We start from the raw sequence: 57,671 nt of genomic DNA, 5'->3' as shown, positions 1-57,671 counted from the left end.
ACCTCTGAGACATACATAAGACGCAAATGGGACACATGTGAGACTGTTGCGAGACACAAATGCGACAGGCGTGAGACAAGGTTGAGACCATATTGAGACAAACGCGCCAACTGATTGCCGGGTTGTGGACTGGAGGAGAGGACTAAGGCCCAAGGACCGAAGCACGAGGCATTTTTTTTCTGCATGCCCAAGTTCAATGAAGTGGTTGGCCCAATCCAAACTTCAGAGATCCGCGATGCCTAACGTGGATAAACCAAATCTCGCCCAGCCTTCTTATTCAAATGGAAACTGGCTTCGAAGTTAATTAACTCTCGACAGCGGCGATGAGGGCGCACACCAGGCTAACCCTTCCCTAGATCCGAGTTCGAGGTTGGATGGGCTGCGATCGGCGGCTAGGCAACAGGGGGAGGCGACAGTGATTCGATGATGCGGCACTCGGCCACGGTACCGCAGCTGCATTGATCGATCAGATTGTCGAGCTCGGATTTCAGGGCCCGAAGGTCTCGGATCTTCTGTTCGACAGCTTTTCGGTGTTCCATCGCTATCTCATCGATGGCGGCGCATGAGCGGGTTTTGTCATCGGATAGCGATAGCAGTGTCCGAACCTGAGTAAGCGAGAATCCCAGGTCACGCGCTTTTCGGATGAAGGCCAGTCGTTGCAGGTGGCTGGGTTCATAGGCGCGGTAATTGCCCTGCGTCCGTTCAGGCGGCGGGAGCAAGCCTTCACGCTCGTAATAGCGGATGGTTTCGATATTGGTGCCGGTTGCCCGTGCGAGGAATCCGATGGTCAGCGGCCGTGCGCTCATAGGTTTGACTCTGTAGTCACTACGGGGTTTATGGTACGCGGATTGTTTAAATCATGTCGAGTTCTGCTATGTCCACCAACAAAGCCCTCAAATTGCGCATCGAGGGAATGGATTGCGGCGCCTGTGCGGTCAAGATCGAAAACGCCATGAAGCGCCTTCCCGGCGTGACGGACATCAACGTCAGCTATGGTCAGGAAAGCCTGGCGCTGTCCTACGACGAAGACCGCAGCAGCCAGCAAAAGATCGAGGCCCAAATCCGCGCGCTGGGCTTCACGCCTGTCAGTCACGACGCAGCCGCGACTGCGGCAAGCTCGGGTGATCAGGATGCGCTGCCATTCTGGCGAACCAAGAAGGCCAGGCTGGTGTGGATGACAGGCTTGGCGTTTGCCGTCGCCTTCATCGCAGCCCAGCTTTTCCCCCAATTCGAGCGCTGGGTGTATTCGGCGGCCGCCATCGTCAGCATCGTGCCTGTCGTGCGCCGGGCATACGCCAGTGCGACCACGGGCACCCCGTTCAGCATTGAAACCCTGATGTCCGTGGCCGCTATCGGCGCGCTTGTCATCGGCGCTGCGGAAGAGGCCGCGGTGGTGATATTCCTGTTTGCGGTGGGTGAACTTCTGGAGACCGTTGCCGCCGGCCGCGCACGTTCCGCCATCAAGGCGCTTATGGATCTCGCGCCGAGACAAGCGCTTCGCGAACAGGATGGCAAACTTGAAACCGTCCCTGTGGAACAGCTCGCCGTAGGCGATGTCGCCATCGTCAGGCCCGGCGACCGGGTTCCGTCTGACGGCGCCGTGCTTGAGGGCATTTCCGAGGTGAACGAGGCGCCGATCACCGGGGAATCCGTGCCTGTGGCAAAGGAGCCTGGCGCGAACCTGTACGCCGGCAGCATCAACGGCAATGGCGAGCTGCGCATGTCGATCTCTCGGACGGCGGCGGACAACACCATCGCCCGCATCATCCACATGGTCGAAGAGGCGCAAGAGTCCAAGGCGCCGTTGGCACGCTTCATTGACCGGTTCAGCAGCGTCTACACCCCGGCGGCGATGGCGGTTTCTCTCCTGATCGCAATCGTTCCGCCACTGCTGTTCGATGGCGACTGGATGACCTGGATCTATCGCGGCCTGGCGACGCTGCTTATTGCTTGCCCGTGCGCGCTGGTCATTTCCACGCCCGCGGCAATCGCTTCAGGTCTGGCCGCCGGGGCTCGCCGGGGGCTGCTGGTGAAGGGCGGGGCGGCTCTGGAGACCTTGGGCAAGATCAAAACCGTTGCTTTCGACAAGACCGGAACACTTACGGAAGGCCGTCCTCGCATCACAGATATCGTCGCCGTCGAAGGAACCGAGGACGAGGTGCTGGCCCGGGCCGCCGCAGTCGAGCGCAAGACCAGCCACCCCTTGGGCGCGGCAATCGTGGAAGCGGCCGAGGCCCGGAACCTGGAGTTGCCGCAGAGTTTCGGGGCGGCGCTCGCCATCCCGGGCAAGGCGGTTACCGCGCGGTTGAAATCGGGATTTGCCTCGGTGGGGTCGCCACGCTATGCCGAGGAACTTGCTCCCATCGAGGATCCGGTTCGCCAGTCCATTTCCAGGCTGGAACAGGAAGGCAAAACCGTGGTCGTGGTGTTGGCCGGCAAGCGTATCAGCGGCCTGATCGCCTTGCGCGATGAACCGCGTGCTGACGCGGCCCAGGCGCTGAAGCGCTTGCTTGGGATGGGGGTGAAGACCGTCATGCTGACGGGCGACAACCGCCGAACGGGCGATGCGATCGGGGCCGCCTTGGGCGTCAGTGTGCAGGCTGAGCTGCTGCCTCAAGAGAAGCTGGCCGCCATCGAAGCGCTGAAGCAAGAGGGCCATGTCGCGATGGTGGGCGACGGGATCAATGACGCACCTGCCTTGGCCACGGCCTCAGTCGGCGTCGCGATGGGCGGTGGCACGGATGTTGCGCTTGAAACCGCGGATGCGGCGCTGCTTCAGAACCGGGTGATGGGCATCGCCAACCTGATCGATCTATCGCGGGTCACGCTCGGCAATATCTGGCAGAACATCGCGCTCGCGCTTGGCCTGAAGGCGATCTTCCTGGTGACGACGGTAATGGGCGTCACGACGCTCTGGATGGCAATCCTTGCGGATACCGGCGCCACCGTTCTAGTGACGGCGAACGCGCTGCGTTTACTGCGTTATCGCGGGCACGATTGACGCCGCCTGCCAGGCCGAATTGGTGCGGCTTCCCAACTTCTACAGACCAAAAGGTGAAACATTGATCAGCATCCGTACCTGCATCGGACTTTGCGCGATTTCCGCGCTGGTGACCTCCGTCGTTCCCGCTGTCCAAGCGGCGGAATCGTCGACCGTGACCGTTCGTGAGGCGTGGGCCCGCGCGACGCCGCCGGGAATTCGGGTCGGCGGCGGGTATGTGACGGTGGTCAACAGCGGCACGCAACCGGACCGGCTTATTGGCGCCAGTTCGCCGTTGTCGGACAAAACCGAAATCCATGCGTCCGAAACCACTGGGGGTATGGCGCGCATGCGCTGGCTGGAAAAGGGCCTGGAGATTCCGGCCGGTAAGGAAGTGGTTCTGGCACCGGGAGGCGTTCACCTCATGTTCATGGGGTTGAAGCAACCCATCGTCAAGGACGAGGTCGTGCCGGTCACCTTGCGCTTCGAGCGGGCAGGGGAGATTGCCGTCGAGTTGCGCGCCGGGCCTATCGGTTCGCTGAAATCGCCTGGCGCCATCAGCGGCGGCGCCGGCGCAACGCATTCGCACTGACACCCCACACAACGCTACGTGGGATTGGGATAGGAGCCTGCCGTGTCGAGTGTTGCCTCTCGGTCGACAAATCATGCGCGAAACGCCGCCGCCTGGCTGACCATGGCGTGGGTGACGGCATTGATTGCGACCCTGTCCGCCGTGTTCATCGGGGAAGTGCTCGGCAGGACGCCGTGCGTGTTGTGCTGGTACCAGCGGATATTCATGTTCCCTCTGGTAGTGGTGCTTGGGGTTGCCTGCTACCGCGGCGACTTGGGCGCTTGGCGCTACGCCTTGCCGTTGGCGGGGGCCGGCGCAGGATTCGCCGCCTACCACACCTTGTTGTACTGGCGCGTGATCGAACCTGAGATCGTCGCGTGCTCGGCAGAGGCGTCATGCTCAGGGGCCGGAATGGCAATCTTCGGTTCGATACCACTGCCGTTTCTTTCCCTGATCGCGTTCACCTTCGTCGTCCTCTCCCTCTTATTGGTCCGTTTCCACTCAAAAAAATGAATCGACGTCTGCTTGTCATCATCATTAGTGTTGTCTCGGTCATTGCCTTTGCCGCGGCAGCGGTTCTCATACGCCCGGCAAGCGAGCCTTCGCCGCAAGCCAGCCAAACGGGAACGCCGGCGACCGAAGCCACGACACTGGTGCGCTTTCATTCGCCGGTGATTGGACGATTCGATGCCCCGGTCACCATCGTGGAGTTCTTCGATCCCTCATGCGAGGGATGCCGGGCGTTCTACCCCTACGTCAAGCAGATCCTGAGCAAGTATCCGAACGACGTCCGCGTGGTGATGCGCTATGTGCTGTTCCACAAGGGATCCGAGGAAACCGTGCGGATGCTGGAGGCCGCGCGCCGCCAGGGCCTCTTCGAACCGGTGCTGGAGGCGATACTCGAGGCCCAGCCCGAATGGCACGACGATCCCAACGTGACTGCGGCATGGCGCGCAGCGGTGAGGGTGGGGCTGAATGAGAAGAGGGCGCGCGAAGAAATGCACGATGCCGCTATCAGCGCCCTCATCAAGGCGGATGAGGCGGACGTCAACACGGTGGGAATCAAAGGCACGCCGACATTTTTCGTCAATGGCACGCGCCTGACCCGGCTGAGCCCCGAGGGTTTGGCGACTGCTGTCGAGCGTGCGCTGCAAGGTGGTGGAAAATAGCTGCTTTTCCGCCCACGCATCAGAACCGAAGATGCCATGACTCGTCTGCGTGACTGGCTGGAACGCCACCAGATCTCCATTTATCTCCTCGCCACGTTCCTTGCGGCGCTCACGGCGTATCTCACCCCGGCAACCACGTCACTGGATGCGGCCATCAATCCGGCCCTGGCGCTCATGCTGTTCGTGACGTTTCTCCGGGCGCCGAAGGCGGAATTGGGGCGCGCTTTTACGCGAGTCCGCTTCTTGGAACTTTGCTCGGGACGAATTTCCTGGCTCGAAAAGCTCGTAACGGAACCTCCTAACCCTTTCGGTAGGCCAGCAATCTCAAAGCGTTAAAAACTACGAGCAGCGTCGATCCTTCATGGACGGCGACTGCAGCGCCCATACTCAGCCCCATGATCGTCGCAGGTACTAGGACAGCGACGATACCGAGACTGACGTACAGATTCTGACGAATGATTCGTCGAGTCTGGCGGCTCAGTCCGACCGCAAAAGGCAGATGGCGCAGATCATCCGCCATCAAAGCGACATCGGCCGTTTCCAGTGCGACGTCTGATCCGGCGGCACCCATGGCGATACCCACAGTCGCATTTGCCATGGCGGGGGCATCGTTCACACCGTCTCCGATCATCGCGATTTCAGCATCAGCCCTAAGATCGCGAATCACTTGAACTTTGTCCTCCGGCATTAAATTGCCCCGTGCGTCCTCAATGCCCACTTTGTTCGCAATGGCGCGGGCGACGTTCTCATGGTCGCCAGAGATCATCACCATGTGGGAAATCCCCAGTTGCCGCAGATCTTCTATGGTTTCGGCAGCACCCTGCCGTGGCGTATCCATTAGTCCAATGGCACCGAGATCTCTGTCTCCCAGTCGCACGACCATCGTTGTTCGGCCATCCTCCCGCAACTCGTCGGCGGCGGCCATCGTCGAGCTTTCGAGCTGCGGAATGCCAGACGCGCCGAACATCTCAACTTTTCCGATCCATACGCTTTGCGAACCCACTTTGGCCGTGATTCCCTGGCCAACGAAATTTTCCACCTGGGAAGCTTCTGGGATCGGATACGTTCCGAGAGTTTGGCGACCATCTCGAACAATGGCCGCGGCTAACGGATGATCACTTAGCGACTCTACTGCCACCGCAATCGCGACTAGCTCCTGTTCGGAGACCCCAGGTGCCGGCAAGATGTCGGTAATTCGAGGGCGGCCTTCAGTCAAGGTACCGGTTTTGTCAAAAGCTAGTGCTTTCAGGCTTCCAAGTTCCTCCAGCGGGGCGCCGCCCTTGATGAGTACGCCGCCCCGTGCCGCGCGAGCGATACCTGAAAGCACTGCGCTCGGCGTTGCGATGGCAAGAGCACAAGGGCTAGCTGCGACAAGTACCGCCATCGCGCGGTAGAAGCTATCGCGGAATGGCTCATCAACAATGACCCAGGCGAAAAGCAATAGGAACGCGATGCTTAGGACGGTCGGCACAAAGATTCGCTCGAATCTGTCCGTGAACCGCTGCGTTGGCGACTTTCTAACGTCGGCCTGCTCGACCAGCGCTACGACGCGGGCAAGGGTTGAGTCGCTCGACTTACGAGTGACCTCGACCTCCATCAGGCCCGACCCGTTAATCGTGCCGGCGAACACTTGAGATTTGGGATCGACGCCAGCCGGCCGGCTGCGCGCAATGGCAGCGTCAGGCACGGGGGCCTTGTCTACTGGAATGCTCTCGCCTGTTATGGGGGCTTGATCGACACTTGAGCTTCCCTTGATGACAAAGCCGTCTGCGGGAAGCCGCGTGTTCGGCTTGACGATAACCTGGTCGCCCACCTCAATTTCTTCGACTGCAATCTCGCGAACTTGGCCATCGCGACGCACCGTAGCCGTTTTTGGCGCAAGTTCTGCCAGGGCTTCGATTGCCCGCTTCGCCCGCCCCATCGCGAAATGCTCCAGCGCGTGCCCTAGGCTGAACAAGAAGAGAAGGAGAGCGCCTTCGGCCCATGCTCCGAGCGCGGCAGCGCCAGCGGCGGCAATGAGCATCAAGCTGTCGATTTCGAGGCGCCGCTCCTTCCAGCTATTGAAGGCGTCTCGCACGGTGAAAGCTCCTCCAAACACGTACGCCGAGACGTACATGGCGAGAGGCACCCATCCCGGGATAGACGGCCACCAGCGTTCAATCCCGGCCCCGGTCCCCAGCAACGCGCCGCACGCGAAAGCAAAATATACCTCCGCTGAAAGCGCTGTAATCGCCCGGGTGATGCTAGTCGTCATTTTTACGTCCTTGCTTTGGATTTCACTGCCATTCACGCGAACCGCCGACTTATTGGTTCTCGGTCATAAGGCAACACTCAAAAGTCCCATGTGGTGTTTGGAGGAGGCGTGTCATGAAACGGCTATTCCGTACGCAATTAGTCGTTTATGATGCGCGCCAATTCCGCCGGATTGGCCTAGTCGGAATTCTAAAAGCGGAACGGTCGACGAAGCGCATCATTACAGAATTGTAATAATAAAGACGGCAAACTGTCGAAACGCGATCTTTACATTATTAAGTCAGTCGCTTCTGCGCGACGACAACTAACGTGAGGATCACTGAGATGAAAGTAACTATTTCTAGCGCCGCCATCGCACTTACTTTGGGTGCTCTGAGTTCGACCGCCCACGCCGACACATTTCACAATACAAACACTGAGATCGGCTACGAAGTTCACATTAGCGACAGCCAAAGTGGAAAAACCTCGGAGCAAGTTCGGCAGGAGCTCGTCGCCGCAAAATCCAATAAGAGGGAATGGTTCTTTACCAACCTGAATGCGGCAAAGCCTGGTTGGATGGTTCCAACTGAAAAAACCCGTGAGCAAGTTGCGAAAGAACGCGATTCGATCACCCCCGAAGAGCGTGCGCGCCTCGACGAAATCTACAACACCGGTGCTTAAGTGCCGTCTGCTTTTGGCAGGAGGTAGCGCTCATTCGTGGGGAAATTCCACGCGGTTGGGTGCTCCTCCGTCCGTTGGCGAAACTAAATTCGAGGGTCATGTATGAGGATTCGTGTCGCAATTGCGCTTTCGGTGATGTTCCTTTCTGGCTGCGCGATGACGAGCGGCCCTGCACCATCGGCCGAGGGCGCGAAAACGCGAGCAGAAGTGCGTGCTGACTTGGCCATGTGGAAGCGAGCCGGAATGAACAAGTTCTACAAAGGTCGGCACACACCCGATATTTACAGTGCGTCCTACCGTAAGAGCTATGCTAACTATTTGGAGCTTCGCAACGGACCGGAGTATCAGGAGGAACTTAATCGCCTCAAGGGCGAAGAGCAATAATGCAGCGTTCCTTCATACAGTGCGTGCGGCTCTGCCAGAAAAGACAGCGGGCCTGTCACCTGTAAGTCGTCCACTGTCTAGATATATCGAAGAAAATCGTTGGGCAACCAACTTGGGATGCGATGCTCGAGGCCACCTTGGCTGTATGCGAGCGTCGCTCTCGCCGTTTTAACGGTCCTTTCTCTTTGCTTTCATCTATGATGTCGAGGTGCCGATTCCGAAACGGCTAAGTCTTCATCCGAAGAAATTGTTCAATAAAAAAAGGTGCACATTTCGATAGAATGTGCACCAAAAAAGGCCTCTTCCCTTCGCGGTGGAGGAGGCCGCTCGCCGCCGGTGGAGATCGCCTTAGCGTTTGAGGCGTTCCAGCTCTTGTTGATACTCGGTGCCGCTGCGAAGGCGAACATATTCCGCATACGCCATTCTGTATTCGCGGCTGTAAATGTCGGGCGTTTCGTCTTGGTTCCAGAAGCGATCCACTCCTGCACGTTTCCACACTGCGAGATCTGCTTGTACTTCCGCTCGAGTGAGTCCCCGGTCAATTCCGCTAGAGTACGTCGAGGCTGCGTTGGCCGGCACTGCGGTTTGCGCGCCAGCGTACGCCATGGGCGTCGCAATCAATACGACGGCCGAAAGGATCTTGAGGGAAATTTTCATCGCCAACTCCATTTGATTACCGGCGGTACGCACTGACGCCGGTATTAATAAATCATCATCACTTAACGCGTATAGGAATTGTATCGAAGACATCCCATCCAAACCGCGACTACAAAATTACGTTTTTGTCCGGATTTGGAAATGTGGAGCCCACGAGTGTCTATTTCGATTTTGGAAGGGTGTTGTGATTTTGCAACCGCACGTGGGGAGCGTATGAGAATTAACGGATGGCGTTAAGGGGTCTGAATTGTCCTCCGTCGCTGCAAAATCGAGAGGAAACATAGAGTTGCGTTGGCACGCAGCGGTTAATGGTCATTAATGACTGGATGCAGACATATATGTAATCCAATCGTTGGTTTTTTGTCGATGAACAATCTCCACACTTGCTTGGCACTTGCCGAATAGACACCGCGAAATGGAAATGCGAAACGGACTTCGCGTTTCTTCTATCGGCGAGGCCATCCAGTCCGCCTCTGTGATAAAGGAGCAATTTGTGAAGAAATCTCTATTGCTGGCAATTTCTGCGGCAACACTTTCCACGGCTGCATACGCCGAGTCGTCGGTAACGCTGTATGGAATTATTGATACCGGGATTGGCTACGCCAAGGTCGACGGGTCCTACACTGATCCTCGAACGGGCGCGAAGTCCGAATTCGACGGGAGCCGAGTGGCGATGACTAATGGCCAAACGGCCGGGTCGCGTTGGGGCCTGCGCGGAAAGGAAGATTTGGGTGATGGCCTGTACGCGACCTTCCGCCTCGAGTCTGGGTACGATTCCGCTAACGGCTCGTCTCTCCAAAACAATCGCCTGTTCGGTCGTGAAGCTACCATCGGCCTTGGCAGCGACCAATGGGGTGAGTTTCGTCTTGGGCGCCAGTACAACGTAGCGTCGCGTCTTATGGCTTCGATGTATGGTTCCGGATTTGGCGGCGGCTTCACGCAGCTCAATACGGGTGGAGGCCTTGGCTTCAGCGCGGCGTATTTCGTGCGCTATGACAACCTGGCGCTGTATGAAAGCCCTTCGATGGGCGGCTTCCGCCTATCGGCTGGCTATGCATTTAATGCCGACGACCGTAACGCGGCCCAGACGGGCTTCCGGACGGCCGATAACACTCGAGCAATTACGACTGGCATTAGCTATGCCAATGGTCCGCTCATGGCATTCTTCGCATATGACCAATTGAATGCGTCGAACAAACTGACCTCGGCCCAAACTGCGGCCACTCCTCGCTCGTTCACGCTGGGCGGCTCATACGACTTTGAAGTCTTTAAGCTGGCGCTGGCATACGAACGAGCAACCGATGGCTGGTTTGCTGGCAAGGGGCTCCCATCGAGCGCCTCGGTCGGAACGTTCCGCGGTACGCCGTCCAACACATTCGTCGATGGTTTCAGCTCGAATTCCTATCTGATCGCAGCATCCGTCCCCTTGGGTGGCGCTAGCAGCATGTTTGGTTCGTGGCAGCGAGTCGATCCGAACAATAGCGACCTGACCGGTGGAGACTCGACCAGCAACACGTTTGCGTTGGGCTACTCCTACACGCTTTCGAAGCGCACGACGATGTACGCTGCTGCCACCTATACGAACAACTTTGCATTTCAAAGCGATGTAAAAGCCAGGGAGGCGGTGATCGGCTTGCGCCACGCATTCTGACGCGTAATGCGCACCTAGCGTGCGGAGGACATAGTGGGGTGCCCATAACCCGCTATGTCCTCATTTTTTTGGCGAGAGGAGCCATTAGAGCGGCTAGACAATTGCAGAGCGTCAGTGGCAAGCCTATTCGGGCTCGCGGTACTCGATGGTGTAGCCCATTCCTCTGACGGTGTGCAGCAATTTTATGTCGAACGGATCGTCGACCTTGGCGCGAAGACGGCGGACCGCGACTTCAACCACATTCGTATTGCTGTTGAAGTTCATGTCCCAAACTTGTTCCGCGAGGACTAGGCGCGACAACACTTCGCCTTCACGCCGCATCATGAACGTCAGCAGCCCAAATTCCTTTGCCGTGAGGTCTATGCGGGAGTTCCCTCGCGCTACTCGTCGGCGAAGTAGGTCCAGTTCAAGGTCCGCTACGCGAAGAATATTTCCGCCGGACATGGTATCGCCAGCTCCCGCCGCGCGCCGTTTGAGAGCGAGGACTCTTGCTTGGAGCTCGGAGAGTGCGAATGGCTTGATTAAATAATCATCGGCCCCTTGCTCCAGACCGCGTACTCTGTCCTCAAGGCTTGACCTGGAGGTCAACATCATGACAGGTACATTGTCGTTTTTACGAATGCGTTGTAAAACCTCAAATCCATCTAAGCCGGGTAGGCCGATGTCCAATATGATTAGGTCATATTGCGTTTCATAGGCGAGTTGGAGACCGCTGACGCCATCCAGTGCGATATCGACGATATAGCTGTTGTCCGTAAGGCTGCGGCGTAACAACTCGGCGAGTTTTTGCTCATCTTCAATAACTAAAATTTTCATTTGTCGTTTGAATACGTCATTGAAAATGACGTTGAAAAAAGCGAAGGACGTGATCGGTGATCACTCCGCCGTTGCAGCCTAGTTGACGTAACGCTACAGTGCTGGTCTTCCGGCTCTTAGCATCGCTTTACATGTAAAGCTACTTTAGCGGCCGAGCTTCGTCAGAACCCGAACTCGTCAATTACGAATCTGCAAAAAAAAACGCGGAAATCTGTAATTTCCCTGTCGCTATTTCCGGAGAGCATCTCTTTAGAAGGATTGCTGCCTACGTGGACTCGCTAAATGTCCAATGATGCGCGCCACCTTGCTACTCTACAAACGACATTGGCGCTCACTGCACAAGTGTGCAGGAGCGCCAACGTCCAATGTGGTTCTACTTGGATGGATCGAAGTCGGCAGCTATGCTGAAGCCGATGGTCGTGCCCGTCGAGTCCGATTTTACGAAGGGAGTGCCGCCATGCATCCGTGCAATTGCGGCTACGATGGCCAGTCCGAGGCCGTGATGGTTCGCGTCGCTTGCACGAGCAGAGTCTGACCGGTAGAACCGGTAGAAGAGCCGCGGTAGATGCTGTGCTTCGATTTGCTCACCCAAATTGTGCACGGTGACGTGTACTTTCCCGTCGTCGGCCCTGTACAGCCTAACCGTTACTCTTGACTTCGGCTTGCTGTAGCGAATGGCATTCGAAACCAGATTTGAAATAGCGCGTTGATAGAGCGAGCGGTCTACACTGCCAGCTTGATCTCCCAAGACGTCAAAGCTAACTCTCGCGTCCAGGGCCTCGGCCTCGTGATATTCAAGAACTTCCGTAGTAATTGCGCGGAGGCTCTCCACATGTTCGGCCCGCGCCCTCGCTCCGCGGTCAGCCTGTGAGAGAAAGAGCATGTCATTGACAATAGCGGTCATGCGTTGAAGCTCTTCCAGATTCGAACCAAGCACGTCTCGCAAATCCACTGGCGACCGGTTTGCCGCCAGCGCGAATTCGGTTTCTCCTATAAGCGTCGCGAGAGGAGTACGTAGTTCGTGTGCTACATCTGCATTGAAGCCTTCCATTTGGACATAGGCCCGCTCTAGCCGTTGCAGCAGCGCATTGAACTGCAGGACCAACGGTTTGATTTCTTGCGCCAACCCCGTTTCCTTTAGTCGTTCTCCGATGCGGTCAGGCGATATCAGCGCGGCCTGACGCGCCACTTCGTGAAGAGGAAGCAGCGCGCGCCGGACCAGGACGTTGGCTATAACGGAAACTACTATCGCTCCGATCACAGCACACGAAAATAGCGTCCATGCCAGCATCACTCGAAGCCGCACATCCGGCGTGGTATCCAGAAACAACTCTGCGGTCATTCTCCTATCCGGCTGGCTGGGCGCAGGCAAAGAAAAGAGCGTCTGTATTCGATTTACGTCCTTCGCAGCTACGGCAGGCTCACCATAAACGCTGACTTTTTGATTAATGACGAGTCGCAACGAAAACTCAGACTTTCCATAGAAAAAGTCATTCAGCTTATGCTCGAGCGCGGGTAGGTCGCCTTTAACGGCGAATTCATCCGCTAGGTGCTCGATGACTTCACGCTTTTGTTCAAGTAGTGCCTGCTGACGATAAGAGAGATTTATATTCGTCGCCCAATACACAACTAGGCATACAACCCCCAGTGCGACAAATGTCTGAAGCGCGAGCCAGCGAGACAGCCATTGGCGCAGAGAACTGATCTCGCGAAATCCCATTACTCATCCCTCAGCTCGAGTACGTAGCCCATCCCGCGCACGGTATGAAGGAGCTTCGTTTCAAAAGGGTCATCCACTTTTCCACGAAGGCGCCGTACAGCAACCTCCACCACATTGGTATTGCTGTTGAAGTTAATGTCCCATACTTGTTCGGCGAGATCCAAGCGGGACAGAACTTCCCCCTGCTTTCGCATCAAAAGGGCAAGCAGCGTAAATTCCTTGGCGGTCAAATCGAGGCGCGTGCCGGCCCTACTAGCCTTGCGCCTCAGGAGATCCAGTTCGAGATCTCCCACTTTCAAGACATTCTGTCGACTTGCCTCGGCGACCACATGCCCCCTCCGCCGCCCCAACGCGAGGACGCGCGCCAGCAATTCAGATAACGCAAATGGTTTGACCAGGTAATCGTCTGCGCCGTCCTGCAGTCCCCGAACTCGGTCCTCGACCTTGTCTCGCGCCGTGAGCATAAGGACGGGTACGCGATCGGACTTGCGCAGTTCGTGCAGAACGGCAAAGCCATCCATCCCTGGAAGCATCACGTCCAGAAGAATGAGGTCGTACTGGGTCTCTTGGGCAAGGTGCAGGCCGCTGACGCCGTCCGACGCAACGTCGACCACATAGTTGTGTTCTGAGAGAGCGCGCTTTAGGTATTCAGCGAGCTTGCGCTCGTCTTCAACGACCAAAATCTTCATGTTCCACAACCGTTCGAATCGTAAATGGCACCCCTCGAAGGTTGAATCCGGTGCCAAGCGGGAACTGGTGCGCGAGCTCGAGCTCGCATAGCCACCAACGTTGCGTGTTCAGAAACACGCACGTCTTGCACTTGAATAGGAGCACGCATTCTAGGGCAGGTTAGCCGTCAGTCTACCTTCACCAGGATTACGAATCTGTAATGCACGGCAACCTTACAGAATTGTCATCTGGGGGTCCGGATTCTGACGAAGGCGCTTGGATACAGTACGGGCGGTCATCCGTCCTGGGCGTCCCTATTGTGTCCCACGTGCGACACCCCGGCATAGGCACCAACATCTCCTCAGACACTACCAAGGTTAAATGATGCGCCTCAAGTTGCTTCCATTGTTCCTGATGGTCGCCGCGCTGTGCGGTCCGCAGGCTCGGGCTCAGGCTACGCCAGAAAAGTACACCCGGGAAGACGCATCGATTGCGTCGGCAAACGTTCTGACGCTGTCCGAGGCGCTGGATGCCGCATACAGGTTGAATCCCCAATTGTCGGCTGCCAAGAATGATTTCGGAGCATCGAAGGGGTTGGTGGAGCAGGCGAGCCTTCTGCCAAATCCTTCCCTGGACGTCAGCATCGACGACCAGCAACGTCCGACGCGGACGACCACGGCGATGCTCAGCATGCCCGTTGAGTTGGGCGGAAAGCGACGAGCACGTACAGAGGCCGCTCAATTAAACAGTGATTTGGCTGGCCGAGACTATGAGATCGCGAGGGCGGAGATAAAGACTTCCGTTACGTCTCGATTCTTTGCAGTCGCAATCGCGCAGGAAACGGTGCGTGTCAATCGCGATATGGCTGAAGTGGCAGTTGGGGCATTGCGTGTAGCTCAAAAGCGAGTGGACTCAGGAAAGGCTCCGCCTTTGGAGAGGAACAAAGCAGACATCGAGCTAACGAAAGCGCAGATTGAAGTGCGTCAAGCAGAAAATGAGCTCACCGTCGCACGCAGAGAACTCTCATTACTGTGGAACGACCCAGCTCCGAAATTCACGGCAGTGCGTGCGGATATCGAGGATCTTCCGCCGCGACAATCGCTGGATGAGCTGCGAGGCGCCTTGTTGGCCTCCCCGAGAATGACTGCCGGACGCCTCGCATTGGAAGTGAGCAAAGCCGAATTGAATGTCGAGAAGAGCAAGCGATATCCGGACATCACGATAAGTGGTGGAGTGGCTCGCGACAATGAAATGGGGCGCAACAAGGCTCAATTTGGGATCTCCGTGCCATTGCCGATTTTTGACAGGAATCAGGGGAACGTCTATGCCGCCACCATGCAAACCTACAAGGCCCAAGACACTTACAGAGAGCTAGAGGCACGATTGAGTGCTGACTTGGTGTCCGCCGCCTCCACTTACGATCTTGCATTGTCTTCCGCGAGCGACTATCGCCAGTCTGTTATCCCCACATCGCAGAAGGCATACGATGCCGCGCGTAAGGGCTTTGAGGCGGGAAAGGTCGGCTATCTGGAAGTCCTGGACGCGCAACGGACTCTATCGCAAGGGAATATTTCCTACCTGACGACGTTGTCGCGCGCGGCGTCGGCCCGCGCTGAAATCGATCGCATCCTTGGCCAATAAACAGAGATGAACATGAGCCCGTATTTCAAGCTAGTACAACGTCGCGCCGTCATTGCGGTCGCGCTATCCCTTCAACTCCTGATTCCGGCGCCGGGGCTTGCAGGGCCATCTGACCACGCAGGGGACAGTCATTCCGAAGCGGCAGTGGGGCCGAATAAGGGTGAAGTGACAACGGTCGGAGACAACACGATTGAGGTGGGTCTGGTTGAGGAGGGCGAGGCGGCTCGGCTAAAGGTTTGGATAGCGGCGTCAGGCAAGCCTGTGAATGCAAAAGACTTAACGGCAACCGCGACTTTGAAAAGGCCAAACGGGGAAGAGAAGGTGCTCAAGCTGACCCCCTCCACAGAAGGATTTGTCAGTGATCAACTTATCGCTGAGCCACATTTCTTTGAAGTCGAAATTAGCGTCTCCATTCCTGGAAGGCCTGACCCTATCCGCGCAGAATTGCACAAAGAGGAGGGGTTAGTCGCGCTCACCCCTGAACAAATCTCTGCGGCCGGAATTGAGACAAGTGAAGCCAAGGCGCAGAGCCTTGAGTCGAGCACGAAATTCCCCGGGGAGATCCGATTTAATGCAGATCGCACTGCACACGTCGTGCCTAAGGCCGCAGGCACCGTTCAACAGGTCTCGGCCGATCTGGGACAAGAGGTGAAAAAAGGACAGCTCTTGGCGGTCATTTCAAGCGCATCGCTCTCCGAGCTCAGAAGCGAGTGGCTTGCTGCGACGAAGCGCCGAGCATTGGCTGCCGCCACGCACGCTCGAGAGCTGAAGTTATGGCGGGAGCAGGTTTCAGCCCAACAGGACTATCAACAGGCTCAGACTGCACTTCAGGAGGCGGATATCGCCGTGCAAAACGCAGCTCAGAAGCTTCGGGCAATTGGCGCAGAACCGTCCGCAAAAGACTTGAATCTTCTTGAGATTCGTGCGCCCTTTGATGGTGTCATCGTCGAGAAGCACATCGCTTTGGGCGAGGCGCTATCCGACACGGCAAGCATCTTCACAATCTCGGATCTGAGCACGGTATGGGCAGAGTTCGTAATCGCGCCCAAAGATCTCCGGGACGTCCGTGTAGGTGAAGATGCAAAGATCACCTCGACTGCCTTTTCCGAGGAGGCGTTCGGCACCGTGTCCTATATAGGTGCATTGCTTGGACAGCAAACGCGCACAGCGACTGCGAGGGTGACATTGAAGAATCCCGACATGGCCTGGCGGCCCGGTCTGTTCGTTTCCGTAAGCGTTGTGGTGGAGCGAAATGACGTTGGAGTAGCTGTGGAGAGCGACGCGATCCAGGATGTCAACGGACAGCCTACGGTGTTCATCGAAGTTCCTGGTGGCTTTCTTCCCCAGCCCGTCAAGTTAGGCGCGACGACAGATAAGAGCTCGGAGATTGTGTCAGGGCTCAATGCTGGAACGCGCTATGTCAGCTCCAATGCTTTCGTGCTGAAGTCCGAGTTGGGCAAGGCAACGGCAGATCACGCGCATTGAGTCGGAGCCCACATGTTTGAACGTTTAATTCGCTTTGCCATTGAGCAGCGTTGGCTTGTCTTGTTCATCGCTTTTGGAATGGCCGCCGTTGGGGTGTACAACTACTCGCGACTGGCCATTGACGCGGTTCCCGACATCACGAACGTCCAGGTCCAGATCAACGCGAGTGCTCCTGGCTACTCTCCTTTAGAAACGGAGCAGCGCGTCACGTATCCGATCGAGACCGTGATGGCTGGTCTGCCGGGGCTGCAGCAAACTCGCTCGCTGTCTCGTTACGGCCTTTCTCAGACGACAGTGATCTTCGAGGACGGGACAGACATCTACTTTGCCCGTCAGCTCGTTAATCAGCGTCTGCAGGAGGCCAAGGAAAGCCTGCCGGAGGGGATCACCCCCGTCATGGGGCCGATTTCTACCGGATTGGGAGAGATTTTCCTGTGGACCGTTGAAGCAAAACCCGATGCAAAGAAGGCAGACGGTTCGCCATATACGGCCACGGACCTGCGCGAGATTCAAGATTGGGTCATCAAGCCGCAACTGCGCAACGTCAAAGGCGTGACCGAGGTCAATTCAATCGGAGGCTACGCAAAGGAGTACCAGGTAGCTCCAGATACCGAGCGCTTGGCGTCCTATGGACTCTCGCTCACCGACATCATCACCGCTCTAGAGCGAAACAACGCGAATGTTGGAGCTGGGTATATTGAAAGAAAGGGCGAGCAGTACTTGATTCGTGCTCCGGGTCAGGTTCGGTCGATAGCCGATATTCAGGATATTGTCCTGACCGCGAGAGATGGGCAAGCCATACGCGTTCGTGACGTTGCGGATGTTTCAATCGGGAAAGAGCTTCGCACGGGCGCCGCTACAGACAATGGCAAGGAGGTGGTGCTCGGTACCGTCTTCATGTTGATTGGCGAGAACAGCCGGGCTGTATCCCAAGCAGTGTCGAAAAAGCTCGGGGAGATAAACAAGAACTTGCCCGACGGGGTAGAAGCGATCACCGTCTATGACCGTACCGATCTCGTAGACAAAGCTATCGCCACGGTAAAGAAGAATCTTCTCGAAGGCGCGATCTTGGTGATCGTGATCCTGTTCGTTTTCCTCGGAAACATTCGTGCTGCGATCATCACGGCGATGGTGATCCCGCTATCTATGCTGTTCACGTTTACGGGAATGGTGACCTACAAGGTCAGCGCCAACCTGATGAGTCTTGGGGCGCTTGATTTCGGGATCATTGTCGACGGCGCGGTAGTGATTGTGGAGAACTGCGTCAGACGGCTGAGTCATGCACAGCTGCATCACGGTCGTCCCCTCACTCGCTCCGAACGCTTCCACGAAGTATTCGCGGCCGCTCGCGAGGCGCGACGTCCACTGCTGTACGGCCAGCTGATCATCATGGTTGTTTACCTTCCAATATTCGCGCTCAGCGGGGTGGAAGGGCGCATGTTCCACCCCATGGCTCTCACCGTGGTAATGGCATTGCTCGGTGCCATGATTCTGTCGGTCACGTTCGTACCGGCGGCCGTGGCTATGTTCATCGGGAAGAAGGTGTCAGAGAAGGAAATTCGGGTAATGGCGTGGGCACGTCGACGCTACGAACCTCTGCTCGACTTGGCACTTCGCCGCACTCCTCTCATGCTCGGTGGGGCACTAGGGTTCTTGCTCGTGTGCGGTTTTATCGCCACTCGTTTGGGAAGCGAGTTTATTCCGAATCTCAACGAAGGAGACATGGCAATCCAAGCATTGCGCATTCCGGGCACAAGTTTGACGCAATCAGTCGCCATGCAGGTTCAGCTGGAAACCCGTTTAAAGGAGAAGTTTCCCGAGATCGAGCGTGTGTTCGCGCGGACCGGCACTGCCGAGATCGCATCGGACGCTATGCCCCCCAATATCTCCGATGGCTACATCATGCTTAAGCCCGAAAAGGACTGGCCGAGCCCGAAGAAGTCTCATGCGGAGCTGCGTGAGGCGATTCAGCGTGAAGCACAGAACATTCCGGGGAACAACTACGAGTTCTCGCAGCCGATTCAGCTACGGTTCAACGAACTGATTTCTGGCGTTCGCAGCGATGTCGCGGTGAAGATATTTGGTGATGACAACGATGTGTTGAACAGAACTGCAACTGAGGTAGCTGAGGTCCTCCAAAAGATCCCAGGTGCCTCGGAAGTCAAAGTGGAACAGACCACGGGTCTTCCCATGCTGACCGTGTCGATCGATCGAGCTAAAGCAGCGCGCTATGGCCTTAGTCTGTCGGATGTCCAGGACACCCTGACGATTGCGGCGGGTGGTCGTGAGGCGGGCACGTTCTTCCAGGGCGACCGTAGGTTCGATGTCGTCGTTCGACTTCCAGAGAAGGTCCGCGAGAACATCACTGCACTCAAAAATCTTCCGATTGCGTTGCCGAGAGCTGAGGGTCAGCTTCAAACAGCCTACATACCACTATCTGAAGTTGCGACATTCGATCTGGCGCCTGGCCCTAACCAGGTCTCCCGAGAGGATGGAAAGCGAAGGATCGTGGTCAGCGCCAACGTTCGTGGCAGAGACCTCGGATCGTTCGTCGGCGAGGCAGAGACGGCGATCGCTGAACAAGTCAAGGTCCCAACGGGATACTGGACAGCATGGGGGGGTACTTTCGAACAACTTGAATCAGCTACCAAGCGATTGCAGGTTGTGGTCCCAGTCGCCCTGCTTTTGGTGTTCGTCCTGTTGTTCGCGATGTTTGGAAACGTTAAGGATGGACTACTCGTCTTCACCGGTATTCCCTTCGCGTTGACAGGCGGAATTCTTGCGCTGTGGATCAGAGGAATTCCTTTGTCGATTACCGCTGCAGTGGGATTCATTGCACTTTGTGGTGTCGCTGTTCTCAACGGTTTGGTTCTGTTGTCCTTTATTCGCTCCTTGAGAGATGAAGGAAAGCCGTTGTACACCGCGGTGCGAGAAGGCGCCTTGACTCGCTTGCGTCCCGTGCTGATGACCGCCCTCGTGGCGTCGCTTGGATTCGTACCTATGGCTATCGCAACGGGGACAGGAGCGGAGGTGCAGCGGCCGCTGGCCACAGTGGTTATCGGAGGCATCATCTCCTCCACCTTCTTGACGCTTCTGATCCTGCCGGCGCTCTATCGCTTGGTACATCATAAAGACGCAGAGGAGGAGGAGCTAACCGGCTAGGAGTGTGAACTGTCGCGAGCTTGGAGGGGCCCGGTCTCCTCCAAGCTTGCGGAAATGTAATTACAAGGTTCGACGATTGTCGAGCGCACTTTCGTACATTGGCAGCCTTCGATACCGAATGGTTAGACCTCCATGGTTACTTTGCCGTTAGACCCCGCAGAAGCCAATAAAAAAGCGGAGAACGCAATCCAGATCTCGATTGTGATTCCGTTCTTGAATGAACAAGATGTCTTGCCAATTTGTCACTCGAAGCTGAAAGAGATTCTCGGCGAGCTAGGTCTACCTTACGAGATCGTGTTCGTGGATGACGGTAGCACGGACAAAAGCGTATTGATCTTGACTGCGCTGATGGAGCGGGATCCCAGAGTTCGAGTGGTTCGCCTGAGTAGAAATTTTGGGAAAGAGGCTGCGATGAGCGCTGGCCTGGCGCATGCGCGGGGTGAGGCGGTGATCATGTTGGATGCCGACCTGCAGGATCCTCCCGCACTAATTCCGGATATGGTCAAGGCATGGCAGGATGGGTTCGATGTCGTATCGATGCGCCGGCGCAAGCGTGAGGGTGAAGGTTTCGCAAAGCGTTTGTCTGCTTATGCGTTCTACCGAATCATGAGTCGCTTGAGCCGGTCGAGGATACCCGCAGACACAGGGGATTTCCGGCTTATGAGTCGTAGGACCGTTGAGGCCTTGCTCCAGATGCCAGAGCGGTGTCGCTATATGAAAGGTCTCTATGCTTGGATCGGGTTTCCCACCAAAGTGATCGACTATGATCGCGCGCCCAGGGCCGCCGGCAAGACCAAGTGGAACTACTTCGCGCTATTCGGGCTCGCCCTTGAAGGCATCACCTCATTCTCTACCGCTCCGCTGCGCTGGGCAACTGGCATAGGAGCTGTTGTCGCATTGACAGGTGGCATGTTTGGCCTTTGGATTATTTTCAAAACGATCGTGTTCGGTCACGACGTGCCTGGCTATCCATCACTAACAGCCATGATCACCCTCTTAAGTGGGATTCAGCTCCTGACGATTGGGCTGTTGGGCGAATACGTTGGAAAAGGATACATGGAGACGAAGCAGCGTCCAATCTTCATAGTGCGCGATGTGCTCGAGAAAGCCACGCAGATGGCCTCACAACACGCCGGGATTGGAACGAAAAATGCAGTTGAAGGCTAAATGGTTTTTGTTGGCCCTGGCGGGCATCGTTATCGCTCGGCTTTTTTCAATGGCTGCGATGCCGTTGATCGACACCTCGGAGCCGAGATACGCTGAGATTGCGAGATTGATGGCGGAAACCGGGGATTGGATCACTCCTTGGTTCGAACCCGGGGTTCCGTTCTGGGGAAAGCCACCGCTCTCATTCTGGAGTCAGGCGATGGGGATAAGGATCCTTGGTGGGTCCGAGTTCGCGGTTCGACTCCCCTCATTCCTTGCGATGGTTGCGCTCGCAGCAATGCTCTATCGCGCAACTGCTATCTTGGTCGATCGACAGGCGGCCCGATGGACGACGCTCATATTGTCTTCCATGCTGCTCCCGCTCGCTGCGGCCGGTGCTGTGCTCACAGACTCCTTCTTGGCTCTAGGGATCACCTATTCGATGTTGGCGTTCCTAGTCGCGCAGACAGCACCTACACCTTTCTGGCGGTATGGGTTTTTTGTGGGCATAGCCATTGGCCTGTTGTCGAAAGGGCCGCTCGCCTTCGTGCTCCTGGGCATAGTCCTCGTTCCTTGGCTTGCGCTTTATCGTGATAGTAGGGCGCACCTGACCAATCTTCCTTGGTTCACGGGCACGTTGTTGATGGTCGCGCTGACTGTTCCTTGGTACATCGTCGCTGAGATAAAGACCCCAGGATTCGTCCAGTACTTTTTAGTAGGTGAGCACTTTCTGCGGTTCCTAGACTCAGGTTGGCAGGGAGACCTGTACGGTACTGCTCACGAGCGACCTTTTGGCGGAATTTGGGGTGATTGGCTGCTAGCTTCGTTCCCATGGGGATGGGGCGGAATTCTGCTGGGTGTATGGATAGTGGCTAATGCCTCTCGCAGGGCTCGGGCTCTTCAGGTTTGTCGGTCTCCGGTCGTCGGATACTTGGCGTTGTGGGCCGTTGCCGCTCCGGCCTTCTTCACCTTCTCTGGAAACATACTTTGGACGTATGTGTTGCCTAGCCTGCCAGCTTTTGCACTGCTCCTCGCAATATTCGCCAAAGAGCTATCGCCAGCAAAAGCGATGCCGCGCCTAGTCCGGATCTTGGCTGCCACGTGTGCAATAGTGCCGATAGCGGCAATTGGTCTCGGGCTGGTCTCGCTCACGGTGCCCACAAAGCTCAAAACAGAGAAGCAATTAGTGGCCATTGCCGAATCTCAGATGAGCGAAGGTCAGAAGCTTTACTTTGTGCATAGCCGCCCTTTCTCCGCGCGTTTTTATTCGCGCGGCACGGCAGAGCTAATTACTCCGAGTGAGTTGGAAAAGTTGTCCTTGGAAAAGGACGCATATGATTTCGTGGCAATTCCAAAGGGTAAAGAGTCCTCACTTGAGGAAAGCGTGAGAGAACGGTTGGTGCCGATCTATCAAAGTCGTCGCTACGCGCTTTACAGAATAAATGGGTAAACCTGTGTCAGCGCTAGAAAAGTATCAACGCACCTTCGCGCTTCTTGGTCGCGCGTCCGCGGTGGGGCATTCGCGGTCTCTTCTGAGGGTCCTGCACGTGAGCCTGTCCAGCGGCTTTGGTGGCAAAGAACTGCGTATCCTCAATGAGATGCTCGCGATGCGCGATCGCGGACATACGCTTGAGGTTGTTTGTGCCGCACGGTCTGAGCTCGGGCAGCGCTCTCAAAATCACGGCTTTAGAACGCACCACATTGAGGTAGAGGGGCTGATTGCTTCTGCAATGACTCCGTTTCGCATCGGCGGGATAGTGCGAGGAGGAGACTTTGATGTAGTCAACACGCATTCCGTGGAAGATGACCTGCGCGCCGCGCTGTTCGCGCGTTTAGCGCGAACACGATTGGTAGTTAGAACGCATCACCGGGAAAGCAGGCTGCACGTGCCGCGACTCAGCGGCGCGGTGAGCGGTCATGTGATAACCGTAAGCACGTATCAGCGACAGCGATACCTCGAACGTGGTCATTTCGAGCAGCGTGTTCGGACGATTCCTACAGGCCTAGACGTTCAGTATCCCAGGCCTGCGATGCCTTCGATGCGCCAAGAACTCGCCATTCCCGACGATGCGATTGTCATTGGAAACGTTGCGGACGATCAGGATGCGCAAGGGCTTCGAATTCTCGTCGAAGCGATGTACCCGTTGATGGAGGTCTACCCACAAGTTCACCTGGTGCTTGGTGGCCTGCATGAGCCCCGACTCAACCAGCTAAGGAGACGTGCGGTCGAAATTGGGTTGATAGGAAGGATCCACTTTCCAGATTTCTTCTTCTGCGTTGGTGACTTGTTAGGCGCGGTGGATATTTACGCAATGGTGCCGGAGTGCGAGGTGTTGGGATCCACGTTTGTCGAAGCATCTGCGTCCGGTGTGCCTGTCGTAGCTACCGCAGTTGGTTGCCTGCCAGAGGTCATCGAAAACGGTGTTTCGGGATATGTTGTACTGCCTTTCGATCGGGTGATACTCCGTTCGGTGATCAATAATCTGATCGTAGAAAGCAGCCTGCGCAGCCGATTCGGCAAAGCTGGGCGAGCAAACTTCGTTCTCCGGGAAAGGTTCAGTGCGGCGAAAATGGCTGAATCTATCGAGGATGCTTATCTTGGGTGGCTTAACGTCAGGGCGGATAAAGCTGGTGTTGGCCGGTGACATTTGACTTGGGATCGTCTCGGATCATTCCGCACTGGCTCTAGTCCCAGCACGCGGCAAAGGTGACGCGCTAGTGCTGCTTAAGGGGGTTGTGGCGAATCAAGCGCGCGCATCAGGTTCTCGATGTCCTGCCGCGCGGCGGCCAGCAGCCAGTCGCGGAATGCGCCGTAACCAGGCGGGGGACGGCGATTGGACGGAATGCACAGGAAGTAGCCACGCTCCAGCGTGATGGGTAGATCGAAGGGCACGGCGAGTTGGCCGGTTTCGAGTTCATGGCGCACGAGACAGCGCTGTACGAGCGCAATGCCCATGTCCGCGATCGCGGCACGAACAAGGATCGACACTTGATCGCAGGCCATGGACAGATTCGGCGCGGGTGCCTGCGGCCCCGCCCAACGCAGCCATTGTGTCCAGTTGCCCGGCGCGGTCGTGTGGTAGAGCAGAGGCTCCGCAGCGAGATCGTGCGGTTCGCGCCAGCGGCCCTCGGCCCTCATGCGCGCCAGACGTTCGGGGTGGCAGACAGGCACGATTTCGCGCCCGATGACGTAATCGCAATGCCAGCCCGGCCATTGGTGCTGACCCAGGCCGGTCAGGATGGCGGCATCCGCGGTGTTGTCGCTGAAGTCCTCGCCCTTGCGATAAGGGGCAAAGTTGAGCCGCACGTCGGGGTGCAGCCGCCGGAATTCCGGCAGGCGCGGCACCAGCCACACGCTTGCGAAGGTCGGTACCACCGCGAGACTGAGCGGCCGGTCGGCAGGGGCCGTGCGCAATCCGGCGCTCGCCGCCTCGATCGCCATCAGCGGTTCCTGCACCGCGTCGAGAAAGGCGCGCCCCGCCTCCGTGAGCTGCAAGCGATGGGAGTCGCGCTGCAACAGAACCTGGTTGAAGTGGGCTTCGAGTCTTGCCACCGCGCGGCTGATCGCACCCTGAGTGACGCAGAGCTCATCAGCCGCCTGCGAAAAGCTGCCCAGCCGCACCACGGCTGCAAAGGCATGGAGTTCGGACATCGAAGGAGAATGCAGGCGCATGGCGGCTGGGTCGTGCACGGATTGTGACCATTGTATGACTTTCCGTCATACAGGCTTCCATTCTTGTCGTTTGCCAGTGGGCGGGCCCAGCCTGGACACTAGGCACGGTCTATAAATTTCCTTTCATGACGACAAGCCCATGACACTCCATGCCAGATATCGCGCCGGTTTCGCGGCGCTGGCCCTCGCGGCCGCCACTCCGCTCACCGCTACCGTGGCGCACGCCGAATTTCCCGACCGTCCGCTAAAGCTCATCGTGCCATTCGCGCCTAGCGGTTCTACCGACCTGGCCGCGCGGTTGATCGCCGAGTATGCCGGCCGCGAGTTGGGCCAGACCATCGTGGTGGAGAACCGCGCGGGCGCGGGTGGCTCGATGGGCATGGAGCAGGTCGCTAAGGCGGAACCCGACGGCTACACGCTCGGCATGGCCACGATGAGCACCCACGGCTCCAACGTCGCCGCCTACGGCGCGCGCCTGAAGTACGACCCGATCAAGGATTTCGCGCCGGTATCGAACGTGGCCACGGTGCCCAGCGTGTTCGCGATCAATCCCAGGATCCCGGCCAGGACAATTCAGGAGTTCATCGCGCTGGCCAAGGCTGAGCCGGGCAAATACAGTTATGCGTCGCCCGGCGTAGGTTCACTCGGCCATACCAACATTGAGCACTTTACGGCGCTCTCCGGCATCCAACTGCTCCACATTCCGTATAAGGGCGCCGGCCCTGCCATGAACGACGCCGTGGGAGGCCAGGTCGACGGCATCACCGACAATCTACCTTCGGCGCTGGCGCACATCAAAGCGGGCCGCCTGCGCGCGCTGGTCCTACTGTCGGACAAGCGTTCGCCCGCGTTGCCCGACGTGCCCGTGTACGGGGAGATCGGCTATCCGCAGATGGGCACGGGCGGCTGGTTTGGCATCGTCGCACCTGCCGGCACGCCGCCCGCCGTCGTGGGCAAGCTGAATGCCGCGATTCACAAAGCCATGCAGCAGCCAAATTTCGTACAAAAGATGGACGAAGCGGGCGCCACACTCATTCCCAACACGCCCGCGCAGTTCCAGGCACAGATCGAGCAAGCCGTGGCGCGTTACCAGGCAGTGGCGAAGGTCGCCAAGCTGTCGGCGGAGTGAAATGATGATGGATGCTCTGTACACCCTGCATCTGCCGGCGGACGACGCGATCCCGCTGGTGTGCGACTCGCCGCATAGCGGCACGGACTACCCCGAGGATTTCCGACATGCGGTGCCGCGCGCCATCCTGCGAGCCGCTGAGGACACCCACGTCGAAGCCCTGTGGGCCGGTGTGCCGCGCGTAGGCGGCACGCTGCTCGAAGCGCATTTCCCGCGCAGCTACCTTGATCTGAACCGCATGCTCGACGATATCGATCCCGAGCTTCTCGAGAGCGCTTGGCCCGCACCCTTGCATCCCGGAGAGAAGACGCGCCTGGGCTCTGGCTTGATCTGGCGCTCCGTCAAGGGCGGCACGCCGATCTATGACCGCAAGCTGCCCGTGGCTGAAGTGCGGGCGCGAATCGAGCGGTGCTACCAGCCCTACCACGCCTCGCTACAGCAGGCGGTGCAGGACGCGCACGCGCGCTTCGGCAAGCTCTGGCACCTCAACCTGCATTCGATGCCGAACAACGCCTACGAGCGCCTGAAGATCCGCAGCGACAAACCGCTTGCGGACTTCGTGCTCGGCGACCGCGACGGCACCACCTGCGAACCCGGCTTCCTCGATCTCGTGGAATCGCACCTGCGCGGCTGCGGCTACACCGTGGCGCGAAACGACCCCTACAAGGGCGTGCAGCTCATCGCCAATATCGGCCAACCCGCGCTGCGGCGCTACAGCATGCAGATCGAGATCCGGCGTCCGATCTACATGGACGAGAACACCCGGGAGCGCAACGCGAACTTCGGCGTGGTCCGGCGCGATATCGACGCCTTGCTCACCCGAATCGCCGCCTACATCCGCGACGCCGTTGTGCGTTGAATGAGCGGGCGCAGCGCGCCCGGCGTGCCTTCTGTCTTTCCGCGCCCGCCGTCGCAGCGGCGGGGCGTCCTGCATCCTATGACTTTCGAATTCATTCCCCATTTTCTGGGACTAGCCGCGCTTGGCGTCGCGAGTGGCTTTCTCGCCGGATTGCTCGGCATCGGGGGAGGCATCGTGCTGGTGCCCGTCCTCACATTCTTCCTGCAAGGGCAGGAATTGGCCGCCGGCCTGGCGGTAAAGATGGCGATCGCCACATCGATGGCGGTAATCCTGTTTACCTCCTTCTCGAGCGTGAGCGCGCATCATCGCCGTGGCGCCGTGGACTGGCAAATCGTGCGCGGGCTGACCCCGGGCATTGTGGCCGGCAGCCTCATTAGCAGTCTGGGCGTCTTCGCCCTGCTCAAGGGCAACGTGCTGGCTGTGGTGTTCAGTGTGTTCATGCTGTTTTCCGCGGTGCAGATGTTTCGCGGGCGCCAGCCGGCGGCGGCTCGCGGCCTGCCCGGGGCACCCGGGCTGCTCGGAGCCGGAAGCGCGATCGGCGCGCTGTCGGGCCTGGTCGGGGTGGGCGGCGGCTTTATCAGCGTCCCTTTCCTTTCCTGGTGCAACGTGCCCGTGCACCGTGCCGTCGCCACCTCCGCCGCGCTGGGATTCCCGATCGCGCTGGCGAACGTCGGCGGATTCATCCTCGGCGGTCTCGACACCGCCGGGCGCCCTGCCCACTCGATGGGTTTCGTCTGGACGCCAGGGTTGGCGCTGGTGGCTGCCTTCAGCGTGCTGACGGCACCCCTCGGCGCGCGTGCGGCGCATCGTCTGCCCGTGGCGCGGCTCAAGCGCGCATTCGCCGGCATGTTGTTTGCCGTGTCGGCCTATATGTTGATCACCGGTGTACGCGGGGCCTGACGGGGCTATAAATGCACGATCAGGTCCTCCAATTGCAGAATGCTTGCAGTTGTTTTCGTTCCTGTTCAGGTTGCCCCAAGGTGATGAAACATCGAAGCAGCGTGCCTGTGCGCGAGCATGATTTCGGCAGTGGCTCCGTACCGGTTGGTACGTTCGATGTGGAAAACTTCCCTTGACGGTCAGTATAAGGAACGGTGTTTGAATGGATTGCATTGTTCATCCTACTTAGTGTGGTGTTCCATGGCAGTGGGCGCCTTGTGAAGACGCCATGGACGGGTGGTTTCTAAACCGATGTCCAGGGCCGCGGTCTTTTCCTCGAGCCGATCTACGACACCGGCCAACTCGCTGATGTCGTTCGTGTAGATCTCCGTTTGGTGACGGGCGCGTGAAATTGCCACGTAGTAGACGTCCCGCTGCGTGGTCCGGCTGAAGCTCTCCGCATTGATGAGTGCGCGATCGCAAGTAAGGCCCTGAGCGCTGTGGCTGGTCGTGGCATATGCGCGATCCAGGTGAAGTGGGCCGGTCGCAGCGTCCAACGTGAGTCGCCGGCCGCCGCCACCGATTGTGACGCTCGTGGGGGTTACCGCCAGAACTTCGAATCGGCCACCATTGACCAGGTCAAGCTTGGCGTTGTTGCGCGTTACGCGTACCCAATCACCCGCAGACAGCTCCGCCTGCACCGGCTCGTACACGGAGAGCTTGGCGGCGCGGCCGGGATTGAACTGGGTGCGCTCCCCGGTGATGACGTGTTCCACTACCAGGTCATTCGGCTTATCTGGCGCCAGGCCGATGACGCGGTACATCTCGGTTTGGCGCAGGTTGCCGGCCTTGTAGTCGCGCTCGGGCTGGAGGATGTCGCCGGCGATGTAGTACTTTGCCACCCGTCGCTCTGCTTGCGTGGTGTCGCGGCGGGTGAGCAGATTGAAGTCAAAACCACGGCCGGACAGGCCCAGTGCCTGATGCGTTGCCTCGTTCAGTGCATTGCGCGAATCATTGGTGCCCGTGACGATGAGCGTTTCACGCCTCTCATCCGCATCGAGCGAAGCGTATTTGGAGGCGATGGCGTCATAGCGAGCGCCATTGTCGTCGATGGAGTGGACTGCTTCGAGCTTTCCGTCCAACACGGCGAGAGATGCGGACGCGTTGCCGGCCGCGGCAAGTTCCACCGCCGCCTTCAGTTCTGGTGACTTCTGCCGGATGATGTCACCCATGAGCGAGGTCTCCATGCCGGCGGCCTGGAGCTGGTGAAACGGTCGCCCCGCTTCAATCGCCTTGGTCTGGCCCGTGTCGCCGAGCATGACCACACGGGCGCCGTCGGCTTCTGCCATTTTCATCAGACGCTCCATGATGCGGGCAGGTACCACACCGGCCTCGTCGATGACGAGCACGGTCTTTGCGTCCAATTGGAAGCGGTCCTTCTGCCGTGCTTCCAGCACGGACGCCACCGTACGTGCCTCCATGCCCAGCTCTCTCAGCGCCTCGATCTGCTTGCCGTACGACGCTACAGCCTGGACGCGGTAGCCCGCCGTCTCCGCTGCTTCCTTCACCTGCGCCAGCATGTGCGACTTGCCAGTGCCGGCCAATCCTTGCACGCCGACAAAGCGATGCGGCGTGGTGAGTATCAGGCTGGCCGCCGCCAGCTGGCCAGGCTTGAGTTTTTTGTCCGCAAGAGCAGTCTTGGCCGCGTCGACCTGCAGGATCGGGGCGACCTTGTCTCGGCCCTCTCGTTCGATCTGCAGGATCCGCTTTTCACGCTCGCGGGCGGATTGCGTGGTGTAGCGGGCACCGGTCAAGACATATTCACCCCGCGCGATGGACTTGCGAATCTGCTCCTCGGCAAGCCGCTTGTTCATGCCACCTTCCACGAGGGCACTGACCATCGCAGCACGCGACATGCCGGCACCATCCCGGTCCCTGGCGTGACGGTACTGCAAGGTGCCAAGGATCAGATGCCCCCTGTCGAGGAAGCGTTTGACCGCGCCCTTGAGGTCCGCCAGCTTCACGCCCGTTCCATGCGACCGTCGCAACGCCGTTTTCAACATCTCGTGGCCGTCCATGACGGATTCGCGTTCAGTATGGTGTTTGATTGCCCAGCGCACGCACTCGTCTGCGAGCAGCGCCGCTGCCGGCGGCGAAAGGTCGCCCGCCCGCGGTACGGAGGAGGATCGTGGACCCATGTCCCCCGGCTCCTGCGCGACGTCCTTCTCTTTGTCGCGTGGTCGCTTAGTGCCGCCGAGCTCGATGCCCAGTTCAGTCACCTGGCGCTCCCAGTCCTTCTGGAGCTCGTCGCGAGTAATCTCGGGCACCTTGTCCAGGCGCGTCTTGAGCGCGATCGTCTGCTTCAGTGCGCGGCTCGCTGTCCCACGGGTTTCACCAATTGCGGCCAATTCGGCATTGATGTCTTGTGAGCGCTTCGAGAAACTTTCGATTTGGTCGCGAGTGATATGCGCCAGTTCAAGCGATTTGCCCTGGTAGCGGATCTGGTGACCAGCCTTCTCTAGCGCGCTAGCGAGCTCGGCGTGGTATACGGATTCCACCATCGACTTCAAGCGGTAGATATCGTCATTCGAGGTGGCCACCCACGTTCCGTCGGCGCGCTGGGTGACGTTCATCAACAGCGCGTGTGTGTGCAGTTGGGGATCTGAGTATGCGCCTTCCGTCGGCCGGGCCGTCTCATGGCGAAATTTCGCTATAGCGGCATTACCGGTGCGCTCGCTCGTAGTGATGCCCTTCTCGGTGTGCCGCGCGCGCAGAAGCTCGTGTTCGAGGAATTCGAGCGCTTTGGTGACTGCCTGGTCATGGGCTTCGATGACCGAAGAGTCTTTGCCCGCCAGCGCCTGGATGCTGACGCTTTTTGGCGGGGAGAATGTCATGTCTAACGCAGCGCGTGCCTTCGCGTCGAGTCTCACCGACCGGGACAGGGTCACATCGGACCCAAAATCGCCACGCAACGCGCGCAGAAACTCCTCTTGCTGGATGCTGCCCGTGAGGCCAAGGGCCGCTGCAGCTTTTCCCTGCCACTGCGCCGCAGTGCCGTCGCGGCTGTAGTAGTCATCCTTCTGGTCAGCGTAGTAGTGCGACGCCTTGGTGGCGGCGCTGCGGTGGATGGTCTTGAGCGAAATCATCGGATGTTCCATGCGGGCGGCCGCCGGCCCTGCCGGCGACCTGGTGTGATGCGCTTACGCTGCGAGCGTCGGATCCTCGGGCAGATCGACTTGCGACCAGGCTTGGGGGCCGCCGGCGGACGCGCTGCTCATGCTTTGAGCGCCGCCCCGTCGTGCTTCGACAAAGGGAGCATTGCGAATGGCGAAGGTCCGGGGCTCGAGCTCAAACTTCGCGATCGGCCGGTTGCCGGCAAAGGCGACCCAGCCGGTAAGTTCAGGCAGCGTTTGCACCTGCGCGGCGGTAACGACGCGTTCGGTAGAGCGGACCATGCGTTCGCTCGTGTTGGGCGTCTTGCCGGGGTTTCGGCTATCGGTGTACTCCGGCCGCGCGACCTCATGTTCGCCGAGCGACTTGGACATCACCTCCGCTGTTTCGAAATCGGTCTTGGAGCCGCCGAGCACCACCAGCGAGCGGAAACTGGCCCGTAGCGTCTGGGACATCTTCTCTCCGAAGATGTCGTCCATCTGGGACACCGACTGCAGGCCGGCGAGGGCCCGGCCGCCGTTCTTGCGACCCTTCGTCAAGAAGTCTTCCAGGCTGGCCATCTTCTCCATCGACCCCAGCTCGTCGATGACGAGCCACCACCGACGCGCCTGATCTTCTGGCAGCGACAGCAGGGCCGAGCAGAACACGTCAACGAAGGCGGAGATAAGCGGCTTCATCGCCTCCTTCATGTCTTCGCGCCAGGTGATGTACAGACTGCCGGTGCCTCGTTCCATCCAGTCACGGATGCTGAACTGTCCAGCAGGCATGGTGACGTGTTCCGCGAGGTACTTGGACAGAACGAAGCGCGCGCTCGTCAGGGCTTTGCTCGCCTCAGCGGAGCCGGCGAATAGGGACTCTGCCAACGTGCCGGATAGGAAGGTCCGCAGGTCCTTGTCGTTGGCGATCGTAGTCCAACGAAAGAGCTCTTCGATGGACGGCGTGCCTAACTCGTTGAGCTTACGGGCGGTCTCGCGCAGCAGGAGCCGGGCGTAGCCGTTCCACTCTTCCGCGTTCGCGTCTTTACCCAGGGGAACAATGGACAGCGCCAAGCGCTTCCAGTCGTACTCTGCCCGCACTTCGTTGAAGAATGACCACCCCTCGGTACGCTGGTCGTAGGGGTTGAGCAAAACGTCGCTCTCGCGCCCGAACTTGCTGTACAGGTCGCCATTCGGATCGACTACGACCATGCGGTCACCGCGCCGAAGGGCGGAATAAACCAGGTTGCGCAGTAGCACCGACTTGCCGCTGCCCGTGGCTCCGTTCAGGAGGATATGAAGATTCTCGATCCCCGTCGGCATCGGGATACCCGCCACGTCGATCTGCTGGCGACCATTCTCCGCGCAGAGCTTCTGCAGCTTTTTGACGGGGACCGCCTCAGTACCGCGAATGTGCTTCTTGTACCCCGCACCGTCGAAGCCATCTTTGGTCGAGTACTTTTTGAGGGTGAGGGATAGTGCAAGCGCCAGGACAAACGCAATGCTGGGCGCGGCGATCAGCGAGGGGTATTCCGGTGTGGAGACGACCCAGTGTGACAAGACCGTCCAGGTGATGTGGGCGAAGGGAAGGCCTAAGATGACCTTGGCTGTAAGGAGCCAGGCGCAGAGCGGGAAAACGAGTAGGGCGAATTTGATGATTCGCCGGCGTATGTCGGGTGCCATGAGAGTCCTTTTCGGAATAGAAGGAAGGCGACTGAGGACGCCTTCTTGATTGCGGCTTGGGGCTAGTAGACAGCCAGCGTCACGAGTGCGGCGCCAATGCCGCTTCCAATGAGCGCGCACACCCCGCACAGCACACCAGCCCGCCACGCGGTCGCCGGCAACGCGCGGGTCGCAACGCGAGTGGCGATACGGGCGTCGGATGTCGACTTAGCGAGCGTCCGGCTTGCCTCAAGAAGCGAGCGGGCGGCTTGACCGCCCGCATTGGCCGCCGCCTCCACGCCTGCTTGGCGCACGGTGGAGGGCAGCGCTTGCATCGCCTGGGCGATTCCCTCCTGGCGTGCCGTCAGCTGCTCGATCAGGCCCACGAGTTGAGCGCTCTCTTGCAGCATGTCGCGGTACAGCAGCTCCATCCTGCTGCGGGGTATGACGGACGATGTGGCTGGGCCTTCAGACGGTGGGGCGGTCACGGTGCGTCCTACAGGAAGAGTGCGCCGAACGCCTTGTCCAGTTGCCGGTCGACCGGACGTGCCAGCGACTGCAGGGCGTGCATGTCGCTGAGATGGCTGACGAGCTTCTCGTCGTCGCGGTCCGCCTCGCGCAGCTCCTGGCGGTAGTCGCGCGGATCGGCCAGGATCTCCTTGATCGTCGTCCGCTTGTTGGCCAGCAGATCGAACACTTCGTTCTCGAAGATCGCCGCTTCAGGATTGGCGCGGAGATCGCCGGACTGCTTTGCGTAGCCAAAGATGGCAGCGAACTCCTCTCGGACGTCGGAATCGACGCGATTGAAAAGCACGCGAACGCGGTCTGCCGGCACCCCCATCTGTGCGAGAACCTGGACGGTCTTGATCGTCTCCCGCTGTGCTTTGCCCGAGGGGACCACGGGCAGAACGTAGTAGTCGATCTCCAGGTGCGCCTGGTCATACTTCACCAGCTCGGCCAGGAAGTCCTCGATGTTGGAGGCGCCGACGTCCACGATGGCAGCTTCGGCCATTAGCAGCTTGCGAAAGAGCCGGCCGAACTGGCCACCGCGCATTTGTTCGACAGCGAGACCAAGGTCAGCCGCGCTCTCGTTGGTGGACTCGACGGCGATGATCTCCGCGTCCGGAATGCGGGGTGCGAGCAGGTGGCTGGTCGTGACGGTTTTGCCGACGGAGCCGGAATAGTTGACGGTTGCGATTTTCATGCGAAGTTCCTATTTCTTCCGGCCAATTTTGGCCAGTTCATCAAGGTCAATGGGATCAGAAGCTTTGCGAAGCCGAACGAGGTCGGCTTTGCTTTGGATGCCGCTCGCAGACGACGCGCTTGAGGCGGGTGGAGGGGAGGGAAAGTCTGCAGAGACGGCGGGGGATGCTGGGACGTCTTGCGGGCCGTGAGGCACCGCAGTTCTCGACCGCTTTCGCCATCGGTAAAGCGCCTTCCGAAAGGACAAGATGGTCATGGCGAAGCCAGCGTTCTTCAGCGATTCAACGATCTTGGCGTGGCTGACGCCTCTACGAACAAGTTGGTCTATCAGCGGAAGAAGTGCGCGCAACTGGGCGCGCCTATCTGTGGCGCTCATCGTGTTTAGCTGCTGAACAAGATCGCTCGCGGTCGTCGGCTGTGCGTGATTGCGTTGCATGAGGAAGAAATTCCCTGTTCGGTGAGGTGGGTAGCGGTGGCGCTACCGCTCCAACGCGTTCGGGCTCTTCTCGGCCTCCGCCTTCTGAAGAGAGGTAGGTCCGAGCGCGAGCGAGTCGACCTCGCGCAACAGGCCGACCTTGCCGCAGGGGTAGCTGATGTCTACCTCTTTTCCGACGCATCGCAGAGGGTCGGGAACGCTCATCCTGCCGGCGTCGTGCGCGATGGCAGTGCTGTTCGACACGAGCTGGTAAACCTTGCCGCCCTCGACAGCGAGAATGGCGCCCCGATACGTCGCGCCAACTTCAGCGGACTTCACTTCCGCGGGCGTCACACCACGCCACAAAGTTTCGCCAATCACGAGCGTCAAATCTTTGCTGGCGCCGTGTTGCTGCAGCCGATCGAGAGCCTCCGCTACGGGCATGACGTCGTAGTAAGTCTCATCGAAATCGCTCACCTGGTGCCCGAGGTTTGTCTTGAGAAGCGCGTGGCCCTGCTTGTCGACCGCAAGTAGGGTGACTCTCTCGATATCGTTCTCGTTCAACGGCGACGGGTTCAAGAACTCCTTCCGAACCACCGGTGCAGGCACGGTTAGTCGCATGACCGGGTGGTCTTCCAAGTTTGGGAAGTCATAGAGGGCGCTTGTGTCGATATCGCTTACCGACTTTCCGTCCCATAGCCGCAGCTTCGCTACTGCTTCGCGCTCGAGCGCAGCGATATGTTGCTCATAGGAATCGGCGGGCTCAATACCCATCTGTTCAGCTGCGCGGCTCACTTCGCCAGGCTGGGACGAGGAGGGCACATGCACGAATCGCTCGCCAGTGCTGATGATGGAGATTTCCACCGGCTTGCGCTCGCCGTCGGCGGAGAGAGCTCGCGGGCCGTTTGACGCGGCCGCGCGATCGGGCTGGGCTGGACGAAACAGCGCTTGGACTTTGGATTTCCAATCGGAGATTTTCATGAGATTTCCTTGTGAGGTGAAGGTGCGTAGCGGTCCAGGCTGAGCACCGGCGTGCGGTTAAGTTGACGTGAGCGATGGCGCCCCTCCTGCTGGAGAACCGGGGTTGAAGGAGGGGGAGCCGCGCCCGTAGGCGGGCGCGGGGGAACCGTTGCGGTTCCCCGGGGGGTCGGAAGCGCGGACGCCGTTAGGCGGCCGGCCAGGGGGGCAGCAGCCCCCGCGCTTTTTGGGGCCTGCCGTTCCCCCACCCGGCGGGGTGCCCGCCGGGAAGGGGACGGACCTTTTCCGGGGCGCAAGCACGCTGGCGCGGCCCTGGAGGTCAGCAGCGGTGGCGCGGCATTGGCAGAGTTCGGCAGACGGGTCGGGGCGCTCAGGGCGGGGCGAGGCCAACGGCCCGCAACGCCCTGGGGGGACGCCTTTCCCCCGCCCGGTGGCGCATTGCGCCGGCGGGGAGGGGGACTGAAGCTAGGGGGGGCAGGCCGGCGCCGAAGGCGTCGGGGCGGAGGGAGCGCAGCGACCGGAGGGTAGGCGGATCGGTCTTCGCGATGAGCCAGCGCCTCGCGCGCGACTCTCTCTAAAACCTATAAAACCTATATATACCTATTGGGTACCGTTTTCGGTACTGGCAAAAAGCCGTTTTCGGTACTGGCGAAAGAAGAAATTGGGACGGGCAAAAACACTTTTTCGGGCTAGGCCCAAAATTGGGACTGGTCCCGATACCGGGCCAGGCTGTGGACAACATCTAATGGGACGGCACAAGCCCAGCGGCCTGGAACACGCGAGCCTTGAAATGAGGCGGCGGTTCGTTCGGCGCCTGTTCCACGTCAAGCTTCTTGCCCATGGCCACGATGCCGGTCCAACTGTTCTGCCACGCTGTGCCGGCGGCTTCGCCGTACTCACGCTCTCGGAAAACCCAGAGCCGCCATGACTCGAACCAGTCGGGTGACGTGCCCAATTCACCGGGCCTGGATCGCATGTAGGCGCTGAACGTGGCGGCCATGGCGTCGATCTTCTCGTGCGTCCAGAGCGGTCGCTGCTCCTGCGTCCAACTTCGCCACCGCTCCGGCAGTTTCCAGGTCGCCGGGAGCCTGGTCGGGCCGGCGCCGGCAGCGCGCGCTTCAGGCTGGCGTCTTCGGCCCTTCTTCCTGGCCCCCTTCGCTGCCTTGCCTGTAGGTGCAGGCGTCGCCGGAGCGGAATTCCGAAAACCGTCAGTAGGGCTGCAGCTGTCTGCCGCAACCGCGTCGTCCGCTACGCGCGAGCCTTTGGACATCGCGTCGAGCCCGGATCCATCGTGATCGCCCGGCTGAGGTTGGTCCACTGTCAGCGAATTGTCGCTGGCCGGCGCGGCCGCTGGGGCATCGTCCTTCCCATCCTGCAGAGCCAAATCTTGCTGCGCCGCCTGAGCTTCTCCGCCGGCGACAGCACCTGCGGCCGCCAGGTCGATCAGCGGGACCGCATTTGGACACAAGCGATAGATGATGCTGCTGCGATTGTCGCCCGCACGCCGCCCGGTGTCCTGTATTGCGCCCAATTCGCGAAGCCGGCCAAGCGCCTCGATCACCGTCTTGCGATTTAGATGCGTGACCTTGGCCAGGTAGTCGATCGATGCGAAGACGGTCCAGTGCTCGGCGTCATAGCGGACGAGTTGGGCCAGGTTCAGCAACACGAGCTTGGATGAGGATTTCTGGACGTCGGCCATTCTGGCCCATTTGGATGCTTCGACGCTCATGTTCGTCCCTTGCGTTGCTTCGAGGTTTTGCCGGGTAATGGATAGTGCGGGTACAGCTTGCCGATCACGAGTCAGCCTCCAGTGATTCAGCGATGGAACGGCGTGCGCGCAGGGGCAGGCCGTGTGCTTCGTAGAACTCGCGGCGGGCCATCAGCCACGCTTTGTAGGGCCAGGCTCGGCGCTCGCCCCAGGGGTAGGCGTCCTTGATAGCCTGGTGAGTTTGTTCGTCGCTCAGGCCTTCGGCGCGGCAGCGTTCGAAGACGCTTTGCATGATCTTGTAGGCCGTACGGGCGCGTGCTTCCTGCGCGCCGCGTTGGCGGTTCGCTCGGGTCATTGAAGTCTCCGGGAGAAATTGAGGGCGGGACGCTGGTCGGCCGCCGGCGGCCAGGTGTAGTTCTAAAGCCGTTCTAGTCGTTCGATGGCGTGGATCGCATCCATCAAGCCATCCACAAGCTGGTGCATGTCCGTAGTGGTAAGTGGCGCGGATCCAGTCGGCCCGGCCCCAACCTCCATGGACAGAAGCGCTGTTTTGTCTTCGCCGCACTCGTGCTGTAGGCGCAGGACGCCAGGCAGTCCTACCGGTGCTATGAAAGCAAGTTTGACGTCTACGCGCTTGTTCATAGCACGCGCCCTGGGCTGAAATAGACTTGGACCAGCTTGTAATCGGCGAAGAATAGCGAGATATCCAGCGTCGAGAACAAGTAGCGTCGAATGGTTTCAATATCCATCTGGTTGCCAGCCGCTGACTGCTTGACGAGCAGTGCGACGCGCTCGAACGTATCGCGGGCACTGTTGGCGTGCGTGGTCGTGACAGATCCAGGGTGGCCGGTGTTGAGCGCGTTCAGGTAGTCCCACGCTTCGGGGCCGCGCAGCTCGGACAGGAAGATCCGATCGGGCGAGCTCCGCATGGCGGCCTCGATGCACTCCGTAGCCGTCATCCGGCCCGCGCCTTTGCCGTAGATCATGTGCACGCGGTTGGGATGGTTAGGCAGGAAGAGTTCGTGCACGTCTTCGATGGTCAGGAGACGTTCGAGGGACGGCACGCTGTCGATTAGGCTGCGCGCGAATGTCGTCTTTCCTGAGCCCGTCTTGCCCGCGACAATGATGTTGCGGCATTGAAGGACGGCCCGGCGAAGAAACTGCAGCATGTCACCTGCCTTCTTGAGCTCGAGCAGTTCCTTGTCGTAGTCGGTCAGGCTTTGGACGTTCTCCACGGGCCCGCTCACATCAACCCAGTTGGCAAATGCGCCTTCGGTGGCCAGCTCGTCCAAGGTCTTCACGACACTGCTGTGCTTGCGAATATTGATCGAGAGCGCGCCTTCGATCACCGCAGGCGGCTGGGCGACTTGAGCGCGCTCACCATCCGGCAGCAACAGCGACATGATCGGCGTGAAGTTGACGTTGTTGTAGCTGGCCATGGCGTTCACCAGCGCTTCCAGAAAGCTGAGCGTCAGTTTCGGATCGTGGCGTTCGTGCCAGCGCCCGTGGGATCGCGTGAAGATCACCCCAGGCCGGGTGATCGCGATTTCGCGGACGGCATCATCGGCCAGGTAGCCGGAGATGGGCCGCATCATCTGGCGCAAAGAGGTGTCGCGTCCGCCCGAGTCGATGGGCGAGGCGCTCGAGGAATCTTTCATAGAATGCCTGTTGAATGGGGCCAGGCCCGCCAATGCTTGCACGGACGGGCCTGCCATTAAGCTGAGTGGGTGGCGCCGGCCAGCAGGGCTGCAGTCGCCGGTGCTGCTATCGACGTCACTAGCGCGCGACGGACCGGAGCGTGTATACCGAACTGAAATCCAGATCGCGAGCGACATAGATTCCCAGCCGGCCGCCCTGGTTGCGGTACAGCGTCGGCGGGATGTTGATGGTGTTGTCCAGCACCGTGGTCACCGCGTTGGTAGCCGCATCGCCCGTGGTGTTGAACTGCACCTGGCCGTTGTCACTGCTGCCACGCGAGGTGGCCCACGTGCCCAAATCGCTGATCAGGCTGACCATGATTGCCCCGCCGAATCGCTCAGCGAAGTGCGTGTCAATGAAGCCGTCAAGACCTGCTTCGCCCAGCGGGCCGGTACCCGGCGAGTCCAGGTGAATGACCACGCCCTTGGGGGTCTCCAGTCGGGACCATACGACGCCAACGCGGGGCTGGCCTTGTGCCAAGACGCCCTGCTGGTAGCCGATGAATCGCGTGCCCTTGTCGATCAGCACCACGCGGCCGCTGGTGGAGCGGATATCGTGCGGCGCGTAGCAAGCGAGCATCCCGGCTTGCGCAGTGACGAGCTTGGTTTCCTGGATGCAATCGATCATTGAGCCCTGGGTGATCAGCATGTCCCGGTTGCCAACCAAGCCAGCGCGCGACGCTGAGAGTTTCATGGGCGTGAGCTTGCCGGCCATCGGCCCGCTATCCGCTTCGCGAGGCGCAGGTTGGGGCGATCCTTGCCGGTCGGCTGACTTGCTGCCGTCTTCCTTGGATCCTCTCAGGCCGCTCGTCAGGCGCCGCTGCATGACTGGATCGACCACTACCGCATCGGCCAAGTTGGACAAGGCACCCTTCTGTTCCGTTGGGGGGGCCGCTCCGGGCACGGTCGGCGCCGCAAGTGATGGCTCCGGCGGGGCCGGTGGCGGAGGTGGCGGATCTGGCCGGAGCTTCAGACCAGGAAGCACATTCTCGATCTTCTCTTGCATCGCGGGCGCAGCTTCTTGGGCGGCGGGCGTATTGATTGCTCGCCAACCCACCGTGCCGATTACCATGAACGCCATGAGGATCAGGAGCCACATAAAGGTTTTCGCGCCCTGTTGCATGGGCTTGGCAGTGCCCGACAGGTCCGGACGGCCGCGGCCTTGAATCTCCGCCTGGTGCTCCTCGATTTCGGACACGGCGTCAATGGTTTGACCGGGTTTTTTTCGCCTTTTGAAGAACTTCATGGCGCAGTTTCCTCACGAATGACACGCTGAACTTGTGGCGAGACGGTGCCAGTGGCCAAGCTGCGTGCAACGGGCGGGCCGTCGTTGTGAACGGCCAAGACCTGGTTGCCCACGCGTAAGTGCCATCGCTTGGCGACCCGATGGAGCACCACGGTCTGCTCGTCCTCCATATGACGGTTGACGATCACTTCTTGTCCGTCGGCGTCCACGAAATAGATCGCAGGCAGATCCTGGCCAGGCGCAAAACGAAGCCAAGTCTGCGCACCGTCATCCCACGCGGCCGTCGGCGCCAGGCTTGTGTCGCCGCTCATCGAGTAGGCCTGCCAGTTGATCGCGACGTCGGCGGTGGCGAGATCGCGTTGCACACGGTCGCGCTCTTCTTGGGCGGCGGACTTTGCCTGCTCCAGTTCGGGATAGCGCAGCACCACACGAAATACGCCGCCGCTCTTGCGGGCCTTCTCATACTTCAGCAGGAACGAGTAGTTCCGTTTGGTGGTGATGTAGAGAAGGTTCGTGTCGGCTTGCTCGACGATGGGCTTGAGCAACAGATGCTTGCCCACCTGCTGGAAGTCGTATGCGGCCGAATCGCCAAAGGCGTGGGTCACATAGTCCTCGTCGTCGTTGAGCTGGATTTGGGTTGCGACGCCAAGGGTGGTGTCGACCTGAATGACGTCGGCGGCGTCATAGTCCGTCCAGCGGATTCGCTGATCCTTGGGCGAAGCTGCAGGTCTGTCAAGCGACCAGGCGGGCGCTGCGGCCGCGCAAAGCGCGACCGACAGCACCGCCACGGCCAAGGGCCTGAAGCGGATGTTCATCGGGCGTGTCCCATCTCGAGGTTGCTTTCACGTTGGCGCGACTGCTGGTGCGAATGTTGATGGTCCATTCCCATCTCCGCCTGCTTGTCGTGGTCTGCGTCGCGCACCAGGCCAACGCCGCCCACCGCCTTGAAGGGGTAGCTGATGGCAAGCGCATCTTCGTTGCCGGTCATCTCGAAGGATCGATTCAACGTGTTGCGAGCGTGAACGATGAGGTCGCCGGTTTCGTTGTCACGCTGGATCAGGCAGTTGGGTGTGGTTCCGACGATCGGACCCTTGTACTCGCGCCCGTCTTCGGGCTGGCGGATCTGCCGGTCTTGCTCGCCGTACAACTCCACCGGCCGGCGCGCTTCGCGGATCCGCTCCTCGAAGTGCTTGCCGATGCGGTCGGCGGCCATTACAGCCGTGGGCAAACGCAGGTTCGCATCCTTGTGGAGATGGTCCTTGCAAAGGCGTGCGGCGCCGTAAAGGTCGTTCTTGGCGTACCGCTCGATGTCGCGCAGCAGCGCGGTGCGTTGCGCATTGTCCATGCGGCCCACTTCTTCGAGGCGGCGGGCGAGTTCGTTGATTTGTGCTTTTTGCATGACGATTACCTCAGCGTTTCGACGGCGGTCGAGTAGGAAATGACTTGGAAGCCCAGCGGGTTGTCACGAATCACGCTTTCTGACATCGGCGCGTTGATGAACCTGTAGGCGATGGTGGCAATGAACTGCTCCGTGTTGGGCGAGCGCTGGGGCCCCATTTCGCTTCGCGTGAACCGGACGGTGGCGGTCTGGTTCGGGCCGGGCGTGATGGACCGGACACTGATGACCAGGCGGGTGTGCTCGCCGTACTTCTTGTCCAGCGCTTCACGGCCAGTTCTTGGGTCGTCTTCAAACTTGGCGTGGTACTGCTGTTGCACGTCCGGCGAACTGAACAGCCCGCATCGGTCGTACATGTTTTGAAGGGTGCGCCAGTCGTAGCCTTCGCAGGACAGGACGTACTGCGTGACGAAGTAGCGCGCGAGTCGAGGGCCATAGTCCTCCTGAGCGTCTCCGAGCTGGGACACGTTCTCCACCTCGCCGGTCGCGTCATTGACGCGCACGACGTACGGAGGCTGAGGGGTGAAGCTCATCATGAGTGCGGTCAGTGCGCCGACCGCCAGGAACGCCAGCACAAATGCGGCTGTCGTCACGCGCCATGCTTTCGATCGGGATGACAGGATTTCCGTCAGTAGGTCCCTGTCGAGGGTCCGGTTTCGGTCCAGTTCTTGCTGAAGCGAAAGCTTCGGGTCTTCAAAGGACATGTTGATCCTCCGATTGCCGGCCGAGGTGATGGGGCCGCACGTTTCGTACGGGCGCAAAAGGGCGAGCCGCGGCGAGCGCGGCCAGAATGGCATGCTTCATCGATTCTCCGAAGAGATAGGGGGATTTAGATCTGAGGGGCTGGCTACTGCGCAGCGCAATGAGAAAGGCACAGCGATTGCTGTGCCTTTTACAGGGTCCGGTCGCTGTCGCGTCCTGACCGGCCTACTAAAGATGCTTTGGGAAGTTTTAACGCTCTTGGCGCGCGTCCCGAGTCATAGCCTCGGTCATCTTCATGCCCTGCTGGTAGTCATGCTCCCGGCGCCAATCCCAATTACTCTTTGAGCGGGGCGTTGACATTCCAATCAGGAACAATTGAGACGGCCACTTGAAGCAGAGATACCACAAGGGACGGAGAACCCAAGTCCAAGTCGCCTTGGCAAGGCTCATCCATTGGAAAGCTGATATCGGCTGATCGGGCGCAACACCGGGCGGCACCGATAGCGGCACATCCGTGCCCATCAAGGGGTTCTGAGAAAGTGCCTTTCCCAGCGGCTTTAAAGGATCCATCTATATCCTCGAATTTTTATGCTTGTCAGGGAGGGCCGCGATTGAAACTTAATATTAGCCAATCTTCCCAATGAATGGAACTGCAATTCCGCCGCCGGCGCCGCTGCCAGTTATTTTGGTAGCCACTACTGAGACCTGTTCTAGCATGAACTTGGAGCACATCATGAAGAACACGATAGCCGTGAGCATGGAAAATATATTGATCTGGTCCGCTTTCGATAGATCGATCAAGCCTTGCTGGAGTTGTCCGAACATCCCCATGATGAACATGAAAACCACCATAAAAAGGCCTGCGTAAATAGCGTAGTAGAGGGCCTGGCCGAGCCAGCTGTGGAAGAACTGCTTGGTCGGTTCGAACAGTAGTGCGAGTATGCAAAACGGCCCCATGACTACAACTAAGCCCATCCCAACCTTTACGGTGATTAACACCAGCATCCCAATCGCGCTCATGACCGCTGAGATGATGGTGATGATGACCGAGACAACCACAAAGACAAAGGCCTGAGCGATTTTCTTGATACCGCCCGGCGCGCGCTCTTGCAGTCGCGTGCCTATCTCCGCGCCATTATTCGCCGCGTCATCCATCATTTCAGAAGGGGTCTTGACGGTGCCGGTAAATAGCTTAGCCACGGAAGTAGGCAGATCCAGCATGACACCGACAATCTCCTTTTGATATAGCCCCCCGGTGCCGGCGATGGACACGATGATCACTATGTTGAAGACCCGCCGACACGCATGAAGGACGGGAGTTTGGATCGCCCCGGAGCAGATGAGCCAACCGTACCAGACAAGCGCAACAGACAGGCCAACCGACACGAATGGCAATAGCTTGAGGGTGACCGAAGCGACCATTGGCGTGATGACTTTGGTTAGCATCGTGGTCACCGACTGGTCGATCCAGTTCGCGATTCCACCGAGACTGACCAGGCTAACCCCGGTGGTGGCCATTATCTCGCTCCCGGAAGCGGCGCGCGTATTGCGCTGAGGCTGAAAGAGCTGTCGGCGAGCTTTTGGGCTTGCTGCTCCATCAGGGCTTGCTCGGCCTCGATCTGGCGCGTCAGTGTGTCTGCCCGCGTTTGATCGGCTTGGATGTTGGCCTGCTCGACCAGCAGGCGGGCCTGCAGATCGGCGATCGCCTTCGGATCCTGGCTCTGATTGATCTTGGCCTGCAGCTGGTCCACCTGCTTGACGCGGGCCGTCATCGCCTTTTGCGTCTGCTCCATCATCGCCTGGCTGCGAACCGCGAGTCTTTCGGCCCGGGCGTCCAGATTCTTCTTGTCCTGTTCGTAGTTGCCGGTCAACCGTTCTTCGCGCTCGATGCGCTCCACCACGTCCGAGATTCCGCTTGGTCCGCCGTTTGAGGCACGAAGGATTTCGCGTGCGTCCGCCGGCAGCGCGTCACGAATCGCCGGGTTGTTCAGGATGTCGCCGAGGTTCCGAGTCCCAGTGAGGGCTTCAAGCTGGCGCTTCTAGCTTTCAAGCTGGTCCTTGAGGACAGCAATCTGCTCAGCATACTTTGCCAGCGTCTCGACATGCTTGACTGCCCGGTCGGCGATGCTGGCACCATCCACGACCGGGATGCCGCTCGCGTGCACGGGCGCCAAGGAGTTTGAGAGAAGTACAGCAGCCAGCGCTACGGTGAAGCTTGCGCGCCAGCCGTGGGTCGAGCGGCGTTTTAGGTTGTGCTTCTGGAACATTTTCATCTCCTTGTCGCCTCTTGGGCGAGCTTGAGGTAGTGGGGTAGCCAGAGGGCAGGATCGTCGCCAAGCTTGGCAACTGCAGCCTCAGCGATTTCGGCCAGATCTTCAGACCCGGAGAAGACCAGCAAGGCTTCTGGGCAAGATGAAAGGTCGAGCTCTGCGGTGACTGCTGATTCGTTTTGCTTGACAACGAACTGCCGGCTGAATGGCGGCAGATCCTTGACCATCTTGAAGACGGCCGGAGACAACTTGAATCCCTCGATATACTCCTCGGCGGTCGCCTTGGGGTTCTCGAGAAAGATTGCGGTGGCGGACTGCTGGATAAGCGAACGGCCCACAGGGTTCTCCAGAATCGCCGCTGGCTCCTGTGTTGCGAAAGTGAGAACGCCGTTCTTCTTACGCACCGTGCGACTAGCGTCCTGCATCGAAGCCTGGAAGTACGGTACTTTTAGCGGGTGCTGGACCTCGTCAAAGAAGAGGGCGATCCGCCGACCGTCCATCATCTGGTCTGTGCGGTAGAGCAAGTATGTGATTGCCGCATCCCGGATTGGCCCTTCATCTAAATACTCCGTCAAATCGAAGCCAAAGAGGTTATTGGCGGCTAGGTCCAGCTCGTCTTTGGGGTTGTCGAACAGCCAGCCGTATTCGCCTCCCGCGCACCAGCGTTTGAGGCGCTCTTTCAGACTCAGTTGACCTTCCGGTGATGGCGCAGCAGGGAGAAAATTGATCAAGTTGGACAAGCACCGATCCTCCAGGTCGATGTGCTCCACAAGCTGGTTGACCGCCATGGCGATCTGCTTCTGTTCGGATGCAGTGGGGGCTTCCTCCCCGTTAGCCCCCAGCAGCTTGGTCATGGTGGCCATGAACGCGACGTTCGAAGCGGTGACCGGCAGCTGCAGGTAGTTCCAGCCGGTGTTAACGCCCAGTCGCAGCGGAAAGTACTTACCGCCCATCGCCATGACGGTCACCTGCATGCCCCGATCCTTGTCGAAGACGATGCCCGTGTAGTTGAACTTGCGAGCCTGCGTGATCAGATGTCCCAACAGGACCGTCTTGCCGGCGCCAGACTGCCCGATGATGGACGTGTTCCCGAGGCGGCGCTTGCCGGTTTCGTCGACGTCCTCGAGCGAAGCATGAAAGTTCAAGTAGTAAGGCGTGCCCCCCGTTGTCTTGAGCATCGTGACCGCCGGCCCCCAAGGGTTGCCCGCGGGCTTGCCGAAGAGGTAGTTGTGCATCGATGAGAAGCTCAGGAAGTTCAGCGAGGTAATCGGAGCGGGGCGAGGGCGCCACTTCCAGTTGCCCGGAAGTTGGGCGGCCCACGCAGCCAAGGATGAGCGATCACATAGTCGGCCGATGATCTCTTCGTCGGCCAGCGCGCCACTGATGCTCGCGGCCGCCCGAAGAGCCCGCTCGCTGTCTTCGCCGAAGACCTGGATGGTGGCGTGGTGGTCGCCCATGACGAAGCGGCCTGCGGCCAGCTCATCGCGCGCCTTGTGCAGGTCCGCGATCTGTGACGACGAGTAGTCGCCCGAGTCTTCCAGCCACTTGATCTGGCGTGACAGCGCTTTGAGCCCATCGGGCTTGGACATCGCTCCAAAGGACTGCGACAGCACGAACTCGTGCGGCTGGTTGAGCAGGCAGTTCAGGTGGCCCGCTTTGGTGGTGTTGGAGTATTCACGTAGTTCCAGCATCACATAGCGCCGTGTCCAGTCGGGCCCGCGCATTTCGCCCAGCTCACCGTGTGTGGAGAAGAACTGCCGGCTGGTCGGCAGGTAGTTGTAGAGGCGGGCATTGACCAGCGGCACGGGCTGCATCTTGCCGTTGAGCAAAAAGCCAAGGAATTCGGCGGGCTCCGAGAACCGCGACTTTCGACGTGTTGCCTCCTCCCCGCCCGTGTCGTGCGGAGATTCTCGCTCCACGATGGATAGCAGTTCGGGCGAATAGCGCTTGAGCGATCCACCGAGCTTGCGGTTGACGTCATCTAGCTGCTCGATAGCCTGGTTCTGCCACGCGAGCGCTGAGCGCGCCGTGCGTTTTTCGAATTTTGACAGAATGCGCAGGGCTGGATCGATCTGGGCCCGCATGATCACGGTCAGGTACATTTCGTTGATCATCGGCGGCTTGCCTGCGAAGACCTTGCGGTACGCGGCGTCGTGATCGCGAGAGAACTGATCCGGATACTCGCTTTCGGGGTACTCGGACACCCGGCGCCGGACCAGGTGCGACCATATCCCGAATCCGGTTGGGAACCCCCGAAACACGTTGTTCAGTTCCTCGACCCAGCGGCAGTGTTCTTCATCGCTGTAGCCTTGGAACGTGCGTCCATCGATACGCCACACCGAGAGGTATTCCCAGTCGCGGGTTGCAATGATGGTCGGGGTGACGTGATGGGAGTAGGGGACAAATGTGCCGACTGGCGGTTCATACGCCGGCAGCGTCGCGATGGATTGTTGTGTCATCGATCGTGAACTCCAAGCCATCGGGCCCAGGGGCGCCGCCGGCTGTAGGGTGTTGGCGTGAGGGAGATCGCGCCCCAGAAGCGCTTGTTCTTCGCCAGAAACTTAGTTTTGACCCAAAGCTCCCAGATCCAGAAGGCGCGATCATCATTGCGGCTCAGAATCGCCATCACCGGGTAAAGGACGGGAAATAGCAGCCAGCCCCACAGCGTGAATGAAGCGGCGGTGACGGTCAGGAAGACCAGTCCAGCAAATGCCCGTGTGGGCACTCCCCCGGGGACGGTGGCGACGCGGGTGGCACCCTTGAAAAGTGGGAAGCGGTTGGGCGGCACTTCTGACCCCACCGCGACTGGGGCGGCTGCAGCTCGGGCTTTGGCCTTTTGCTTGGGCGAGGTAGCCATCAACCGAAGGCCAGCTTGATGATGCCGCCAGCGATGGCACCGGCAAAGACGATACCCACTGCCCACTGGTAGGCGGTTTCCTTGCGGATCACGTCGAACGAATAGAGGATGCCGATAATGCCGGCGGAGACAAGGCCAATGACAGGGATGATGAGCCAAAGCCAGTCTTTGATCTTCTGCACGGCGGTGGTGGCCTTCTCGAACTGTGCCATCGCCAGTTCCGGTTGCAGCAGGAGGAGCACTGCCAGGGTTGCGTATGCCAGGGCGGCAAGCGTGCGGTGGCTCTTGGGCTGCGAGCGGACGGGGAGGGCGTTGGATGCTGCGGTCATTTGAGACTCCAAGGGGTGACGCCACCTGGCGATGAGCGAGGCGGCATTCGTTGAGGTAGAAAAAAGGGAGGAGCCGGTGTTTAGCGGCTAAACATCGGCCAGGGGTAGACGACTATTGCGCCGTGAGGCGCGAGGCCGGCGTCGGGACGGGCCTGCCGAATACGGCATCTGTGCGTGGTTCGAATGCGTCTTTGCGGGGTGCTGCGAAAGCGTCGTTGCGAGGCTTCTGAAAGGCATCCGGCTTGGACGGCTTTCGAGGCGGCGCGCTGCTGGTCTTGGGATCGGGATTGGCGGACGCGCCTCCCTCTTTCACGATGGCGGGGACCGCCAGACCTGCGCCGGCGATGACCTTGCCGACATAGCCATTCCTGAAGCCGGAGGTTAGGTTGCCCGTGTTGTAGCAGCTGAATGCCGCATATAGCGCGTTCTGCCCCGCTCCGTGCAGCTTCGCCGCTCTCTTGTAGCAGTCGACCAGCACCCGCTGCGCGGAGGCCAGGTTGACGCACGGATCAAAAATCGACTCGGGCGTCACGCCAAGCCACTTCCAGTTGCGCACGTTGATCTGGCCGTAGCCGACGTCGAAGTCGACGCCCTGCGCGATGAGATCACGCACCGCCTGGACTGCCTCCTCTTTGGACTTAGGGCGGATGCTGCGATGCGGCTTGGCGTTGACGCCGATGGCCAGGGGATTAAAGCCCGACTCATGCCGAACCACCGCGCTCAGCGTACTGATATGCACGTCAGGCGCGCACTGCCGGGCGAGCGTGGGAAAGTCCATTGTCTAGTTCCCCCCGCTTCCTGAGCCGTTGAGCCACTCTTCATGTTTCTTGCGGTCGGCGAGCTCCTTCTCGTATTTGGCGAGTTCCCGGTCATAGTCCTTCGCCTCGACCCAATAGCCCCGCTCTTCCGGCGTGCCCACGTACCGGGGCAGGTCGTCGTCGAAGGCGGTGTATTCGTGCGAGCTATACGCGTTGCAATAGCCGGGGCGCTTGTTGCTGATAATGGGATACCCGTCGTCGGTGGACCCCTGCCACCTGCCGAGACCGGCATTCAAGGAGACTGCATCGCAGCGCCCCGCGCCCTGCGATATCGCGCGCACCAGGTCGCTCATTTCCTTTGAGTCTCCGGAGGCGGGGCAAAGCGATAGGAAGTCATGCCGGGCACTGAGGGTGTCCGACAGCTTCTTCTTGTTTATCCCGAAGTAGCGGGACAGGGAGGGTGAACACTCGCTGGGGCGTGAGCCACTGGAAAGACACAAGATCGCTTCGCAGGCCAGGCGGGTATCGCCCGTCAGAACATCCGCCGCGAAGGCGGTACCCACGCCAGTCGAGTACGACACTGCAAAAACAAGGAGCGCCATCAGGCGCCGCAGGATGTGCATGTTGATTTCCTCCGATCAATGGCAGATGTCGTAGCTGCCGACATCGATGACGGTGTTCTTTTGGCGCGTCTCCGTGGTGACGGTGCATCCGTTGACGGAAGTGATGTTGACCACGCGCGTGGCGCCAACGCAGTAATCGAGGTCGCCTCCGGTGCTGCTATCGCAACTGCCGTACAGTTCCGCCGTGAGATTGCCGTTGGAAAGCTGACAGTGGCCGAACGAGCCACTCTCCCCGCGCCTGGTCACTGACTCCCCTGGGGCCATCAGGAGGCCGAACCAGATGGGAGAGTTCGAATTCCCGCTGCCCGCCGTGGTGCCAGAGGCGTAGGTGCAATTCAACGTGGCTGAGGGTCGATGAATGGTGACGCCGAAGCGTGTTCCGTAATAGACCATCATGCCTTTTGCCAGATTCGGTGGAAGGGTGGAAGTGTTGTTCGTTTCCCCCGATTCCGCGCCGTTCGCGGCGGCGATCAATGTGTCCACGACACCCGACAAGCGAGATGCCGTGCACGAGTCCTGCCACGGCCCCCAAGGCTCATACGCGACGTCGTATGCGTTGGCCTGCAGGATGTATGCGGTCCGGTAACGGGTGCGATTCCCGGTGAAGCCGGCCGGGCACGCGGCCGATTCGGGTTGGGATTCAGCCCGTCGGCAGCCGCCGTAGGTGGTGTGCCAGGCATAGCCGGCCACGCATCCGCCCGGGGGCAGCGGTGCACCCTGGGTGACCAGAATGTTCATGTGAGTCAGATCCGTCTTGAGCTGCACGTCGGCCTGTTTGCCCGGCGGATCTGCAGCGGCTGCGGCGTGGCTTGAGACCAGGAGCGCGGCCAGTGCGAGCGCGCGCCTGCCCCAGCACTTGAGTGTGTGGAAATTCATGCTTGCCTCAAAGGTGATGAGTGCGTCCAGGTCGGACGCACAAAGCGAGCGGACTGCTCAGTTCTTGCAGCCCTGGATGACGGCGGCGCGAGCGTTAGCGCCGGCCGGCGAAATGACAACCCGGTCGCCAGCGATGGCCAGCGTCTGGCCGACCCGCACGTAGCTGGAGCCAGAGTTTTGGAAGCTTCCTGCGAAGGTCCCGTTCACAGCAACCGCGCCGGCGGCGTTGACTGAGCCGGACCCTTGGATGGAACCACCCACCGAGCCGCCAACGTTGACGTCGCTCCCCGTGACGGTGACGTCCAGGGACTGGATCGACGCATAGCGCCATGGCGTCTGACCTGCTGGGCAGGAAAGGGCAGGTATTGCCGCATCGCTGGGCAGGTTGCTGTACACGCCTGTGATCACGTGACCGAAGGGCGTGAACCACACCCCACCCGTGCAAACCGCGAGCATCTTGTTGGCAGTCGATGCGTAGAGGCCCTCCACAGTGCACGCCGCGCCTTGGGCGACCGACGTGTTGAGCAGCAAGCCTTTGTTGCTCTGGATCGTCTCTCCCACGGTCAGCGTGTTGTGCAGCGTGACGGGCCGGGTTTCTCCATGTCGCACGAACTGGCCGAAGGGTGTGGCGTCCAGGCTTGCAGCGATGACGGCATGCCCTGGCTGCGCCCCGAAATCAAACCAGGCACGCGGAATGTCCATCAGCGGACCTCGGACACTATTCGACCCGCGGGCGTCGTGGCCACCGTATCCTTCGGCGGCGAGAATGACCTTGCTCAGGAGGGTTTGGTCAAAATCGCCGCGGCTGCCCGCAGGCGGCGTGCATTCGGCGCCTTGCCGCAGGCTGCGCGCCGTGCTGATGGGATGGCAAGCATAGACAAAGGCGCTTGTACGGCAATCAGCGCCTGGGCATGCGCCCTGTCGGACCAGAATGAACCGCGCTACGTCTCCCAAGCTCGGGTATCTCGGGATGGTCGCCGGCAGGAGCCCTAGCGCCGTGAGGTCGGACAGCCCGCCCCGCGCCACTTGTGCGCCTCCCACGCTGGCCCAGGCTAGAGCTGGAGGCGTGGGATACGAACCAGCGGGCAAATCGGTGAGGTCTTCGCCGCGCAGCCAAGCCTCATGCTTTAACTGTAGATCGACCACCGCGCCCCGGATTTGCATCAGGTAACGGCCGGTCGCTTCAGCGGCGCCCTCGTCTGCCTTGCGTCTGACTTCCTTCGCCGCGAATACAGCCAGCAACATGACGAGTAGTAGGGCGACAGTGACCTCGACGAGCGTGAAGCCTGCCTGGGTGGGCGCGCGCGCCCGCGTCCTGCAGGACAGCGGTGATTGAATTAATTGCATTGGATCGCCTCGTTTGAGAGCCCGTGCGGGCGTGCTGGTGGCACGCCCCTCACGCGGTCCCAGAGAATCAGCGTGTGGCGAAGACGAAGGTGTTGTTGTCGCCATTGACGCAGAGGTTTTGGGCGGTGACGGCGTTGAACGTCCCAGACTCACTGTTGGCACCCAAGGTTTTCGCGACTGTGCCGTTTACGCTGATCATCTCGGAAATGCCGTTCATGGTGGAGGCGAGAACGGGGCAGGCGCGATGGTTGACGTTCGTCAGCGTTAGGGAGAATGCGCTTCCGGCCGCGCCGCCACCCAGCGCGGCCGGCGCGATAGTGATCGTTCCGTTTGAGCCCACGCCTGTACCGCCGAGGCGGTGTGCAACCGTGTTCCCGGTCACCTTGAAAACCGTGGAGTCCCGCAGCGACGGCGCCAAGTTCTGCGCGTTGTCGATCGCCGAGTAAGGCGTGGCCGAGTCGCCTTCGCTCATGATCCGGGCCGTGGACATGAACCGCTGCAACTCGCCGGCGGCTGCAGGCACGCGGCCTTGGATGAAGAATCCTTTCACAGAGGGAAAGCCGACGATGGCGAGGATGATGACGATGGCGATGACCGCGCCTACTTCGACCAGCGTCCAACCGCCCTGACGGCGCAGGTCTGCAGATTTGGCGCGTTGGATGGCGCGCTCGGTCGCGATGTTGTGCTTTTGCATCTGAATTCCGTTTGTTCGAATAAGTTTTCACCACGAGCATTCGTGGTGGCGAGTTGCTACATTGCGTCGATCATCAAGGCGTTGCGCATGTCCATGATCACGCTTTGATGCCAAAAAAAGAGGCCAGCCATGACGAGGACGGCGCAGATGAGCGTTGCCCATCGCAGGACCTTTGCGCGGTCTTCAACGCGCTTGAGAATGGTGGTCTCCATGCGTGCGCGGGTCTTCTGCAGGCCTGCGTCCAAGCCAAGCGTGTTCGAGAGGTCTTCGAGATACCAGTAGATCTCTCGATCGAGCAGGCCAACGTCAAATATTGCGGCGCCTTTTTTTGCGTCGTCGAGTCGATTCTGGATAGCCTGAAGCCGGTGGCTAAGCCAACGGGAGGCCCCCGGTAACTGCAGCTCTATCGCTTGACGGATCTGCATGACCTTGCCAGCGCGGGGCTTTACGGCGGTTGCCGCGGTGCTTACCACGGCAATGGCTTGAACGTCCCGGTAGAGCCGATACGGTCCCCACTTGTCGAGCCAACGGCGTAGCGGGTTGTCCATATAGGGAAACGAGAGATAGACGGCAACGCCGAGGGCGATCGATATCAACCACAGTCGAATACCTTTGTCCCGAATCCACTGCGCCATGTCGAAGAACGCCTGGGTCGACGGACTGAGCAGCTCAAACCGTATGTCTGGCATGGCGTCCTGCAGCATTGGTGCGGTGAGGTAGGGGACCGCGAGCATGACCATCGCCCACACCAGTAGCAGCATTAGGGCGGCCACCGCCAGCGTGCCGACGAGGATTGCCCTAAGCTGGGCCGTCACCCGCACGACGGCGGCCATGTCGCGCAGGCCGCCCGCGAATACCGCTTGCCCTTGAGTTTGCAGCGAGACAAATTCCGCTACTTCTCGCGGTGGAAGCGTGCGGTGAAGCGTCCTGCCAAGCTCGCCGGTTTCCACGATACGGTGAGCCCAGTAAGCCGACAGGACGCCGCGGGCGCTTTTGCCGTAGCGCTGCGCGTCAGCTTCAAGAATGCTCAGGAACGTCCGGCGACCCTGGGTGTCCTCCGTCATGTCGGCCAAGTATTCGTACCAGTCCGCACGGGCCCGCGAGAACTTGTTGGCAGCTTGGCCGACCCGCGTGAAGTAGAAGGGAATCTTCATCCCTTTTTCCTTTGGCGCAGAAGTGTTGCGTACGCCGTGAAATGAGGCTCAATGTCCCGGGGGTCGATCATTCCCTGGCTCATCTTGTAGACGGCGCATTCCATGGTGGACTTGCCTTCCATATCGGGCTCGTCGTACCGGGCGGTGCGCTGGCTGGCGAAGATCGCTCTCAGGCGGATCTCGTCGCCGTTTGCGATGGCTCGAAGCGCATCGGGATCACTAGAGGGCTCGAAGAGTTCAGCTACTGCGGTGCGACTCGCGTAGCCGAAGAGTTCCGGGATCCCCTTCTTGCGGCAGTGTTCGCAGCCGTCCGGGTTGCGGATCTTGAGCGAATCGCTGCCGAAGTCGTATAGGGCTTCGATGCCCGCCAAGTACTGTTGCCATGTACCGCGATCTCGTTTGATGCCCATCCGATCCTGGGCACCGTCAAGGAGTGCCACGGCGGGAAGGGCGCAGCGGCACAGTTTGGGCATCAGGGCTTGGTGAACGAGCAGCTTCAAAACGCCAGGGGTTCCCAGCGTGCTGCGCGGTATTCCGATTTCGCTGGAGGCAAAGCGCTGCGGAATGGCAAGCGCACTTCCCACGTGCGTCGTGCAGTAAAGGTTGCTGCCCGAGAGCACGATGTCCTGAAATGCAGCGCCTGTGAGCACATCGCGAATCTCCCCGAGAAAGACGTCACTCGCGGCCGCTCGCTTGAGCGCCATGAGCTTCGATTTCATCGTTTCGCGGTCGGAGCCATCCAGAGAGCGCGAAACGCTGGCTTGGAGCACTGCCTCAAGGATGAGTTCGACGGGATCCTCGATAGACATGACCTTGCGCGTTCTCGGCAGACGCACAATCAGTTGGGCAATGCTCACCGTCTTTCCGGAGCCAGGGATGCCGCCCATGACGATGGCGCCGCCCATGCTGCGCATCGCCCGCTCGAACTGGGCGACTTGAGAGGGGAGATAGCCGAGGGCTGACATGTCCACCTTTTGCACCTTGGAGTCCACGTCGAGCAAGCGCAGCGTGATGGACGGCCCCTTGTCTGCAATGAATGAACCCCAGCGAAGCATGTAGCTGCGCTCGTCCACCACCTCGTACAGCCGACCCTGTTGCTCGTTGGCCATGTCAAGGAATAGGCCGTTCCCGCCGCTGACATCCAGCCAGGCAACGCTGGCCATGTCGAGGAGTTGCTGCGTGGGCATCGCTAGATGTTCAGGCGTGGTGTACTGGCCGTCGATGGTGGCGCTGATGCGCGATTTCGCGGCCGTGGTGTCGATGTTCAGATGCAGATCGCTCGCATCGTTGCGTACCGCCCAGGACACGATGTCGTAAAACCCTTGGCGAACTGCCGACTTTTCCTTTTGGCCTCGGATCCGGGAGCTTCGCTGTATCACGTCTTGGGCCTGCATCCGCTCTCTGACAAGGGTCAGCAGAATGACCGGGTTGATCGTGTAGATCTGGACCGGGCCTTTGGCGGCGTCGATGGCGCGCTGTTCGACGGCGCGAAAGATGTCGGTGTCGACTTCGCGCGGTTTGACGAAAACGACATAGCGCGGTCCCTCGAGCTCGGCGACACATGCGGTGACCGCCGATGTCGAGCCGCACCAATCGACCTTGAGCGTCCTGAACGCCGGCTGCATTTGCGTAATGTCTTCGAACGAATCGATGTGCTGGTAGGCGTCACCGGTGGACACTGCAGGAGTCGATGCGTGCATGTCCAGCACCGGCATTTCCTCTTGTTCGCGCAGGCTGACATGCACCGTGCGCTTGAGCCGCCGCACCAACTGAATGAGGCTTGAGATCATGGTGTTCCTCGATTTAGGCAAAAGGTGACGACATCCTGGGACTGGTCAACGAAGCTGGCGCACGGTTGAGATACGGCCTGCAGGCGCAGTCCGAGGTCGACGCCGGCGACAGGCTCGGCGTAGCCGCTGCGGTAATGCGCCCGCCGGCCCGCCTGGTCGATCATCACCGTCAGCTGCTTTCCGACGCCTGTGATGGCGAGAAGCCGTGGCGGCGCGACAACGGGCGTTGCGTCAGGATCGGGTTTGGCGGCCTGGGCAGCAGGTGGGCCGGAAGCGGCAAGCTGCGCGCCTCCGCCTTTTACGGTTTGCGCCTTGCGATTCTCCTCATCGAGTGCGCGCTGGGCATCGAGCTCAAGCAGTTCTTGAACGGTTTGGGGAACAAGCTGGCTCAGGCTGGCGACATCGACGCCGGCGCCGACCACCCCGACCTGTGCCGACACCGAAAGAGGGACGGCGAGGGCGACGGTGGCGCCGGCGGCGGCAAACACGAGCCAGCCTTGCCGCTTGCGTTCAGGGCGATTCAACATAGATGGTTCCTTTGAGCGTTGTGACGAAGGCGCTCGTCGTGAGTCCCGGAGTGGTGTCCGGCGTAAAGCGCATCTGCAACTGCGTGACTTCTGAGGTACGCGGAAGCGCCAAGCCGTACAGGGAGCGCAGCGGCGCGTTGATGACGAGCGCGCGCGTTGCCGGAAGCTTGATCTCCTTGGGCCGGATTACGGGTTGTTCCAACCCGTTGGCAAGCTTGACGTTCGGTACCGTAATCGGCACTTGTCCCGGCGCAGACAGCGACAGGTCCTGCAGCGCTGGGCGCAGTGCCTGCCAGGACGGCTCCCAAACCTGCCGCATCGCCTTTGCGTCGGGAAGTTCCGCCAGCAGCACCGGCTGAGGCGCCAACCCCGCAGGGATGGTCCAGGAGGCGTTTGCGGTCTCCAGATCAACATGCTCGATCTTCCAAGTGGGCGGTAGGGCCGTGCGCAGGGTGCGATTGTCCGCAAGCCGCGTTCGTTGGTATTTAGCGACGCAACTGCGCACCGGCGGTCGGCAGTCCACCTCGACAAGCCTCCAGCGGCCGGGCGCGGTGGGCACATCCTCCAGTTGTTGCAGCAGCGGGGCTAGACCCGGCTCTCCTAGCGTTCGAGCGGTCTTTGCCCACGCAGCGATTGCCTTTTTCCACAACGTTGCAGGGTCAACTTCGGGCTGCGCGGCCAGCATCTCCTGTGCAATTCGCGCTTGCCGCTCCTCCCAGTAACTCATGCCGATGTCCCAGGCCTCGTACACCAGAAATAGGCCCAGGAGGGTCCACCAGAACGGCGAGACCATCGCGAGACTGAAGCCGGCTCGGCGCAGGGACGACTGCTGGTTGGTGTGAGCTGCTAGCTGTTGCAGGGAGAACGGCCGTGACTGCGTGCGGTGGTCCCCGTGCACCTGCGCCTCGCCGTAGCGCGCCAGCGCCTCATCGAGCGCGCGCTGTGCCGCCTGCAGATCTGCAAAGACCGCGTCTCCGCCCGTCTGGACCACACCAGCAACAATGACGGCAATCCATACGGATTTGTCGGGCAGATTGAGCGCCACGATGTGGGTGCCGTGACGATGCATCTGTGCAAACGCGGCGGCCGCCGAGAATAGGATGGCGCGCGTCTTTGCGCGACGCTCCTTGCCTTTGGCGATGAGAAGCCCGACGGAAGGGCTGCGGGCATCGCTGTGGACAAAGTGTGTGGCCTTCACCTTGCGTGCCAGCCGCAGCGCTTCTTTCTGCGGATCCTCGCCGAGGACCGTCTGCCATCGAACTCCGAAGACAAGCTGATTCGATGTACCGGGGATGGCGACGAGCCGGTAACTCAGCCGCCGCGGGGTCTTCTCACGTCGTGCCACGTCAGAATCCTTCTTCGGGAATGGCCGTGACCAGAACGACCGTGAGCATCTGCTTCTCTTGCGAAGCGTCGGAGCCGCCGGCGAGCATCGGTGCCTTGTCGTCCAGACGCCGCCTGGTAGAGGTGTCTGCCGACTGCTGGTAGCCGCCGATCACCACTTGCTCGCCGGGACGCACCATCACCTGCTGCACTCGTCCCTGGCCGCCGATGTCGGTTTGCTGGACGAACGACTGATCATCGCGGGAGCCGACCGGCTCCTTTTTCATTTCGATGAGCCGGGTGTCGTCGTAGGCAATCGTCAGGAGCACTTGGCCGTCGTCCTGCGCATCTGGCACGACGGTGAGGAAGGTGCCGACAGTCTTGTTGTCCTGCGTGACGGTGACGGTGGGGGCCGAGTTGTCCGACGTGCTTTGCGTCTGCTGCAGGTCCTTGATGTAGTCGAAGGAGCGGCGCGTGTCGTACTTGCCCGGGCGGCGATTCTGCATCAAGAGCGGGATGCTCTTGTGGTCGATGATCGAGCCCAGCTGCGAGAGCGCTGACAGTGCAAGGTTGGTGCCCGCGAAGGGACCGCTTCCCACTCTAGCGCCCACGCTTCCGGCGGCCTTGGCCGCGTCCAGCATCGGCGCGACACCGATTGCGGAGGCCGTGTTTTGGCGCCCCAGGCTGTTGAACAGGATGCTCCAATCCACGCTTCCCTGATTGATCCGGTCGCTCTGCACCGTGATTTCTTCGAAGACTAGGCGCACGCGGCGGGTCATCTGACGATTCTCGGCGTCGAGAAATTCGCCAATTCGGTCCTGGGCTTCCTTGGTGTCCGTCACGACAATCGTGTTGGACGCGCCGTCCGCAGCCTTGATCACGCCGGCACGGCTGAGGAACTGGCTGACCTTGCTGACGACCGCCGCCAGCTCGCGCGCTTCGTCCTTCGCACCCGCGCTGGTTCTGTCCGCCAGCATCGAGTTGGTCGACTTGATATCCCGCTGCAGGTTCTCTTCGGCCGCCTGCGTGGGCGTGCGGACCACATAGCTCTTGGTCTCTGTCCGGTAGAAGCGCAGCGCGCCGATCTTGTCGTCGTAGCGCCAGTACACGCCCAGGCGCAGTGCGATTGCGTCCAGCACCGAGGCCAGCGGGGCCTGGCCGGCTGGCAGTGGTGCCATCTTTGTGCGGGCCACGCCTGTGGGCAGCGCGGGACCTGCAATTCGATCCACCGCCGCGCCGGGGATGAGGGCCGGGACGAGCGTGTCGGCGGTGCTGGCGCCCAGGCTGAGCGGGTTTACCGTGCCGAGGTCGCCCGCTAGGCGCGGTAAGAAGTATTCGGCCGGCAGCAAGGCGTCCGCCGTGACCTGCGTCAGGATGCCTGTGGCAATCTGGATCCGGTCGGCCAGCGTCTTGAGGTCTGCGGAATTGTTCTCGAAGAGGAGCGTCGTGTTGACGTTTGCCCGCAG

At 60.0% G+C, this 57,671-nt stretch carries 51 protein-coding genes and 1 pseudogene (1 of these 52 running past the window's edge); 17 read left to right on the top strand and 35 right to left on the bottom strand.

Translation table 11 applies throughout. The features are described 5' to 3' along the window. Positions 1-392 precede the first annotated feature (392 nt). Positions 393-806: a helix-turn-helix domain-containing protein gene (locus tag KVT32_RS21195; protein WP_152385251.1), complete on the bottom strand. Its 414-nt coding sequence runs from the start codon at positions 804-806 to the stop codon at positions 393-395. 68 nt (positions 807-874) lie between these two features. On the opposite strand from KVT32_RS21195, the gene KVT32_RS21190 reads away from it, so the two are divergent. The 5 genes from KVT32_RS21190 to KVT32_RS21170 all read left to right on the top strand — a co-directional run bounded on the left by KVT32_RS21190 (position 875) and on the right by KVT32_RS21170 (position 5,056). After that, positions 875-3,001 (top strand): heavy metal translocating P-type ATPase, encoded by a 2,127-nt coding sequence (locus KVT32_RS21190; RefSeq protein WP_152385250.1) that lies wholly within the window; start codon positions 875-877, stop codon positions 2,999-3,001. Positions 3,002-3,062: 61 nt separating this feature from the next. Further along, on the top strand, positions 3,063-3,572 hold the full coding sequence (locus tag KVT32_RS21185) for a copper chaperone PCu(A)C (protein ID WP_180098134.1): 510 nt from the start codon (positions 3,063-3,065) through the stop codon (positions 3,570-3,572). 42 nt (positions 3,573-3,614) lie between these two features. Beyond that, entirely contained in the window at positions 3,615-4,064 is a 450-nt protein-coding gene (locus KVT32_RS21180; protein ID WP_217618828.1) for a disulfide bond formation protein B, read from the top strand. Continuing rightward, a complete protein-coding gene (locus KVT32_RS21175) occupies positions 4,061-4,720 on the top strand; it encodes a thioredoxin domain-containing protein (RefSeq protein WP_152385248.1) in 660 nt (219 codons plus the stop codon). Before KVT32_RS21180 ends, KVT32_RS21175 begins: the two co-directional genes overlap by 4 nt. A gap of 36 nt (positions 4,721-4,756) precedes the next feature. Beyond that, complete coding sequence (locus KVT32_RS21170) at positions 4,757-5,056, top strand: hypothetical protein (RefSeq protein WP_152385247.1); 300 nt, start codon at positions 4,757-4,759, stop codon at positions 5,054-5,056. On the opposite strand, the gene KVT32_RS21165 is transcribed toward KVT32_RS21170, so the two are convergent. Continuing rightward, positions 5,019-6,974 carry a heavy metal translocating P-type ATPase gene (locus KVT32_RS21165; RefSeq protein WP_254636970.1) on the bottom strand — a complete coding sequence of 652 codons (1,956 nt, stop codon included), beginning with the start codon at positions 6,972-6,974 and terminating at the stop codon, positions 5,019-5,021. The genes KVT32_RS21170 and KVT32_RS21165 overlap by 38 nt on opposite strands. A gap of 323 nt (positions 6,975-7,297) precedes the next feature. On the opposite strand from KVT32_RS21165, the gene KVT32_RS21160 reads away from it, so the two are divergent. After that, complete coding sequence (locus tag KVT32_RS21160; protein WP_152385245.1) at positions 7,298-7,633, top strand: DUF4148 domain-containing protein; 336 nt, start codon at positions 7,298-7,300, stop codon at positions 7,631-7,633. Positions 7,634-7,735: 102 nt separating this feature from the next. Beyond that, complete coding sequence (locus tag KVT32_RS21155; protein WP_152385244.1) at positions 7,736-8,017, top strand: DUF4148 domain-containing protein; 282 nt, start codon at positions 7,736-7,738, stop codon at positions 8,015-8,017. A gap of 348 nt (positions 8,018-8,365) precedes the next feature. Here KVT32_RS21155 and KVT32_RS21150 read toward each other — a convergent pair whose 3' ends face one another. Then, a complete protein-coding gene (locus KVT32_RS21150; RefSeq protein WP_227741282.1) occupies positions 8,366-8,674 on the bottom strand; it encodes a DUF4148 domain-containing protein in 309 nt (102 codons plus the stop codon). Positions 8,675-9,167: 493 nt separating this feature from the next. Here KVT32_RS21150 and KVT32_RS21145 point away from each other — a divergent pair, with 493 nt between their 5' ends. Then, a complete protein-coding gene (locus tag KVT32_RS21145) occupies positions 9,168-10,325 on the top strand; it encodes a porin (RefSeq protein WP_180098135.1) in 1,158 nt (385 codons plus the stop codon). A gap of 123 nt (positions 10,326-10,448) precedes the next feature. Here KVT32_RS21145 and KVT32_RS21140 read toward each other — a convergent pair whose 3' ends face one another. From KVT32_RS21140 to KVT32_RS21130, 3 genes are all read right to left on the bottom strand, one after another. Next, positions 10,449-11,141 carry a heavy metal response regulator transcription factor gene (locus tag KVT32_RS21140; protein ID WP_152385243.1) on the bottom strand — a complete coding sequence of 231 codons (693 nt, stop codon included), beginning with the start codon at positions 11,139-11,141 and terminating at the stop codon, positions 10,449-10,451. A 373-nt stretch (positions 11,142-11,514) separates the two neighbouring features. Then, on the bottom strand, positions 11,515-12,861 hold the full coding sequence (locus KVT32_RS21135) for a heavy metal sensor histidine kinase (RefSeq protein ID WP_152385242.1): 1,347 nt from the start codon (positions 12,859-12,861) through the stop codon (positions 11,515-11,517). Then, the gene (locus KVT32_RS21130; protein WP_152385241.1) at positions 12,861-13,550 is read right to left on the bottom strand and encodes a heavy metal response regulator transcription factor; all 690 of its coding nucleotides are present in this window, start codon (positions 13,548-13,550) and stop codon (positions 12,861-12,863) included. The genes KVT32_RS21135 and KVT32_RS21130 overlap by 1 nt, the downstream gene beginning before the upstream one ends. A 361-nt stretch (positions 13,551-13,911) precedes the next feature. On the opposite strand from KVT32_RS21130, the gene KVT32_RS21125 reads away from it, so the two are divergent. From KVT32_RS21125 to KVT32_RS21100, 6 genes are all read left to right on the top strand, one after another. Then, positions 13,912-15,171 carry a TolC family protein gene (locus KVT32_RS21125; protein ID WP_152385240.1) on the top strand — a complete coding sequence of 420 codons (1,260 nt, stop codon included), beginning with the start codon at positions 13,912-13,914 and terminating at the stop codon, positions 15,169-15,171. Positions 15,172-15,183: 12 nt separating this feature from the next. Then, positions 15,184-16,656: an efflux RND transporter periplasmic adaptor subunit gene (locus tag KVT32_RS21120; RefSeq protein WP_227741281.1), complete on the top strand. Its 1,473-nt coding sequence runs from the start codon at positions 15,184-15,186 to the stop codon at positions 16,654-16,656. A 12-nt stretch (positions 16,657-16,668) separates the two neighbouring features. Continuing rightward, positions 16,669-19,818, top strand: coding sequence for a CusA/CzcA family heavy metal efflux RND transporter (locus KVT32_RS21115; protein ID WP_152385238.1), 3,150 nt, complete (start codon positions 16,669-16,671; stop codon positions 19,816-19,818). A gap of 132 nt (positions 19,819-19,950) precedes the next feature. Further along, entirely contained in the window at positions 19,951-20,985 is a 1,035-nt protein-coding gene (locus tag KVT32_RS21110; RefSeq protein WP_152385237.1) for a glycosyltransferase family 2 protein, read from the top strand. Continuing rightward, on the top strand, positions 20,969-22,414 hold the full coding sequence (locus KVT32_RS21105; RefSeq protein WP_217618827.1) for a glycosyltransferase family 39 protein: 1,446 nt from the start codon (positions 20,969-20,971) through the stop codon (positions 22,412-22,414). Before KVT32_RS21110 ends, KVT32_RS21105 begins: the two co-directional genes overlap by 17 nt. Positions 22,415-22,511: 97 nt before the next feature. Continuing rightward, entirely contained in the window at positions 22,512-23,609 is a 1,098-nt protein-coding gene (locus KVT32_RS21100; protein WP_167351706.1) for a glycosyltransferase family 4 protein, read from the top strand. An 80-nt stretch (positions 23,610-23,689) separates the two neighbouring features. On the opposite strand, the gene KVT32_RS21095 is transcribed toward KVT32_RS21100, so the two are convergent. Beyond that, a complete protein-coding gene (locus tag KVT32_RS21095) occupies positions 23,690-24,616 on the bottom strand; it encodes a LysR substrate-binding domain-containing protein (RefSeq protein WP_227741280.1) in 927 nt (308 codons plus the stop codon). 160 nt (positions 24,617-24,776) lie between these two features. On the opposite strand from KVT32_RS21095, the gene KVT32_RS21090 reads away from it, so the two are divergent. From KVT32_RS21090 to KVT32_RS21080, 3 genes are all read left to right on the top strand, one after another. Continuing rightward, positions 24,777-25,766, top strand: coding sequence for a tripartite tricarboxylate transporter substrate binding protein BugE (locus KVT32_RS21090; protein ID WP_152385234.1), 990 nt, complete (start codon positions 24,777-24,779; stop codon positions 25,764-25,766). Position 25,767: 1 nt separating this feature from the next. Then, entirely contained in the window at positions 25,768-26,625 is an 858-nt protein-coding gene (locus KVT32_RS21085) for an N-formylglutamate amidohydrolase (RefSeq protein WP_152385233.1), read from the top strand. Positions 26,626-26,703: 78 nt separating this feature from the next. Further along, positions 26,704-27,525, top strand: a complete 822-nt coding sequence (locus KVT32_RS21080; protein WP_152385232.1) for a sulfite exporter TauE/SafE family protein — start codon at positions 26,704-26,706, stop codon at positions 27,523-27,525. A 221-nt stretch (positions 27,526-27,746) separates the two neighbouring features. Here the strand turns inward: KVT32_RS21080 and mobF are convergent, their stop codons facing one another. The 28 genes and pseudogenes from mobF to KVT32_RS20940 form a co-directional block, all read right to left on the bottom strand. Further along, positions 27,747-30,650, bottom strand: coding sequence for a MobF family relaxase (mobF, locus tag KVT32_RS21075; protein WP_152385231.1), 2,904 nt, complete (start codon positions 30,648-30,650; stop codon positions 27,747-27,749). 54 nt (positions 30,651-30,704) lie between these two features. Continuing rightward, a complete protein-coding gene (locus tag KVT32_RS21070; RefSeq protein ID WP_217618826.1) occupies positions 30,705-32,333 on the bottom strand; it encodes a type IV secretion system DNA-binding domain-containing protein in 1,629 nt (542 codons plus the stop codon). 62 nt (positions 32,334-32,395) lie between these two features. Beyond that, positions 32,396-32,743, bottom strand: coding sequence for a hypothetical protein (locus tag KVT32_RS21065; RefSeq protein WP_152385229.1), 348 nt, complete (start codon positions 32,741-32,743; stop codon positions 32,396-32,398). Positions 32,744-32,808: 65 nt separating this feature from the next. Beyond that, positions 32,809-33,516 (bottom strand): StbB family protein, encoded by a 708-nt coding sequence (gene stbB / locus KVT32_RS21060; RefSeq protein WP_152385228.1) that lies wholly within the window; start codon positions 33,514-33,516, stop codon positions 32,809-32,811. A gap of 477 nt (positions 33,517-33,993) precedes the next feature. Continuing rightward, positions 33,994-34,911 carry a hypothetical protein gene (locus KVT32_RS21055; protein ID WP_152385227.1) on the bottom strand — a complete coding sequence of 306 codons (918 nt, stop codon included), beginning with the start codon at positions 34,909-34,911 and terminating at the stop codon, positions 33,994-33,996. A 739-nt stretch (positions 34,912-35,650) separates the two neighbouring features. Further along, on the bottom strand, positions 35,651-36,637 hold the full coding sequence (locus KVT32_RS21050) for a helix-turn-helix domain-containing protein (protein WP_152385226.1): 987 nt from the start codon (positions 36,635-36,637) through the stop codon (positions 35,651-35,653). A gap of 64 nt (positions 36,638-36,701) precedes the next feature. Beyond that, positions 36,702-36,971 carry a hypothetical protein gene (locus KVT32_RS21045; protein ID WP_152385225.1) on the bottom strand — a complete coding sequence of 90 codons (270 nt, stop codon included), beginning with the start codon at positions 36,969-36,971 and terminating at the stop codon, positions 36,702-36,704. A gap of 283 nt (positions 36,972-37,254) precedes the next feature. Continuing rightward, positions 37,255-38,274, bottom strand: coding sequence for a P-type DNA transfer ATPase VirB11 (virB11, locus tag KVT32_RS21040; protein ID WP_152385224.1), 1,020 nt, complete (start codon positions 38,272-38,274; stop codon positions 37,255-37,257). A 118-nt stretch (positions 38,275-38,392) separates the two neighbouring features. After that, positions 38,393-39,559 (bottom strand): type IV secretion system protein VirB10, encoded by a 1,167-nt coding sequence (virB10, locus tag KVT32_RS21035; protein WP_152385223.1) that lies wholly within the window; start codon positions 39,557-39,559, stop codon positions 38,393-38,395. Beyond that, positions 39,556-40,374, bottom strand: a complete 819-nt coding sequence (locus KVT32_RS21030) for a TrbG/VirB9 family P-type conjugative transfer protein (RefSeq protein WP_152385222.1) — start codon at positions 40,372-40,374, stop codon at positions 39,556-39,558. The genes virB10 and KVT32_RS21030 overlap by 4 nt, the downstream gene beginning before the upstream one ends. Next, positions 40,371-40,958 (bottom strand): hypothetical protein, encoded by a 588-nt coding sequence (locus KVT32_RS21025; RefSeq protein ID WP_152385221.1) that lies wholly within the window; start codon positions 40,956-40,958, stop codon positions 40,371-40,373. Before KVT32_RS21025 ends, KVT32_RS21030 begins: the two co-directional genes overlap by 4 nt. 5 nt (positions 40,959-40,963) lie before the next feature. Then, positions 40,964-41,659: a virB8 family protein gene (locus KVT32_RS21020; protein ID WP_152385220.1), complete on the bottom strand. Its 696-nt coding sequence runs from the start codon at positions 41,657-41,659 to the stop codon at positions 40,964-40,966. 622 nt (positions 41,660-42,281) lie between these two features. Further along, the gene (locus KVT32_RS21015; RefSeq protein ID WP_152385219.1) at positions 42,282-43,175 is read right to left on the bottom strand and encodes a type IV secretion system protein; all 894 of its coding nucleotides are present in this window, start codon (positions 43,173-43,175) and stop codon (positions 42,282-42,284) included. Continuing rightward, positions 43,175-43,684: pseudogene (locus KVT32_RS21010) on the bottom strand (type IV secretion system protein); the annotation flags it as partial. The gene KVT32_RS21015 and the pseudogene KVT32_RS21010, both read right to left, overlap by 1 nt. Before the next feature lie 12 nt (positions 43,685-43,696). Next, the gene (locus KVT32_RS21005; RefSeq protein ID WP_217618825.1) at positions 43,697-43,924 is read right to left on the bottom strand and encodes a hypothetical protein; all 228 of its coding nucleotides are present in this window, start codon (positions 43,922-43,924) and stop codon (positions 43,697-43,699) included. 2 nt (positions 43,925-43,926) lie between these two features. Beyond that, a complete protein-coding gene (locus KVT32_RS21000; protein WP_152385217.1) occupies positions 43,927-46,386 on the bottom strand; it encodes a VirB4 family type IV secretion/conjugal transfer ATPase in 2,460 nt (819 codons plus the stop codon). Continuing rightward, positions 46,383-46,784: a type IV secretion system protein VirB3 gene (locus tag KVT32_RS20995; RefSeq protein WP_217618824.1), complete on the bottom strand. Its 402-nt coding sequence runs from the start codon at positions 46,782-46,784 to the stop codon at positions 46,383-46,385. The genes KVT32_RS21000 and KVT32_RS20995 overlap by 4 nt, the downstream gene beginning before the upstream one ends. Further along, positions 46,784-47,113 carry a TrbC/VirB2 family protein gene (locus KVT32_RS20990; RefSeq protein WP_152385215.1) on the bottom strand — a complete coding sequence of 110 codons (330 nt, stop codon included), beginning with the start codon at positions 47,111-47,113 and terminating at the stop codon, positions 46,784-46,786. The genes KVT32_RS20995 and KVT32_RS20990 overlap by 1 nt, the downstream gene beginning before the upstream one ends. 112 nt (positions 47,114-47,225) lie before the next feature. Then, positions 47,226-47,891: a lytic transglycosylase domain-containing protein gene (locus tag KVT32_RS20985; RefSeq protein ID WP_152385214.1), complete on the bottom strand. Its 666-nt coding sequence runs from the start codon at positions 47,889-47,891 to the stop codon at positions 47,226-47,228. Between the two features lie 3 nt (positions 47,892-47,894). Continuing rightward, positions 47,895-48,494: a TrbM/KikA/MpfK family conjugal transfer protein gene (locus KVT32_RS20980; RefSeq protein ID WP_227741279.1), complete on the bottom strand. Its 600-nt coding sequence runs from the start codon at positions 48,492-48,494 to the stop codon at positions 47,895-47,897. 15 nt (positions 48,495-48,509) lie between these two features. Next, positions 48,510-49,370: a hypothetical protein gene (locus KVT32_RS20975; protein ID WP_152385213.1), complete on the bottom strand. Its 861-nt coding sequence runs from the start codon at positions 49,368-49,370 to the stop codon at positions 48,510-48,512. A gap of 57 nt (positions 49,371-49,427) precedes the next feature. After that, positions 49,428-50,717, bottom strand: coding sequence for a prepilin-type N-terminal cleavage/methylation domain-containing protein (locus KVT32_RS20970; RefSeq protein ID WP_180098137.1), 1,290 nt, complete (start codon positions 50,715-50,717; stop codon positions 49,428-49,430). A 67-nt stretch (positions 50,718-50,784) separates the two neighbouring features. Then, positions 50,785-51,411, bottom strand: a complete 627-nt coding sequence (locus KVT32_RS20965) for a type 4 pilus major pilin (protein ID WP_152385211.1) — start codon at positions 51,409-51,411, stop codon at positions 50,785-50,787. A 56-nt stretch (positions 51,412-51,467) separates the two neighbouring features. Next, a complete protein-coding gene (locus KVT32_RS20960) occupies positions 51,468-52,565 on the bottom strand; it encodes a hypothetical protein (RefSeq protein ID WP_152385210.1) in 1,098 nt (365 codons plus the stop codon). Next, complete coding sequence (locus KVT32_RS20955) at positions 52,562-54,355, bottom strand: ATPase, T2SS/T4P/T4SS family (RefSeq protein WP_152385209.1); 1,794 nt, start codon at positions 54,353-54,355, stop codon at positions 52,562-52,564. Before KVT32_RS20955 ends, KVT32_RS20960 begins: the two co-directional genes overlap by 4 nt. Then, a complete protein-coding gene (locus tag KVT32_RS20950; protein ID WP_152385208.1) occupies positions 54,352-54,882 on the bottom strand; it encodes a hypothetical protein in 531 nt (176 codons plus the stop codon). The genes KVT32_RS20955 and KVT32_RS20950 overlap by 4 nt, the downstream gene beginning before the upstream one ends. After that, positions 54,866-56,227, bottom strand: coding sequence for a hypothetical protein (locus KVT32_RS20945; protein ID WP_152385207.1), 1,362 nt, complete (start codon positions 56,225-56,227; stop codon positions 54,866-54,868). Before KVT32_RS20945 ends, KVT32_RS20950 begins: the two co-directional genes overlap by 17 nt. Position 56,228: 1 nt before the next feature. Continuing rightward, positions 56,229-57,671, bottom strand: partial view of a type II secretion system protein GspD gene (locus tag KVT32_RS20940; RefSeq protein ID WP_152385206.1) — the 3' portion only. 246 nt of this gene lie beyond the right edge of the window; 1,443 of the gene's 1,689 nt are visible here — the last part of the coding sequence; its start codon lies beyond the right edge, outside the window — the gene reads right to left on this strand; its stop codon occupies positions 56,229-56,231.

The organism is Achromobacter sp. GbtcB20 (assembly GCF_019091095.1).
Lineage (GTDB): Bacteria > Pseudomonadota > Gammaproteobacteria > Burkholderiales > Burkholderiaceae_B > Achromobacter > Achromobacter mucicolens.
The sequence above is the reverse complement of the archived record's forward strand: the minus strand, read 5'-3'. Positions and strand labels throughout refer to the sequence as shown.

Bases quoted from the DNA above. Each gene is read 5' to 3' on its own strand.
- KVT32_RS21135 (WP_152385242.1), bottom strand. From the start codon at position 12,861: ATGGGATTTCGCGAGATCAGTTCTCTGCGCCAATGGCTGTCTCGCTGG.
- KVT32_RS21070 (WP_217618826.1), bottom strand. From the start codon at position 32,333: ATGGCACCCGACATACGCCGGCGAATCATCAAATTCGCCCTACTCGTT.
- KVT32_RS21030 (WP_152385222.1), bottom strand. From the start codon at position 40,374: ATGAACATCCGCTTCAGGCCCTTGGCCGTGGCGGTGCTGTCGGTCGCG.
- KVT32_RS21050 (WP_152385226.1), bottom strand. From the start codon at position 36,637: ATGAGCGTCGAAGCATCCAAATGGGCCAGAATGGCCGACGTCCAGAAA.
- KVT32_RS21085 (WP_152385233.1), top strand. From the start codon at position 25,768: ATGATGATGGATGCTCTGTACACCCTGCATCTGCCGGCGGACGACGCG.
- KVT32_RS21095 (WP_227741280.1), bottom strand. From the start codon at position 24,616: ATGTCCGAACTCCATGCCTTTGCAGCCGTGGTGCGGCTGGGCAGCTTT.
- KVT32_RS21090 (WP_152385234.1), top strand. From the start codon at position 24,777: ATGACACTCCATGCCAGATATCGCGCCGGTTTCGCGGCGCTGGCCCTC.
- KVT32_RS20975 (WP_152385213.1), bottom strand. From the start codon at position 49,370: ATGAATTTCCACACACTCAAGTGCTGGGGCAGGCGCGCGCTCGCACTG.
- KVT32_RS21025 (WP_152385221.1), bottom strand. From the start codon at position 40,958: ATGCAAAAAGCACAAATCAACGAACTCGCCCGCCGCCTCGAAGAAGTG.
- KVT32_RS20960 (WP_152385210.1), bottom strand. From the start codon at position 52,565: ATGAAGATTCCCTTCTACTTCACGCGGGTCGGCCAAGCTGCCAACAAG.
- KVT32_RS21105 (WP_217618827.1), top strand. From the start codon at position 20,969: ATGCAGTTGAAGGCTAAATGGTTTTTGTTGGCCCTGGCGGGCATCGTT.
- virB10 (WP_152385223.1), bottom strand. From the start codon at position 39,559: ATGAAGTTCTTCAAAAGGCGAAAAAAACCCGGTCAAACCATTGACGCC.
- KVT32_RS21000 (WP_152385217.1), bottom strand. From the start codon at position 46,386: ATGACACAACAATCCATCGCGACGCTGCCGGCGTATGAACCGCCAGTC.
- stbB (WP_152385228.1), bottom strand. From the start codon at position 33,516: ATGAAAATCGCAACCGTCAACTATTCCGGCTCCGTCGGCAAAACCGTC.
- KVT32_RS21165 (WP_254636970.1), bottom strand. From the start codon at position 6,974: ATGACGACTAGCATCACCCGGGCGATTACAGCGCTTTCAGCGGAGGTA.
- KVT32_RS20995 (WP_217618824.1), bottom strand. From the start codon at position 46,784: ATGGCTACCTCGCCCAAGCAAAAGGCCAAAGCCCGAGCTGCAGCCGCC.
- KVT32_RS21195 (WP_152385251.1), bottom strand. From the start codon at position 806: ATGAGCGCACGGCCGCTGACCATCGGATTCCTCGCACGGGCAACCGGC.
- KVT32_RS20955 (WP_152385209.1), bottom strand. From the start codon at position 54,355: ATGATCTCAAGCCTCATTCAGTTGGTGCGGCGGCTCAAGCGCACGGTG.
- KVT32_RS21130 (WP_152385241.1), bottom strand. From the start codon at position 13,550: ATGAAGATTTTGGTCGTTGAAGACGAGCGCAAGCTCGCTGAATACCTA.
- KVT32_RS20950 (WP_152385208.1), bottom strand. From the start codon at position 54,882: ATGTTGAATCGCCCTGAACGCAAGCGGCAAGGCTGGCTCGTGTTTGCC.
- KVT32_RS20990 (WP_152385215.1), bottom strand. From the start codon at position 47,113: ATGACCGCAGCATCCAACGCCCTCCCCGTCCGCTCGCAGCCCAAGAGC.
- KVT32_RS21125 (WP_152385240.1), top strand. From the start codon at position 13,912: ATGATGCGCCTCAAGTTGCTTCCATTGTTCCTGATGGTCGCCGCGCTG.
- KVT32_RS21055 (WP_152385227.1), bottom strand. From the start codon at position 34,911: ATGAAAATCTCCGATTGGAAATCCAAAGTCCAAGCGCTGTTTCGTCCA.
- KVT32_RS21115 (WP_152385238.1), top strand. From the start codon at position 16,669: ATGTTTGAACGTTTAATTCGCTTTGCCATTGAGCAGCGTTGGCTTGTC.
- mobF (WP_152385231.1), bottom strand. From the start codon at position 30,650: ATGATTTCGCTCAAGACCATCCACCGCAGCGCCGCCACCAAGGCGTCG.
- KVT32_RS20985 (WP_152385214.1), bottom strand. From the start codon at position 47,891: ATGGACTTTCCCACGCTCGCCCGGCAGTGCGCGCCTGACGTGCATATC.
- KVT32_RS21020 (WP_152385220.1), bottom strand. From the start codon at position 41,659: ATGTCCTTTGAAGACCCGAAGCTTTCGCTTCAGCAAGAACTGGACCGA.
- KVT32_RS21150 (WP_227741282.1), bottom strand. From the start codon at position 8,674: ATGAAAATTTCCCTCAAGATCCTTTCGGCCGTCGTATTGATTGCGACG.
- KVT32_RS21045 (WP_152385225.1), bottom strand. From the start codon at position 36,971: ATGACCCGAGCGAACCGCCAACGCGGCGCGCAGGAAGCACGCGCCCGT.
- KVT32_RS21170 (WP_152385247.1), top strand. From the start codon at position 4,757: ATGACTCGTCTGCGTGACTGGCTGGAACGCCACCAGATCTCCATTTAT.
- KVT32_RS20970 (WP_180098137.1), bottom strand. From the start codon at position 50,717: ATGCAATTAATTCAATCACCGCTGTCCTGCAGGACGCGGGCGCGCGCG.
- KVT32_RS21065 (WP_152385229.1), bottom strand. From the start codon at position 32,743: ATGGAGCTGCTGTACCGCGACATGCTGCAAGAGAGCGCTCAACTCGTG.
- KVT32_RS20965 (WP_152385211.1), bottom strand. From the start codon at position 51,411: ATGCAAAAGCACAACATCGCGACCGAGCGCGCCATCCAACGCGCCAAA.
- KVT32_RS21015 (WP_152385219.1), bottom strand. From the start codon at position 43,175: ATGGCCACCACCGGGGTTAGCCTGGTCAGTCTCGGTGGAATCGCGAAC.
- KVT32_RS21160 (WP_152385245.1), top strand. From the start codon at position 7,298: ATGAAAGTAACTATTTCTAGCGCCGCCATCGCACTTACTTTGGGTGCT.
- KVT32_RS21120 (WP_227741281.1), top strand. From the start codon at position 15,184: ATGAGCCCGTATTTCAAGCTAGTACAACGTCGCGCCGTCATTGCGGTC.
- KVT32_RS21155 (WP_152385244.1), top strand. From the start codon at position 7,736: ATGAGGATTCGTGTCGCAATTGCGCTTTCGGTGATGTTCCTTTCTGGC.
- virB11 (WP_152385224.1), bottom strand. From the start codon at position 38,274: ATGAAAGATTCCTCGAGCGCCTCGCCCATCGACTCGGGCGGACGCGAC.
- KVT32_RS21140 (WP_152385243.1), bottom strand. From the start codon at position 11,141: ATGAAAATTTTAGTTATTGAAGATGAGCAAAAACTCGCCGAGTTGTTA.
- KVT32_RS21080 (WP_152385232.1), top strand. From the start codon at position 26,704: ATGACTTTCGAATTCATTCCCCATTTTCTGGGACTAGCCGCGCTTGGC.
- KVT32_RS21175 (WP_152385248.1), top strand. From the start codon at position 4,061: ATGAATCGACGTCTGCTTGTCATCATCATTAGTGTTGTCTCGGTCATT.
- KVT32_RS20980 (WP_227741279.1), bottom strand. From the start codon at position 48,494: ATGCACATCCTGCGGCGCCTGATGGCGCTCCTTGTTTTTGCAGTGTCG.
- KVT32_RS21110 (WP_152385237.1), top strand. From the start codon at position 19,951: ATGGTTACTTTGCCGTTAGACCCCGCAGAAGCCAATAAAAAAGCGGAG.
- KVT32_RS21190 (WP_152385250.1), top strand. From the start codon at position 875: ATGTCCACCAACAAAGCCCTCAAATTGCGCATCGAGGGAATGGATTGC.
- KVT32_RS21005 (WP_217618825.1), bottom strand. From the start codon at position 43,924: ATGTTCCAGAAGCACAACCTAAAACGCCGCTCGACCCACGGCTGGCGC.